Source organism: Salinibacter sp., assembly GCF_042218895.1.
Lineage (GTDB): Bacteria > Bacteroidota > Rhodothermia > Rhodothermales > Salinibacteraceae > Salinibacter.
Window position 1 is genome coordinate 1 of record NZ_JBDGQQ010000031.1, and the last position, 57,671, is coordinate 57,671.

Sequence of the window (57,671 nt, forward strand, 5' to 3'; positions counted from 1 at the left end):
CTTACGCTCCCCTCTGCCATGACGCCTGCATCCTGTCTCCGACCGCGCGCTGTGTATCTGCCGTCGCTTCCCTGGGCACTCGGGCTCCTGGCCGTGTGCCTGCTGGCCGCCGCACCGCGGGGGGCAGTGGGGCAGACGACGATCTTCAACGAGCCCTTCGACAACGACAATAAGTTCACCGTCACGGAGGGGATGCTTGCACTGAATAATGATGCGGAATATTTCATCCTGGCACAGAACGCGAACCCCGATATCGAGAAGGAATACGATGGCGCGGGCACAAATTTCCTGGCCGGACAGAATATGGACGCCGTGGGCAGCGATCCGGCAGAAATTGAATGGACTGGAATTGACATCTCCGGGGAAACTGGTCTCGAATTTACGGGAGGGTTCGGCGAAGTTCTTGATGGCTCCGGCGACATTGACGAGTCCGATTTTCTCCGCGTGCAGTATCAGATTGACGGAGGCGGCTACCAGACCTTAATCGAATTCCGAGGCGACTCGAACGGTGAGTTTGCCGTGGATACAGACTTGGACGGGACCGGCGATGGTCAATCCATCAGTAGCTCCAATGGATCGTTGGTCAGCTTCACGAGGAATATTTCCGGCACCGGAAGCACCCTCGACCTTCGATTTAAGGCATCAGTGAATGCCGACGATGAGGACTTTGCCGTGGACGACTTCGAGGTCACTTCTTCACCGGCGGTGCAATTCACTGCAAGTAGTGGGTCCGTGAGCGAAGCCGACGGGTCCACCGTTCTCACCGTTGAAATCCTCAATCCGGACGGCAACTCGGTTGACGTGGACGTGGCGTTTGACACCGGAAACAGTGATGCCACACAGAGCGATTTCACCAGCAACTTTCCCAACTCAACGACGACCACGACGGTCTCCTTTCCGTCCAGCGCGAGCGATGGGGATACCCGAACCGTTTCGCTGGACTTCGACGATGATGAAAGCGAAGGCAAGGAAACGGCACTCTTCGATCTCCAGGACCTGAGTACGCCTGGAAACGCCACAATTGGCGCGCCCTCTGAGTTCGATCTGACGATTAAGGACGCGGTAAGCGACCACAGCGACGAGGTGTTGATATCGGAAGTGATGCCCGATCCGGACGCAGTTTCCGATGGGGACGGGGAATACATCGAGCTCTACAACACTACCACGAGTGAGATTGACCTTGGTACGAGCGGATGGACTCTCGACGTGGATGGAGATACGGATGAGATTCCCGCCACGATTCCGCCTCGGGGATTCCTGGTGCTTTGCGAAAACCCGACCGCCTCGGAAAATGGAGGAATTAAAAATTGTGATGTCGACTACGTCAATGGTATCTCGCTCAACAACAGCGGTTCAGTGATCAAACTGCTGGATGGAGGTGGCAATCAGGTCGATCTCATAGACTACGGAGGCACCGACTATCCCAACGTGCCAACTGGCGCATCGCTCGTCTTTACGGGCACGACTGCAAACAACGACGGAAACAACTGGACCGAAACCTCCCGCCGCGAACGCGGCTACGCCCAAGATCAGACCGGCGACGACGGCTCCCCCGGCCGCAACGGCACGGGGCAAACCCTCCAGCCCACCACGGAGATCACCGGCGGGGCCGGGTGGCGCATGCTCTCGGCTCCAATGAGCGGCGTCACGCCCGAAGACCTCGCCGATGTCAGTCTCGTGCAGGGCATCAGTGGGCTGCCGTTCAGCGGAGCAGCATCCAATCTCTACCGGTGGCCCGGCGGCCCCGACAATCAAAGCACCAACTGGACCAAACCCTCATCGGCCACGACCGATCTCACAGGCAGCGGTAGGGGGTACATCTTTTATGTCTTTGGCACCGCGGAGACGGATCGCACCGACACACCGCCCTTCACGCTCAGCGTGCCCGGCACGCCGCGCACCTCGACGGTCAGCACGAGTTCATTAGGAGATGGGTTTCACCTGCTCGGCAATCCCTACGCTCAGTCGATTGACCCCGCAAGCGTTGATTTTGGCGGACAGGGCTTCCAGACGACGGTGCAGATCTACGACCCGAGCGCAGGCGGATACAAGGATATCACGACGCCCTACACGGCCGACGATTTCATCGGTCCCTACCAAGGCTTCTTCGTAGAGCGAACCAGTTCGGGGAATACCGACCTCGTGTTCAATGCTGACGACCGCGTCGCCGACCCGATTTCGCTGAAAAGCACCGAGGGCGCGCCCCCACGCATCGAATTCCAGCTCGTCGGCCGGGACGGAGAGGGCTCGGCACTCACGCGGGACGAGGCGCTCACGCTCCATGCCCCGGAGGGCGCCACGGCCGACTGGGACGTGCATGACGCCTCGAAGCTGACGCCCCTCTCGGGCCGCTATGCCACGGCAGCGTTCCGCGACACGACCGATGGCGAGGCGCGCTTGCAGTCGGTGATGTCTGTCCCCTCCACCCTGCCGGACGAGGGCGTCGAGGTGCCTGTGTCCCTTCAGCTGCAAGGCACCGACCCGGTCGAAACGTTCCGGCTGTCCTGGCCCACCTGGAAGAATGTGCCGGACGACTGGAAGGTCACGCTCCACGACACCGCCATCGACTCCACGATCAATCTCCGACGGCAGTCGTCCTATGCCTTCACGCTGTCGACCTCGAAGGCTCAATCGGTGCCGCCCCCCCGCTCCCCTCTCGAGCTTCCGGCCCAGATTCGGGCAAAAGCGCAGTCTGGGAATTCACGGTTCACGCTTCGGCTCAACCAGGGTACCATTCCGGTAGAGCTCACTCGACTCCACGCCACTGTCTCCGACGAGACCGCCCGTCTTGCGTGGACTACCGCCAGCGAGACAAACAACGCGGGCTTCCACGTCGAGCACCGCGGACCCGGCGCCAAGGACTTCGCATCCACTGGATTTGTCGAGGGGGCCGGCACCACCGACCAGCCGCAGCAGTACCGCTTCCGCACCGACCCACTCGACCCGGGGCGCCACGTCTTTCGCCTGCGGCAGGTGGACCTGGACGGCACCGCGACCCGCAGCGATACCGTGGCAGTGCGGGTTCGTCTCGCGACGGTCGCAGAGGTGGAGGTGGCCCCAAACCCGGTGCGCACCCGTGCCACCGTGTCGCTCCGCGTGCGGGCCGAGCAAGAAGTGGAGGTGGCCCTCTACGATGTGCTCGGGCGGCGGGTGCGCACCGTCCACGAGGGCCCGCTGACGCCAGGGCGCACCCACACGTTCCGGGTGGACGCGGGCGGGCTCTCCAGTGGGCTCTATCTGCTCCGTGCGGACGGGGAGCAGTTCCGGAGGACCCGTCGCGTCACCGTGGTGCGGTAGCTGGGCACTGTCACAGGCGAGAACACGATCGCCCTTCGCGTTCTCCCCATGCACCAGCCCACACGTTCCCATGACCGATTCACACACCCTCGTAGGGAAGCATACCCTCGCGGTCGCCATCGTTCTCGGATCGATCGGTCTGCTGCTGGGAGCCGGCGCGCCCGCGGTGGCCCAGGATCGAGGACGGACTGCTCCGTCGGGGCGTTCGACCACGCCCCAGCACGGGGTCGGCTCAGCGGGACAGAAGGGAGGAGCCGACCGCTCGGTCTCTGAGGCCCCGGGCACAGAGCTTCCGCCGGCCGCGCGCCCGGCCGACCCGCCGTCCTCGCTTGGGCGGTCACCAGGCGGCGCGGTCCCGTCGGGCGGAAGGGCACAGACGAATAGTGGGCCGAACATGCCGGGGGACCCAGCTCAGGCTCCTCTCGGTGGGGCCGAGTGGCTCGTGGCGGCGGGCGCGGCTTACGCCCTCAACCGGCTGCGGAAGAAGGGCTCTACGAAGGCCGACGACGAAGAGGAGTAAGCGCACCTTTCCGTACCGGAAGTAGTCCCATTCTCGATTGCTGATAGGCTCACCTCGATACTCGCCCAACACGTCGTGTCCGGCCCATGAATCCTTCGTCGCCGTACGGTCCAGACCGCAGCCTGCCTCTCGCCATTGGGATAATCACTGGGGTCCTCCTCATCTGTGCAGGGGGCGTCTACGTCGTGTCGTCCCTGCCGGTCGGGACAGGCGGAGGCGGTGGGGGCATCGTCGGAGCACGCGGGCACGCTCCCGCGCCGTCCGGGTACGCCGCGGAGGGGACTCGTAGCCGGGGCGGCTCCTCACCGATTGCGGGTGGGGGCGTACCGGCGTGGACCGGGCTGGATCGCCCGTCTGCACCCACCGAGCCGTTCGCCCCGGTGCCGCAGGGCAGCTACGACATCAATCCGGACCTCGGCCACGCGGAGCTCAGGTCCCCATCGGCATCGGCGCCACCGGGCAGTGGGGCAGCGGGCCGTGGGACGTCAGGCGGTGCGGTCCTTCCTGACGCGGGCAGCCCGGGCGGCGGTCCTGTCGGAGGGGGGCCGAAGACTGAATCCGCGCCTACGACCCCCGACCTGAGCGGGGGGCCTTCTGGCAGGGCGGCGGTTGAGGGAGACGCGCCGCAATGGCGGTCAGAGGCGCGGGCGCTGGCGAGCCGGAGCCGCGCGCTGAGCGGAGAGATTGCCCGACTGAACCGCGAAGAGGCCGCCGCGGGGAACGCCCAGCGAGAGCGCGCAGAGCAGCCGTCGGGGGATGGGTCAACTGCGTCCGGTGGCGGGCAGGCACAGTCCAGCACGCCGGGCACGCCCAATCCGCCCGACCAGGTGCCGCTCGGCGGGGCCGAGTGGCTCGCGGCGGCGGGGGCGGCCTACGCGCTCAACCGCCTGCGGGAGAAGGACGGGGACGAGGGGGACTCCGAGGACGACGCCTGACCATTTCGCCCGTGGGAGACGGCGCGCAGCGCCGGGATCCGGAACGTCCCACCGGGCTTCTCGTCCGGTATGCCGCGCTGTCTCCGCACAAGGCCTGAGTGGCGGTTCCTGTGGCTTCTCTCGACGACCTTCGCGCGTACCTCGACACGCTCGTCGACCGGCATGAATGCCCCGCCTTCATCGACGACGATCCCATCTCCATCCCCCACGCGTTCGACGACCCGCGCGATCAGGAAGTCATCGGGCTGTACGCCGCGCTCCTGGCCTGGGGACGGCGCGACGTGATGCTCCGCAAGCTCGAGGAGCTGTGCGAGCGCATGGACTATGCCCCGTACCGCTTCGTGCGGACGTTTGACCCCGACCGGGACGCCTCCGCGCTCGACGGTTTCGTCCACCGCACCTTCCAGCCCACGGACGCGATCTGGCTGACGGCGAACCTTGGCACCGCGCTCGACCGCTACGAGACCATGGAGGGTCTGTTCGAAGCGCACCGTCCCGACGCGGCGGCGGAGGACGAGAGCTCCGTGGCGACGATGCTCCAGGGCGTGAGCACCACCCTCCTCACGATCGACGACGAGACGCCCCAGCGCCTGCGGAAGCACTTGGCGCGGCCGGAGGCCGGAAGTGCCTGCAAGCGCCTCAACATGTATCTGCGCTGGATGGTGCGGCCCGGACCGGTGGACCTCAACCTGTGGTCCATCTTGGACCCCTCAGAGCTGATGCTTCCGGTGGACGTGCACGTGGGACGGCAGGCTCGGGCCCTCGGACTGCTGGAGCGGAAAAGCAACGACTGGACGGCCGTCCGCCGCCTGACGGCCATTTGTCGACACCTCTGCGCGCCGGACCCCGCCCGATACGACTTTGCCTTCTTCGGCATCGGCGTTCAGGACGAGTCGCTCGATGCACGGTTCACAGGCGCCAACCGGGTGGATCGAAGCTCACTCCCGACGCCCCGATAGCTGCTCTTATAGTACAGCACACTTCCCTGGTCTGGGCGCTCCTCGACCTCCACGACCCGTCCGATGTAGAGTACGTGGTCTCCGGCGGGGAGGGAGTCGTGTGGGGTGCAGTAGAACACGGCCGATCCCCCCTCAAGGATGGGCGTTCCGTGGGCGTCGCGGACGTGCGGGACCGATTCGAACTGTTCAGGACCGCTGAGATCGGGCACCGCAAACTGCTTTGCCAGGTGGGCCTGTCCCTCACCCAGTACGTGCACGGCGAACCGTTCACAGTGCTTCATCACGTTGAACATCTGCGACTGGCGCCCCACGTTAAAGCTCACGAGGGGCGGCTCCAACGCGACGCTCGAGAAGGACCCAATCGTGATGCCGCGAGCCTCCGTTCGACCCTGCGCCGTAACAACGACCACAGGCGACGGCACCCGCCGCATCAGCGTGCGAAATGTGCTTGGCTCCGCGGATTCGGCCATCGTAGAGAACGCCCATTGCATGTCAACCGGGTGGAGGGACGGCGGATCCACCGACAAGGGGAGGGCGGGCGCCGCGTCCATCCAAAGGAAAAATTCCTCGCTTTAAATGGAGAGGCCCTGCCGCCGTTCGTGGTGAGGCTCATCCGTTACGAGATGATCGCCGTCAGGAGAAGACGTCGGACACGCGACGGAAGAAGGACTTCTCCGAGCCCTCGTCGGTCGATTGAGGCTGGAAGTGCTCGCGGTCGCGCAGCCGCTCGAGGAGTTCCCTTTCCTCATCCGACAGCTTCTGGGGCGTCCAGACATGCACACGAATCATTTGGTCGCCGCGACCGCTCCCCTCGAGGTCCGGAAGGCCCCGGTTGCGCATCCGCAAAATCTTGCCGGCCTGCACGCCGGGATCTACCTCCAGCCGGGCCCAGCCCTCGAGCGTCGGGACTTCTACCTCGGTGCCCAGTGCAGCGTCGGGGAAGGAGAGATGGAGGTCGTAGTACAGGTCAAGCCCATCTCGTTCGAAGTGCTCGTGGGGCTGCTCCTCAATCTGGATGCGGAGGTCACCGGATGGACCGCCGCGGAGACCCGCGTTGCCGGCGTCGGAAATGGTCAGGTAGTTCCCCTCCATGACCCCCGGGGGCACGTTGACCGAAATTGTCTCCTCGCCCTGCACGCGGCCCTCCCCGCCGCATTGGTCGCAGAGGTTTTCGATGATGCGACCACCGCCCTCGCACCGCGGGCACGTCTGCACGTTTACCATCTGGCCAAAGACCGAGCGGGTGACCTGGCGGATTTCGCCCGTCCCGTCGCACTTGGGACACATGACAAAGTTTTCCCCCGTTAGACCGCCCTCGGCGCCGGTGCCGTCGCAGGCCTCACACTCCAGGTGCTTCTGGAGCTTGAGGTTCTTTTCCGTGCCCTCCGCAATCTCCTCGAGCGTCAAGGGAAGAGACACCCGGAGGTCGCTCCCTGGACGCCCCCGCCGACGGTCCGAACGGTCACGTCCACGGCCGCCGCGCCCCGCGCGGCCTCCAAAGATGTCGTTGAAGGCGTCGAAAATGTCCTCGATGTCATGGAAGCCCCGACCTCGTCCACGCTGACCGGCCCCCTCGTCGAGGCCCGCATGGCCAAACTGATCGTAGCGCCGCCGTTTCTCTGAGTCCGACAGAACTTCGTACGCCTCGGACGCCTCTTTGAATTTCTGCTCGGCCTCCGGATCGTCGGGATTCCGGTCCGGATGATACTCCATCGCCTTTTTCCGGTAGGCCTTCTTAATCTCCTTCTCGGAGGCATCCTCGTCGACCCCAAGGATGTCGTAGTAATCGCGCGGCATGTAGGAGAGGGATCAGTTCAGAAGAGAGTGGCTTCGGGGTCCGCATCGGTGGGGACGGACGAAAGGCCCAGGGAGGGACCACAGAGACCGACTTACGGTTCGGGCTCGTCGCCAGACGAGTTGTCCGCTTCGGGTTCGGCGGCCACGACGACGCGGCTGTGGCGAATCACGCGGTCGCCCATCGTGTATCCCTTCCGAATCTCCTGCAGCACCGTGCCGGGATCGGCCTCCTCGGAGGGCTGCCGCATCATCGCTTCGTGGAGCTGTTCGTCAAACGGCTCGCCCTCGGCCTCGATGGGCTCCACGCCGAGGGATTGAAGCTCGTCACGGAATTTGCTGAAGACCATCTCGACGCCCCCCTTCAGAGACTCGTAGGCCGACTCGGCGTCCTCGGCGTTCTCCAGGTCGCGGGTCGCCTCCATCGATCGCTCAAAGTCATCGAGCACTTCGAGCATTGCTTCGATGACAGACCGCTTTCCGGCTTCGTAGCGGCGCTCCTTCTCCCGCTCCATCCGGCGTCGATAGTTTTCAAGCTCCGCGGCCTTCCGGAGCAGGCGATCGTTGAGCTCGTCTCGTTCCTCTTTGAGCTGGTCAATTTCCTCCTCGAGAACCTCGATCTCATCGCGCTGTTCAGTCGCCCCATTCTCGGTGCCGGATGTCTCCTCAGAGACCGGTGTCTCCGCCGCATCGGGGTCCTGCGCACCAGTTTCCTCAGGGGCCTGGGACGAGTCGTTCGTCATCTGGGAACTGTCGGTCTGGTCTGTGTTCACGGTCGAATGAGAGGTTCGTGCAGGGAAAGGGAGGGGGGCGACGAACGGGGCAAGGGAGAGGAACCGGGGGACACTGGGTCCGCAGGGACGGACCGCAGGCAGGAACGGGCCGGGACGACTACGACGGAAGGGACGGATCCTCGAGGGAGGGACCATCATCCGAGGGCCGATTCACGGCCGACGCCATCTTTTCGACAAGGGCCACGGCACGGCCGTAGTCCATGCGCTTCGGACCGATCACCCCGAGCGAGCCGACCGTGCTCCCGAGCCGGTAGGGCGACATCACGATCGAATAGGCGTCCATCTCCTCCTCGTCGGTTTCGCTTCCGATGCGGACAATGGCCTGACCAACGGCCTCGGGATTGGCTTCAAACAGGTTTTCGAGAACCTGAACGATGCGATCCTCGTCTTCGATGGTCTCGATCAGGTGGCGGATGTCATCCGGCTCCTGGAATTCGGGCTGAGCAAGAATGTTCTGCGTGCCGTCAAACTGCAGGCGACCTTCATCTGGCTCGCTGAAGAGAAGGGTTGACTCGTCGATGACGAGCTGAACCAGTCCGGTCTCGTCGGGGAGGTCACGAAGCCGCTCCTCGTAGGTGTCGCGGATTTCACGCAGCGTCAGTCCCGCGAGCCGTTCGTTGAGGAGGGACACCACTCGGTCAATCTTGGACCGGGGCGGAAGAGACTCCGTCTCGATGACGACGGTCTTTACGACGCCCCCCTCAATACTCAGCACAAACATGAGGCGCGACCTCGACAGCGGGACGATGTCGAGCCGCTCCAACACGCCGCTCGAGAGGCGAGGGCTGAGGGCGATGCCGAGCAGGTTCGTGAGCTTGCTCAGCAGGCGCGTGCTTTCGCTCAAGAGCTCGTCGGTGTCGCTGACGAGGCGAGCAAGCTTCACCTTGAGGACCTCCTTCTCAACGTCGGACAGCTCCGGGGTGTCCATGAGCTCGTCCACGAAGGTGCGATAGCCAAGCTGCGTAGGAATCCGGCCGGCAGAAGTGTACGGATGGTCCAGATAGCCCATGTCCTCCAAGTCGGCCATCGTGTTGCGGATGGTGGCCGGACTCAAATCAACGTTCTTTTCCTTCGCCAGGGAGCGGGACCCCACCGGCCCCGCCGTGTCGACAAACTGCTCGACGACGAGCCGAAGGATGTTGCGCTCGCGCTGACTAAGGGATGGACGATCGTCGTTGTGCTCCACGGAGTTTGCGGCAGTCGGTGAAACGTACCACTCACTTCGGTGCCCAAGCCTTCATGAGGATTGGCCTTCCGCCGAGACGCCGCTGGCGGCCCGGGGTAACTCGTCCTCACCGCCACTGCACAAGACACCGACGAATCCCCGAAGCGCGCCGGTCTGGACGGAGCGGGGAAGGCGCTATTTATTATAACTACTTGAGAACCAACTTTGGGGTTCCTCTCGGTGCGGGTCGAGCCCAAAGAGGAAACGGGGATTTTCCTCTCCGTATAAGATGCCGTGCAGTACCTGTGTTGTTGCGTTGCCTTCACTACCAAATTTTCAGTCCGCCTCCTCGTCCATGCGCTTTCTTTCTACCCTCGCCGCCAGCGTCCTCGGGACCCTGCTTGCGCTCGGCCTCATTATTTTCTTCTTCGTGTTCTTCTTTTTTGCCGTCTCGCTGTCCGCCGACCAGGCGCCGACCGTGCAGTCCGGATCGGTCCTCACGGTCCCCCTCCAGGGGGCCATCCCGGAGCGCTCGGCCGACTCCCCCTTCCAGCAAGCGTTCGGCGATGGGGCCGCCTACGACCTGCGCGACCTTCAGACATCGCTCCGGAAGGCCGCCGCGGACGAGCGCATCGAGGCGGTGTGGCTTCGGCTGAAGGGCGTATCCGCTGCTGGGTGGGCCACGCTAGAGGAGGTACGCCAGGCCGTCGTGGAGGCCCGGGAAGACGGACTTCCGGTGATTGCCTCCAGCGACGAGTTTGGCATGACCGAGAAGGGGTATTTCGTCGCGAGCGCCGCCGACAGCGTCTTTACCGCCCCTCAGTCCTCGTTCGAGTACAATGGATTTGCCAACACCCTCGCCTTTTTCGAGGGCGCCCTCGAAAAGCTCAAGGTAGAGCCGCAGATCGTCCGGGCGGGCAAATACAAAAGCGCCGTGGAGCCCTTCCTGCGGTCGGACCTTTCGGAGCCGAACCGCAGGCAGCTCACGGCCTACATGGAGACGGTGAACACCCGATTCTTGTCAACGATTGCTGAGGCCCGGGAGCAGCCGGTCGATTCGCTCCGTCGCCTCGCCTCCGAGAACGCGTTCCTCGACGCCTCCGTGGCAGCACGGAGAGGGCTGATTGATGGACTCCGCTACGAGGGGGAGGTTCGAGCGTCGCTTCGCACGATCGCAGACCGCCCCGTCGAGAACGATTTGTCTACGGTGTCCTTGGGAGAATACAGCAGTGTTTCGGCGGAGTCGGCCGGGATCTCGTACACGGGGACGGGACGGGTCGACATCGTGTATGCCGAGGGGCAGATTGTCGTTGGGGAGACCGACGACCAGGCCCCCTTTTCCGGCCCGCAGATGCTCGGCTCCACGGACCTGACGGAAGCGCTAGAGACAGCGCGGACGAGCGAATCCACAGAAGCAGTCGTCCTGCGGATCAACTCGCCGGGCGGGAGCGCCGCCGCGTCCGAAACGATGTGGCGGGCCGTGCAGCGCACCGCCGCGGAGAAGCCTGTGATCGTGTCGATGGGCGACGTGGCTGCGTCGGGGGGCTACTACATCGCCGCCGCGGCCGACTCGATCGTCGCTGATCCGACGACCACAACGGGATCGATCGGTGTGTTCGGCCTCTCGTTCAATGCGAAGCAGTTCTTCAACGACAAGCTTGGCATCACCTACGACGGCGTTCGCACCAGTCCCTACGCCGACCTGTCCTCTGCAGTCAAGCCTTTGAGCTCGAACGAGCGCCGTCTTCTCGGCCGCTCCATCGACCGTGTCTACGACACCTTTCTTCAACGCGTGGCGTCCGGCCGCGGCATGGACGTCTCGGCCGTGAACGAGGTGGCTCAGGGACGCGTGTGGTCGGGGCGTGACGCGGTGGGCGCCGGGCTCGTGGACACGACTGGGACACTGCGGGACGCCATTGCGATGGCGGGCGCGGAGGCCGGTCTCGGCGACGGGCCGTACCGAACGCGCGTCCTGCCCCGCCCAACGACGTTCCTCGAACGCTTCACGAAGCAGTTCGCCGCACAGGCGCGCCAGGTGTGGCGCTCCATTACCATGAACCCCCTGGAGCGCAAGCTGTGGCGGCAGAAACAGATGCTCGATCGCCTGATGGGGGCGCACGGCACCGTGCAGGCCCGGCTCCCCTACGAGCTGACCATCGAGTAGAGTCCCACCGTGTCGGGGACCCCACGACGGGCCGCTGGGAAGCCCCGCTCCCTTGATCTGTGGAGATCGTCGGAGAGAGGAGAAGGGGAACGGGGAGGAAGCGGCACTACTGTGCAGACACGGCCTGCGTGGCAGGGACCAACACCTCGCCCTCCATCGCCTCGGGAATGGTCTCCCCGAGAAGCGCCAGAATCGTGGGGGCCACGTCGCCCAGCTTGCCGTCCTGCACGGGGCCCTCAAGGTCGTCCTTGAGGATGATGTGCGGGACGAGGGCCGTGGTGTGAGCCGTGTGCGGAGAGCCGTCCGGGTTTTCCATCTTGTCGGCGTTGCCGTGGTCGGCGATGATGCTGACGGAGTAGCCGTGCTCCCGGGCGGTCTCCACGACCCGCTGAGCGCCCCGGTCCACCGCCTCGCACGCCGCTACGGCCGCGTTGAAGTCGCCCGTGTGGCCGACCATGTCGGGGTTCGCAAAGTTGAGGACGACGAGGTTGTAGTCGTTGTCTGTGAGTGACCGGCTCACTTGCTCGGTCACCTCCGGTGCGCTCATCTCGGGCTGGCGGTCGTAGGTATCCACCTTCGGGGAGGGAACCAGAATGCGGTCCTCGCCCTCAAACGGGTCTTCCCGCCCGCCGCTGAAGAAGTACGTGACGTGGGCGTACTTTTCTGTCTCGGCGGCCCGGAGCTGCCGCCCGCCCCGCTCGCTGATGATCTCCCCGAGCGTGCCCTCCAGGTTGAGCGTGTCGAACGCGACCGGCAGGTCGAACTCCTCGTCGTAGGGCGACATCATCACGAATGCCAGGTCGTCGAGCCGCTCTCGATCGAAGCCCTCGAAGTCGCCCTCGGTGAAGGCGCGGGTGAGCTGCCGGGCGCGGTCGGAGCGGAAGTTGTAGAAGATCACGGCGTCGCCATCCTCGACGCGGGTCCCGTGCTCGCCGAACGCGGTTTCATCCGCCCCCTCGATGCGGCGGGGCTCCACAAACTCGTCCGTGACGTCCTCCTCATAGCTCGCCTCCAGCGCCTCGACCGGGTCGTCAAAGACGGAGCCTTCTCCCTCCGTGAGCAGCCGGTACGCCCGTTCGGTGCGATCCCACCGCTCGTCCCGATCCATGGCGTAGTAGCGGCCCACGATGGAGACGAGACGTCCAACGCCGATCTCGGCGGCCCTCTCCTGGAACTGCCGCACGTAGTCGACGCCGCCGTGCGGATCGGTGTCGCGACCGTCGGTAAAGGCGTGGACGTTTACCTGGGCGGGATCGAGGCCCTCGCGCCGGGCCAGCTCCAGCAGGCCGTACAGGTGATGGAGATGGCTGTGCACGCCCCCGTCGGAGAAGCAGCCCATCAGGTGCAACTTCTGATCGCCCTCCTTGGCGTGTCGGGCCGCCCCGACCAGCGCCTCGTTCTCGAAGAAGGACCCGTCCTCGATGGCCCTCGAGATGCGGAGGATCTCTTGGTGGACGATGCGGCCCGCTCCCAGGTTCATGTGGCCGACCTCCGAGTTGCCCATCTGCCCCTCGGGCAGCCCCACGGCCTGCCCCGATGCCTCAAGCGTGGCGTGCGGATGGTCGTCGAAGAGGCCGTCTACGAAGGGAGTGTCCGCCTTTTCGACGGCGCTCACCGACGGGTCCTCGGCGAGGCCCCACCCGTCCAGAATCAGGAGAAGGTGTCGCTGGGTCGAATCCATGATTTGGGATCGTTGCGGTGGCAGTTGTGTGAGGGGATCGCGGCGTGCCGAGGGATCTGTCCCGGCTGGTCGGGGGAACCGTCGGGGCGCACGGACGCCCTACCCGTTCACTCGGTAGTCTTTCACTTGCTTGGTGGGAGTGCCCGATTTGGTGCGGAAGACCTGCATCGAGCCGCAGTGCGGACAAGCGGTCTGCTCGATGTCGTACCGATCCACGTGGACGTCGGGGGTATCGAAGTAGTGGTCGCTGGTTTTGCAGTAGTAGCGCCCCTTCGACGAGTTCAGGCCGTCAATCGGATCCGGCAGTTTCTGGAGGCGATCGTAGTGCTTGCAGACCGAGGGGAGCGGGCAGTCGTCGCACTGCGGCGTGCGGGCCTTGCAGGTGTACCGGCCGTGCAAGATGAGAAGGTGATGCGCCTCCCCCCAGTCCTCCTTCGGAAGAATCCGCCGGAGCTGACGCTCCACCTTTCGGGGCGTGGTAGCGTCCTCCTTCACGAGCCCGATGCGGTTGGCCACCCGAAAGACGTGGGTGTCGACTGGCAGGGCGTCGGCGTTGTGGGCGACCTGAGCCACCACCTGGGCGGTCTTGCGCCCGACACCCTTCAGGGTCTGCAGTTCATCGACGGTAGAGGGCACCTGGCCGTCGTACCGCTCAACGATTTGCCGGGCCATCTCGGCCAGGTAGCCGGACTTGTTGTTGGGAAAGGTAATGGACTGGATGTAGGGGTAGATGTCATCGGGCGTCGCCTCGGCGAGGTCCTCGACCGTCGGGTAGGCTTCGAAGAGGTCAGGGGTAGCCTCGTTGACGCGATCGTCGGTGCACTGGGCCGACAAAATGACGGCGACGAGCAGCTGGTACGGGGTGTCGTACTCGAGCTCGGTGGTTGGGCGGTCGATCCGCTCGCGGAGGTTCTCGAGGACAAATTCGGCGCGGTCGGTTCGGCCCACAGCGGTGGCGGGACTGGTTCGCGAGGAGTCAAGCGTCCGTTGAACCCGCCTGGGGGGCGAACGTTCGAAGCGAGAGCAATTTGCTCTGCGCTTCATGCCGGCCCCAATGCCATATTCCACGTCGTTCCGATGCGTCCTCGTCCTCGTTTTGCTGGGCAGCGTAACATGGGGGGGCGCCGTCCCCAGTGCGGCCCAGCCGGCGCGCCTCTCGCCGAAATCGGAGGTGTCGATGGTCACCATTCTGCCCGGCGATCCGGTGTACTCGATGTTCGGCCACAGCGCCCTTCGAGTGCACGATCCCGTGCTCGGCATCGACCGACTGTACAACTACGGCACCTTCGATTTCAGCGACCCCCTCTTTATCCTGAAGTTTGCGTACGGCCACCTACGGTACTTCCTAAGCGTAGCCCCCTACGACGCCGCGCTGCGGGCCTACGAGCAGCAGCGGCGACCCGTGATTGAGCAGCAGCTCGACCTGACCCGTAAGCAGCGAACGGCGCTCTTTCAAGTTCTCCGGGTCAACGCCCAGCCCGAAAACCGCTACTATCAGTACGTCTTTTTCTTCGATAACTGCTCCACGCGGGTACGGGACGCCCTGAAGAAGGCCCTGGGCGATGCTGTTCAATTTTCGGGCCGTCCCGCTCCGGGCAAAACGTTCCGGCACCTCCTGGACCCCTACGCCAACAGCCTGCCGCTCGTGGACCTGAGTTTCGATCTCGCTCTCGGCATGCCGGCCGATCGGCAGGTTACGGCCCGTGAGGCGCATTTTCTTCCGGAGTATCTCTTCAAGGCCTTCAGCCACGCCACCATTCACACCCGCGATACAACCCGCGCGCTGGTGGCCCGCACAGACACGGTGCGGTGGATTGAGGGCTACGACGCGACTCCCTCGGCGTTCGACTGGCCCCTCGCCGCGGGATGGATCGTTCTCGTTCTCACACTCGGGTGGACGGGGCGGCAGGCGATGGCCGGTCGACGGCCCGGGACGTACGGCGATGCGCTATTGCTCGCCGGCGTGGGCCTGACCGGCCTGCTCGTGTGCTTCCTCTGGTTTGTGTCCACCTACGAGGTCACGGAGCACAACTGGAATCTGCTCTGGGCATGGCCCACGCACCTGATTGCGGCCGCTGTGCTGCTGTGGCGGCCGTCGGCGACGGGGCTTCGCACGTATATGGCTGCCACGGCCGTGGTGACGATCGTCGTGGCTGGGGGCTGGGCGTGGTGGCCGCAGGACCTTCACGCAGCGGTCTTCCCGGTCGTGCTGGCGGTGGGGGTGCGGGCCGGATGGCGGGCAATTGGGGCGGTACCGCACGAGATTGCCAGACGTGAAGCGTGAACCGTTCCGACCGAACGGACTGGTGCCCATCCCGCACCGCAGGGCGTGACCGAGGGACTTCTTCGAGAAATGGCGCGAACCCTTTCGGCGGGACAGACCGGTGAGTCGGAGGGATCAATTCTGCCGCGCCTGCACCAGTTCGTAGCTCCGCGGCGGGGCAGGGGTGCCATCCACGACATAAACGCGGAGCGAACCGTCCTCGTCGGCCATGACGACGACGGCTGTCTCGTTCGGGTCGTACGACTGGAAGCGGGTGTCGAGCCACTCGGTAGGGAGGCGGTCTGCCTGGTAGTCCATCCACCCGCCACTGTCCGGGCTGTAGAGCAGCTTGTGGGTGCCAATGCTCTCGTGGATGGGACTGGCGGCCGGGTCACGCTGCGTCACTACGACCGCGCCGATGCCGTGGCGCTTGAAGCCGAGATACGACGCCGCGGCCACGTCCATCCAGTGGTCCGTGAGGAAGTCGTGGTGGGTGTCCGTCTTCGGGTCGTTGGTCGGCTGGTCCTCGGGCGCCCGGACCGTCACCATGTGGCCGTTCTCGTCGATGAGGGTGGTGCGTCGCATGCGTCGCGGGCAGTCTGGAAGAGAAGCTTGGTGGAATCCACATGGGAGGTGACATCGCAGGTTTCTCGCCGGCACCACCCAGAGAAAAATGTTGCAGCGTTTCAACGATAGCCGTTCTGTCACCGATTAACCCATGTTCTCCACGACCGCCTGGCCAAACTCACTGCATTTGAGCAGCTCCGCGTCCTCCAGGTTGCGCTCAAAGTCGTAGGTCACCCGCTTCTGACCGATCGTTGTCTCCAGGGCATCGAGGATCACGTCGGAGGCCTCGTCCCAGCCCATGTACTCGAACATCAGCCGGCCCGACAGAATCAGCGCCGATGGATTGACCTTGTCCTGCCCGGCGTACTTGTTCGCGGAGCCGTGGACCGGCTCGGCCAGGCAGGCGGCGTTGCCGAAGTTGGCACCCGGGGCCACGCCGAGCCCGCCGATCTGTGCACCGCAGGCATCGGACAGGTAGTCGCCATTCAAGTTTGGCATCGCCAGCACGTCGTACTGGTCGGTCCGCGTCTGAATCTGCTGGAGCATGTTGTCGGCAATCCGGTCATTGACGACGACTGCATCCTCGGGGGGCTCCCCGTCGCGCTCCTCCCAGAGGGTGTCCTCGGTAATCACCTCGTCGCCGTACTCCTCGCGGGCCACCTCGTAGCCCCAGTCGCGGAAGGCGCCTTCCGTGAACTTCATGATGTTGCCTTTGTGCACGAGCGTCACAAACTGGTGCCGGTCGTTCTCCAGGGCGTAGTCAATGGCCTCGCGGACCAGCCGCTTGGTGCCGAACTCGGTAACCGGCTTAATCCCGATGCCCACCGGGCCGTCGTGGATCGTCTCGTCGAAGCCCATCTGATCCTCGACGAACGCCCGGACCTGTTCGGCTCCCTCGGTCTCAGCCTCCCACTCGATGCCCGCGTAGACGTCCTCCGTGTTCTCCCGGAACGTGACCATGTCCATTTGCTCCGGGTTCTTCATCGGGGAGGGAACGCCGTCGATGTAGTAGGTGGGGCGCACGTTGGCGTAGAGGTCAAGCTTCTGGCGGAGGGCCACGTTCAGCGACCGGAAGCCAGCGCCGACGGGCGTGGTCAGGGGCCCCTTGATGGCCACACGGTGGTCGCGGATTGTCTCGACGGTCTCCTCGGGGAGAAGCTCGCCGGTCTGTTCCTCGGCCTTCTCGCCGGCCAGCACTTCCGTCCACTCGATCGCCCGCTCGCCGTCGTAGGCCGTCTCGACGGCGGCGTCGAAGACCGGTCGGGCCGCGGCCCAGACGTCGGATCCGACCCCGTCGCCCTCAATGAAGGGGATGATAGGAGTGTCGGGAATCTGGAGGGTGCCGTCCTCCACTGTGATGCGTTCGCCGGAGGACGGAGACGGTGCGTCGTCGGTGCTCATGGTCGGGTCGGTTGATCGGGGAGACAAGGTGAAGAGACGACAATGCCTGACAGAAATGTCCGTCACGTCAACCTAAGACGTGGCGGACTTCCTCTCTATTAGGAAACCGAAAAGACAGCGAACCCGCCGCACTCACAGGCGATTCAGGAGGCTTCGAATTCGCAGTTCCCAGACCTTCAGGGCTGCTTCGAGGACGATGTCCCTGCTCATCTTCGATTCCCCCTCGGTGCGCTCGGTGAACACAACGGGAATCTCCTTGATGCGGAAGCCTGCTCGCCAGGTGCGGTAGTGCATCTCCACCTGAAAGGCATAGCCGTCGGAGTTGACGTGGCCGAGCGGAAGGGCCTCAAGCACGCGGCGGTGGAAGCATTTGAAGCCCGCCGTGACGTCGAGGATCGGCAGGCGGGTGATGGTGCGCGTGTAGATGCCGGCACTGTAGGAGAGGACGAGCCGTGAAAGCGGCCAGTTGATGACGCGGACGCCGTCGACGTACCGCGATCCGATGGCGAGGTCGACCTCGTCGTCGCGTACCGGCTCGATGAGGCGCGGGAGGTCGTCGGGATCGTGGGACCGGTCGGCGTCCATCTCGCAGATGTACGTATAGTCCTGCGAAAGCGCGTACCGGAAGCCGCGCAAGTAGGCCGTGCCCAGGCCTAGCTTGCCACTTCGCTCGATCAGGTGCACCCGCTCGGGGGCGTCCTCCATGGCCGAGCGCACGATCGCGGCCGTCCCGTCGGACGAGTTGTCGTCCACGACGAGGATGGAGATGGGGATTGGCAGGTTCTGCACCCGCTCGAGGACGGGGCCAATGTTGTCGGCCTCGTTGTACGTGGGAATGATGACGAGCGCGTCGGTGGGGGCGTTCTGGAAAGTGGACTCGGACACCGATTGGGGATTACGGTCCAGGGGAAGAGAAAAACGAGAGGGTTGGTTGTCAGGCCCAAATGCTCCTAGCGAAGATGCGTGGCAAGAACTTATCGGTCCAGCGCGCTGTGTCCAGCGCGCTTCGAGATTTTAATAAAAAACGAGTTCCGCCGGGGAGGTGGAGGGTGAAACCGAGAAATGAGATCGGGATACAAAGGCGTGACCAAATTGCTTCTTTGGCCCAAATCGCTGATTTTTGCGCTGCATACGGCGTACACAAATTCCCACCATGGAGAGCGGTACCTGCTCACGTTCCGTATCCCCTCACCCACCCCTCTACGCACGTCATGGCTGACGACACCTCAGCCCCCAATCCGAACTCCGGATCGAATGGGAGCCTCGACGACAAAACTGGTCTTCCTGAAGATTTTCCGCATGCATCGCAGCTAGAACAGGCCGGGATCACAAGCCTTGCCGAGCTCCGGGAGATTGACTCGTTCGAGGAGCTGAGCGGGATCGGGCCGGCTTACGCGGAGGACATCGAGAATGCCCTCAAGGAGCTTGAGTTTGCGGGGGCGGACGCGGACGTTGCGACCGCCAATGGTGCGTCGAGCGAAGCCTCAACGACTGAGAAGCGTCCCAGCCCCCTTTCCGGAAATGGAGAAGCCGAAGAGGCCATTGGGGGGGCCGCAACCCGGCAGCCCCTTAGCATCCCGGAGGGCCCCCTGGAGGAAACGGTGTCGTTCGACACCTACCCGGCCGACGCATACGGACACGAGGAGCTGGGCTTTGAGGATGAGGAGGTGCTCGACCTGCTCCGCAGCATGCTGCTGCAGCGGCGCTTCGAGAATCGGTGTCGCCAGATGTACCAGCGGCAAAAGATCTCGGGGTTCCTCCACCTCTACATCGGCCAGGAGGCAGTCTCTACAGGCAGCGTCCAGGCCGTTGACATCGGGGAGGACTCGATCATCACCGCCTATCGCGACCACGGCATGGGCCTGGCGATGGGCATGACCGCTGAGGAGTGCATGGCCGAGCTCTTCGGCAAAAAGACGGGCTGCTCGAAGGGGAAGGGCGGCTCGATGCACTTCTTCGACCACGAGAAGAAGATGATGGGCGGGCACGCCATCGTGGGGGCGCACCTGCCCCTCGGGGCCGGCATTGCGTTTGCCCACAAGTACCGGGGCGACGACAACGTTTGTCTCTGCTTCTTCGGCGATGGGGGCATGCACCAGGGTGCGTTCCGCGAGGCTTGCAACCTGGCCGGGATCTACGAGTTGCCCATCGTGTTCGTCTGCGAAAACAACCAGTACGCGATGGGCACGGCCGTGGACCGGGCCTTTAGCAAGCCCGACTTGTTCAAGCACGGCTACAACTTCGACTTTCCCTCCTCGCTGGCCAGTGGCATGGACGTGTTCAGCGTCAACAAGGCCGTGCAGGACCACGTCCAGAACTACGCCCGGCACGACCAACCGTCGCTTCTGGAGGTGCGCACGTACCGCTACCAGGGGCACTCCATTACCGACCCGGCCGAATATCGGGGCGATCACGAGTTGGAGGACCGCCAGAGCCAAGATGCCATCAACCGCCTCCAGGACTACATCATTCAACACGACATCGCTAGTGAGGAGGACATCGGGGCCATCGACGACGAGGCCAAGCAGACGGTGAAAGATGCCATCGCCGCCGCGGACGATGCGTCGTTCCCGGACGCCGACGCAATCTACGACGACCTGTACGTTCAGGAAGATTACCCCTTCATCGCCTGAGCAATGGCGATTTTCGAGTGTCGAATTTCGAATTGCTCCTTCGGCACTCTTCTCCGCACATTCGACGTTCGCACTCCGAAACTCGACACTGAATATGGCTACGCTGGAATTCCGCACGGCGCTCCGAGAGGCGATGACCGAAGAAATGGAACGCGACCACGACATCTTCCTCATCGGGGAGGAAGTGGCCGAGTACGATGGTGCCTACAAGGTGAGCAAGGGGATGCTCGACCAGTTCGGCCACGGGCGCGTCATCGACACCCCCATCAGCGAGCTTGGCTTTGCGGGCCTTGGCATTGGGGCGGCCATGAGCGGCCTCCGGCCTATCATCGAATTTATGACGTTCAACTTCTCGTTCGTCGCCTTCGATCAGGTCGTTAACAACGCCCCCAACATCCGGTACATGTCGGGTGGCCAGTTTGACCTCCCCATCGTTTTTCGCGGGCCCAACGGCGCGGCGGGCCAGCTCGGCGCCACCCACTCCAACTCCACGGAGGCCCTCTACTCAAATTTTCCCGGTCTGAAGGTGGTCGCGCCCTCGGTTCCGGACGACGGGAAAGGCCTGCTCAAAAGCGCCATCCGTGACGATGACCCGGTCGTCTTCCTCGAGAGTGAACTGATGTATGGCATGCAGCGGGAGGTGAGTGAAGAGGACAATTACACGATCCCGCTCGGTGAGGCCCGCGTGGCGCGGGAGGGCGACGACGTGACGATCGTGGCGCACAGCAAGAGCTACCACATCGCCATGGACGCCGCCGAAGAGCTCAAGGAACAGGGCTACGACGCCGAGGTCATCGACCCGCGCACCATCAAGCCGCTCGACATCGACACGATCGTCAGGTCGGTGATGAAGACCAATCGCCTGGTCGTCGTTGATGAGAGCAACCCTTTCACGAGCGTGGCCTCGGAGATTACCCACCAGGTGCAAGACCGCGCCTTCGACTACCTCGACGCACCCATCCTGCGTGTGACGGCCCCCGACACCCCCGCGCCCTACGCGCCAAACCTGATGGACGAGTACATGCCGGGCGTCGACGAGACGGTCGACAAGTGCCTCCGCGTCCTCTACGCACAGTGATGAATTGCGAGTGTCGAGTTTCGGGTTGGAGTTCGGCACTCTGGGCAACTCGCCTTCGACATCCGCACTTCGAACTTCGACATTGACCTATGGCTAACGCGATTGAGATGCCCAAGCTGAGCGACACCATGGAGGAAGGGGTGCTGTCCGCCTGGCTGGTGGACGAGGGGGACGAGGTGTCCTCGGGGGACGTGCTCGCACAGGTTGAGACGGACAAAGCCACGATGGACCTGGAGGCCTTCGACGAGGGGGTGTTGCTCAGGAAAGTAATCGACGAGGGCGACACGGTCCCCATCGGCGAGCTCATCGCCGTGATCGGGGAGGAGGGGGAGGACATTTCCAGTCTGGTCGGCGACGGCGAGGGCGACGGGGCTGCGACGGCGGACCCCGAGGCCGAACCGGAACCGGTGGAGCCCGAAGACCCGGCCGGTGAGCCCGAACCCGAGCCGGTGGAGGCTGCCCCTGAACCCGAGGTAGAGCCCGAGCCGACGGGGGATGGGCAACTGCGGGAGCGAGAGCCGGAACCTGTCCCTGCCGGTACCGACGCTGAAGGCCGCCGCATCAAGGCGTCTCCCCTGGCCCGCCGCATTGCGCAGGAGCACGACGTGGACCTGGAACGCGTTGAAGGGTCGGGGCCGGAAGGTCGCATCGTGCGCCGCGACGTGGAGGCCTACATCGAGGAGCGCGAAGCCGTGCCCGAGCCTGAGCCGGTTCCCGAGCCCGAACCCGCCCCAGAACCGGCGGTTGCCGAGGAGCCCACCTACGCGATACCGGACGAGGAGGCCGCGTACGAGTCGGAGGACATCTCGCAGATGCGGAAAACGATTGCCCGCCGCCTCGCCGAGAGCAAGTACTCGGCCCCTCACTACTACCTTACGGTCGACATCGACGTGGAGAAAGCCGTCGAGCTCCGTGAGGATCTCAACGAGCTGGCCGAGGAGCAGGGGCGCACGAAGATTTCCTTCAACGACCTCATCACGAAGGCCTGCGCCCTCTCGCTGCACGACCACCCGTACGTGAACGCCGCCTACCGCCCCGACGAGGGCGAAATCCACAAGCACAATCGCGTACACATCGGCATTGCCGTCGCCATCGATGAGGGCCTCATCACACCCGTCGTGCGGGACGCGGACCGGAAGGGGCTCTCCCAGATCGCACAAGAGACCAGAGATCTTGCCGAGCGGGCCCGCAACCGCGACCTGGAGCCGGAGGAGTTTGAGGGCGCAACCTTCACCACCAGCAACCTCGGCATGTTCGGCATCGAAGAGTTCACGGCCATCATCAACCCCCCCAACTCGGCAATCCTGGCCATCGGTGAGATCCGCGAGACGCCCGTCGTGGAGGAGGGCGAGGTGGTGCCCGGCACGCGTATGAAGGTGACTCTGTCCTGCGACCACCGCGTCGTGGATGGGGCGAAAGGGGCCCAGTTCCTCGACACCGTGAAGTCCTATCTGGAAGAGCCGATGAATTTACTGCTTTAGGATCGTGCCTTGTGCATGGTGCCGAGTCTTTGCAGACATCACCCGCGAGTTTCAGAGGAGGCGTGATGCGGGACTCGTAATGCGTAATGGTTTCCCCCTCTGCAGTCGGTACCTCACGCATCACGTTTCACGAATCATTTTTTCATTCTGGAGGCCGCTTGCTGTGCGCGCCAGCACACTCACGAAAAGGGGCTGATTCCGTCAGGGAGCCGCTCCCATGACCATTGCTCACATCTCGGATCTCCACTTTGGGCGTATCGCGCATCCCCGGGTCGTATCGACTCTGGTGGATGAACTCAACGAGGAAGATGCCGATCTCGTCGCGCTAAGTGGTGACCTGACACAGCGCGCCCAGCCCGCCGAGTACGAGTCGGCGCGGGCCATGCTCGACGCCCTAGAGCCTCCCGTCCTCGTCGTCCCGGGCAACCATGACGTTTATCCGTGGTGGCGGCCCTTCAAGCGGCTCCGGATGCCTCTGGAGCGGTACAAGCGGTACGTTACCGACGACCTCGCTCCCACCTTTGAGACCAACGAGGTCGCCGTGCTCGGGCTTACCTCCGCCCACGGAGCCACGATCAAAGGGGGGCGCTTCGGCGCCGCCGACCGGAACGCGCTCCGCGACTACTTTCGGGACGTGCCTGCGGAGCGTTTCAGGGTGCTCGTGGTGCACCACCAGTTGCATCCGACTGCCATCGGGCCCATCAGCCCGCATCCCGTGGCGCAGCAGGCTCAGAAAACGCTCGACGCGGCCACCGAGGCCGGCGTGGACCTCATCCTGTGCGGACACCTCCACATTCCCGCCATCACCCCGCTCGACATTATCCCTGGTGAACACCGGATCGTGATCGCGAGTGCCGGAACCACCACCAGCAATCGGTACCGACAACCCACCGGACCGATTAACTTCTACAACGTTGTCACCGTCGAGCCCGACGCCTTTTCCGTGGAAGAGCGCCGCTTCGTGCCCGACGACGATCACTTCGTTCGCGACAGCGTCACGCGCTTCGACCGCACCATCGGGGCGCCCCGTCATGATGGCTGCTGAGGAGCCGGAGAGAACCCGGTGTCTCCGCTTCGTGTCGCGCCGCGTGCCCTCCCCGCCTGCACTCTCCACCGCAGAACTCGGGGGCGAAGGGATCAGGGAAAGAGCAGCGACGAGGACGCGGCCGCCGACCGTGCCGGAGCCGAGGAACTTTGCTGCTTTTTTTCCCGGCCGTCGAACACGTGAAATTGACCTGGCGTTGCCCTATTTTGCAAGCGCTATTGTGCAGTCGGCCCGCCGTTCTGCTCACCGACCCGGTTGTGTGCATGCCGACGACCCAGACCACTGAGGTCAATCAACTCCTCGATCCTGAACACGTCCGCATCAGGCTGCCCGGCACCTCGAAGTCAGAGCTCATCGATGCCCTGGTGGACGTGCTTGCCGGCGACGAGGCCATCGATAATCTGGAGGCAGTTCGACGGGCCATTTTTGAGCGGGAGGAGAAGATGTCGACCGGTGTAGGAAAGGGCCTCGGCCTCCCCCATGCCAAAACCCCTGCGGCCACCGAAACCGTCGCCGCCTTCGCCACGACCGGGGAGCCGGTCGACTTCGGGGCCGTCGATGACGTGCCGGTCCGCCTGCTGCTGCTTCTCGTGGGGCCGGAAGAGCACAAGTCGCAGCACGTCAAGATTCTGGGCCGCATCTCGCGCCTCATAAGCCGCGACGCACTGCGGGACCGCCTCGTAGCGGCTGAGTCGCCAGAGACTGTCATCGAAACCTTCCAGGAGGGAGAGCGGGAGCTTCGAGACTAGCCCCGCCCCGCTCCCCACCGCCACCGCACCGTTCATCACCGTTCCAGCCCGTGAGCACCTCGTATCAGAACATTAGGGGGACCTTCGACATCCTGCCGGACGCCTACACCGACGACGGCGGCACCCGCATTGCGAGCAGCGCGGAGTGGCGCCATGTGGAGGCGACCATCCGCGACGTGATGCGCCGACACAACTTCGAGGAGATCCGCACGCCCATCCTGGAGCCGACCGAACTCGTGGCGCGGGGCGTGGGGGAGTCGACCGACATCGTGCAGAAGGAGATGTTTGCCTTCGAGCGCAAGGACACGCAGTACGTCCTCCGGCCCGAGATTACGGCGCCGGTCGTGCGCTCCTTCCTCCAGCACCACCTCGACCAGCGCGGCGGGGTGCAGAAGCTGTTCTACATCGGCCCCTGCTTCCGCGCCGAGAAGCCGCAGAAGGGCCGCTACCGCCAGTTCCACCAGTTCGGCATCGAAATCCTGGGCGCCGACGAGGCGCGCGCCGACGCCGAAACCATCGCCGTCCTGATGGCCATCTGCGAGGCCCTGGGGCTCTCCGATCTCCATCTCCGCCTCAACACGCTGGGGACGCCGGAGCGGCGGGAGGAATACATCGCCGCCCTGCAGGACTACCTGGCGCCCTACGCCGACGAGCTGTCGGAGACGAGTCGCCGCCGCCTCGACCGCAACCCGCTGCGCATCCTCGACACGAAGGTGGAGCACGAGCAGGAGATCCTCCGGGACGCGCCGCAGCTCATCGACTTCGTCGGCGACGAGAGCCTCGCCCACTACGAGGAGGTCAAGGGCTTGCTCGCCGATCTGGAGATCGAGTACGAGGAGGATCCGCACCTCGTGCGCGGGCTCGACTACTACACGGAAACCACCTTTGAGCTCGAAAGTCCGGGCCTCGGCGCGCAGAGCGCACTCGCCGGGGGCGGCCGCTACGACCGGCTGGCCGAGGTGCTGGGGAGTGACGAGCCGGTGCCGGCGATTGGCTTTGCGGCGGGGATGGAGCGGCTCTTCCTGGCGCTCGACGACGCGGACGCGGAGCGCCCGGCCCCGCCCGAGCCCGACGTGTTCATCGCGGCGCTGGGGGACGAGGCGGAGCGGTGGGTCTTTCGCACGTCGCAGGACCTGCGCGACGCCGGGCTGCACGTGGCCCACGACCTGATGGGCCGCTCGCTGAAGGCGCAGATGAAGGAGGCCAACCGCCAAAACGCCCCGTACGCGGTGATCATCGGGGGGAACGAGCTGGACGCCGAGACCGCAACGGTGAAGGAAATGGAGAGCGGCGAGCAGGTAGACGTGCCGTTCGACGGATTGGCAGAACACCTCCGCGAGCGCGTCGAAAACCCGTGACTGGCGCACTCCAGTGACGGGAAGGCGCGGTCCAGACGTCCGACCCCATCTTCGCGAAGTCAAATTCAGCCCCCTGCAGGGCCCGAAAACAAATGCCCTGGCGGCCTCGCCGAGACCGCCAGGGCACCTGAGGCAAATCCTCCACTCCGGAGGCTACCCGATTGCTACCTTCCTATCTTTGAGGGGCAGGTCGTTGTTTTTCGAAGACGTATGCTACTCCTTGATCCCGGTCGTGGACGATCACGTTCTTGTTGGTCTCGGGTAGGACCACTTCACCGGTAGATTCGTCTCTCAGCGTCTCGATTCTATAAGTGCTGTACTTTTCCGAGTCAGAATTCTCAATCGACGAACTCGCCGGATCAAGCTCCATATTGTACCGGAGGGGCTTGTACTTGAAGAGTGCACCAGTGAGCACGTCGATGCCCCAGAACAGAGGGTTGCCAAGGTTTAGAATCGCAACGGTAGCAAACTCTTTCTGAAGACGGAATACTTTGTCGCTATATCCTTCCTTCTGGAGCGTAACCCGCTTGTCGTTGATGTCCCGGCTGACGGTGATGGTTGTGGGAGTTGTACCCCGCTCAATTCCGTCAATGACGACCTCCGCCCCGGAGGGCTCACTTTCGAACTTGATTTGATCTGAAGTTCCGGAAAAGAGAGTCGCACAACCTACGAGAAGAAATGACGCGGCGAAAGCGCTGATGAAGCACGCAATTTTCGAGAACCGGTAGGGGTTATCAGTCATAGTTTGGGTGGTGTGGTGAAAACTTGCAGTGCACCCTATTTTAACAACAGGCCTGTGCGTTGTCAAAATCTCCGTTGCGCTTCTTCTCAAAATAAGGACTAGTCTTTGAAACCGAGGAAACCTACGGATTCTAGTCGCTAAAGCGAATCACACGCCGGTGACTCGTGGCTACTCTCGCTCGGGTACTCGGGCCTACAGTCATTTTGGGGCTGGTGCTCCTTGGGTGCAGACCCAGGCCTCCGCAGTGGGCCTCTGCCAACTCGGACACGCTCCGAGTGATGACCTACAACATTGAGGACGTGCGCACTGCAGACCTCCGCCGGTCCGATCATCCGCGCCTCCAGCGGGCCGCGGCCCGCATCCAGCATCTCGCCCCCGACGTCCTGCTGGTCAACGAGATGACCTACGACCAGCCGGGGGCCCCGGACTACGAGGCAGGCGCGCCCGAGGGCCAGAACGCGCAGCGCTTCGTGGACCACTATCTGTCGACGCCGCAGGCGGATACGCTGGAGGGACTCTCGTATCACCCCGTCATGCTGCCGGTCAATACTGGGCTCCCAAGCGGGTTCGACCTGAACAACGACGGGCGGGTCGTGTCAACTGTGCCGGACGTGCCCGCGCCGCCCGATAGCGGCAGCGTGGCCCCCCAGACCGACGCCGGGCGCGCCTACGGCAACGATGCGTGGGGCTTTGGCGTCTTTCCGGGGCAGTACGGCATGGCCCTCTTTGTGCGCGAGGGGCTGACGGTTCTCCGCGACTCGATTCGCACCTTCCGCAAGCTCCAGTGGCACGACATGCCCACTGCGGCGGTCCCCCTCGACTCCACGTCGTTCACGCCGTGGTACAGCCCCGACGAGTGGGCGGAGATGCGGCTCTCCTCCAAAAGCCACTGGGACGTGCCCGTACAGCTGCCCAACGGCGCCGTGCTCCACGTGCTCGCGAGCCACCCCACACCGCCGGGCTTCGACGACGTGGCCCGACGCAATGCCCATCGCAACCACGACGAAATTCAGTTCTGGGTGGACTACCTCAGCGGGGCGCCCTACATCGAAGACGATTCTGGACGAGCCGGAGGGCTCCACGCAGGGGCCTCGTTCGTCGTGATGGGTGACCTGAACGCCGATCCGGAGGAATCGTCGAGCTATCGGGACGCGATTCGAGCCCTCATCGGCCACGGGCGCGTCGCCGGGAACGTTGTGCCCACGGCCCGGCCTGCACGCCAGGATGAGTACCCCAAGCTCGATCCCGACGACACGGCCCGCTGGCAGGCACGGGTCGACTACGTCCTCCCGTCCACAAACCTCATCGTCGACGAGGCAGCGGTCTGGCGGCCGGACCCGGCCAGGGTGCCCGAGGTCCCCGTCAGCGACCACTTCCCGGTGTGGATGGACGTGCGCGTTGAGCCGTAGAAGACCCGAACATCCATCGCGACCTCCGTCACAGCCGTTTCCTGACATGGAGTGGAGACAAGACACCGTCCGCCTCGATCCGAAGCCGCGCGGCTTCCACCTCGTCACCGACGAGATTCTGGAGCAGGGCCCTCGCCTTGACGACATCCGGGTCGGTCTCCTGCACGTCTTCATCCAGCACACCTCCGCCTCGCTCACGATTAACGAGAATGCGGCCCCGGCCGTGCGCGGCGACATGGAGCGCCACTTCAACGAGATGGTGCCCGAGAACCAACCCTACTACGAGCACACCGTGGAGGGCCCCGACGACATGCCCGCCCACATCAAGGCCTCGATGCTCGACACGAGCCTGTCTGTCCCCCTCCAGGACGGGCACCCGGCCTTTGGCACGTGGCAGGGCATCTACCTGAACGAGCACCGCGATCACGGCGGCGCCCGGTCGGTGGTGGTGACGGTGCGGGGCGAGACGGAGTAGCTGCCGGCCTGGAGCGCATCGCTACCCCACCGGCTCGGGATGCGACGCAAGCTCCTCGGTCAGCGTGCGGGCCCGGGCATAGAGATTGTGGACGTGCGTGTAGGTGAATTTGGCACTTCGGCCCAGGAGATGGAGGTTCTCGAAGCGCTGCAGGTACGTCGTCAGGCGCTCGGCCTTTGCCTCGGCGCCGACCTCCAGGATCGGGTACGCAAATGGCACCGCCCGGTGGTCTACGGCGACGATCTCGTCGGCTCCGTCGATCAGCCCCTGCTCCGTCAGCACGTCCACGGCGCTGGCTCGAAGGGCCGCGTCCGACTGCGTCCACGCCTCGGTCTCCGGGTGACACGGCCGTTCGAGCACGACGACGGTCTGGTCGTCCGGCGCCATGTCGGGGCTCCGGTTTGTCGGCTCGTAGAGGCGCGTGAACGGAATCGATCGATCCGGGAAATAGAGCGACGCGTTTGGGGTGAGACGGGGCCGGTCGAGGCCCAGCACGACCAGGCGGAGGTGGCGAAAGCGCATCGACTGGGCGAGCGCCTGGAGTTCCTCGGGGGGCGGCGGGTCCAGGAGGCGCAGCACGAGGGTGAGCGGCAGCGTGCTCACGACCGTCTCCACGCCCGTCGGCTCCGCGTCGTTGACCGTGACGCGGCGGATGCGGGTGCCGTCGTGCGACAGGGTTGTGATGCGCGCGCCGGTGCGAATGTGCTCGCGCCCCAGCGCGTCGGCGGTGGCCTCGGCGATCTGGCCGTAGCCGTGCCGCGGGTAGTAGAACGAGCCGTCGAGGTGGCGGGCCTTGTCCTTCGTGCCGCCGAAGGCCTCCAGGAGGAACGTCTTCAGGTCGAGGCCTTCCAGCCGGTCGCCCGCCACCCGGGGCGAGAGCTGGTCCGCGTCGGTGCCCCACAGCTTTTCGGTGTAGTTCAGCAGGAACAGCCGCGCGAGGGTCGGGCCGTAGCTCTGGAGGGCCATCTCCTCAAAGTCGTCGGCGTTGTTCGAGACGCGGGGAATGGACAGCTGCTCCCGGGCGATCCGAGCGAGGAGGGACAGGGGCAGTTTGCGCAGGAGGTCGTAGGGGGCCAGCGGAAAGTCGATGCGCCGCCCCCGCCAGCAGATCTGGCTTGGGGCGTCGACGCGACGCAGGTCGTCGCCGAGGAGGGCCTTCAGGTCGGCGGTCACCGCCTCGTCTTTGTCGTGGAAGCGGTGTGCACCGGTATCGTAGCGGAACGGGCCTAGCTGGAGCGTACGGGCGTTGCCGCCCACGGCATCTGCCGCCTCGAAGAGACGTACGTCGAGCCCTTGCCGACGCGCGTAGAGGCCCGTCGCGAGGCCCGCCGGACCGGCGCCCAGCACTGTGAGAGGGGTGTCCCCCACGTCAGTGTTCGTAGACATAAACGGTCACCTTGGGCCACATGCGATTGACGTGCGGATTGTGGTAGAACGTGCGGGTGCGGGTGGGCGGACGGTTCAGGAGCGACGCGTAGGTGCCCACGACCAGCGTCCGACCCTGTTCGGCGTGCCGCAGGCGGCGGACATCGGTCGAGTCTTCGATGGACAGAAACCGGGCGTCCACCCGCTGGCTCCGCAGGTACGTGTTGACGAGGGGGACAGAGGCAACCCGTGTCGGCCCGGACCGCTCCGTCTGCGACTCGACGAACTGCTTGGTCTGTGCGATGGCCGTCGGCTCCTGGTGCTGATCGACGAGCACGAGCGTGACGGCTGCGTACGCTCCGGCGGCGCACAGTACAGCGCCCCGGGTCCACCACGCCCCCCGCCGCCACAAGGCTGCCGTCCCTGCTCCGAGCACCGGCAGCAGGAGTGCCAGGAGTGGAAGCACGTGCCGACTTTTGTGCACCACATTCTGGAAGAAGAACACCCAGACCCCGTAAAGAAGCGCACAGGCCCCAATCAGCCAGACGCGTCGGCCCCGCACCCTGGTGTTTCGGCTCAGCCGCCGCGTACCTAGCGTGCCGAGGCTCAGCACGGCCATCCCCACGACGGCAGTGCTCCAGTGGCGCCCCGGCCACCAGCCCCCGAGGCCGTCGGCCCACAGGCCCTGCACCGTGCCGATGAGGCGGCGCCCGAAGTCCGACTCGGTCAGCACCGTGCCGCCGAAGTCGGTGAAGTGGCCGGTCGTCTGGCCCCACGCCACGTTGACCAGCGTCCAAAAGCCGGTGTCGAGGATCATCGGCACGAGCCACGCCGCCACGCTGACGAGGCCCGCCGCGACCAGTTGTCCCTGGCGCCGCGAACGCCAGAGCGCGACGAGTGCCGGGACGATCACGAGCGGCAGATACGAGAGCCGCAGGCCTGCGAGCAGTCCTGTGAGGAGGATGCCCCCGAGGGCGGCCGTCTCGTCGACGGACCCTTCGCCGTTCGGGAGGGCCCGAACCAGTAGGGCGAGGGCGGCAAGCGCATTGGCCGTGCCCAGCAGGTCGGGCATGTAGCGGTTCCCCATCAGCCACAACAGCGGACTGAAGAATACGGTCCCGGCCACCGCGGTGCCCTCGACCGACCGGAGCGCAACGCCCCGCAGTCGGAGGAGCGCCCACACGAGGCCCACTGTCGCAAGGCCGCCGACGATCGAAAAGCTCGTGCTAAACGAACCCGTGGGTACGTAAAACAATTCCGCCACGGCCCAGAACACGGGGTACCCCGGAAAATGCGGCTGAAGAGCCGCCACGTCGTACTCGTCCGCCACGCTGAGGGCGAAGCGAAGACTGTCGGGGTCTTCGATGTACGTGATGGTGGTGGCGAGGCGACTGCCCACGCAGGCCACGATTAGCACCCCCCACGCCACGCCCGGAAGTTCCCCATACTGCCGCCACACCCGACGCCACGAGGGCGCGGGCTCGGCGGTCGTCGATGGGGCAGCGTCGTGCGCGCTCACGAGACGGTCGGGGGCAGGGTTGGGAAACAGACACCGACGCCCCTCCCCCGCTAACGCAGAAGAGGGGCTGTTGGTGGGGCATCACTAGGAGAGGCCCCGTATGATCCGTTAGGACTACCAGTTCTCCACGTTACTGGCGTTGAAGCCGTAGGCGTCCTGGAGGATCTGCGTCGCGGCGGCGAGGTCGTCCTCGTAGTCCGACACCGTCATCTCCCCGTACGGCGGATCATTGCCGATGTCCTCGAGGATATCGTTCAGCTGCGAGTCGCTCAGCGCGCTGTTGTAGAACTGCAGGTTCCAGGCAAACGCCTTCGCCTCACCCCAGGCCCCCTCGTCGATGTCGCCCTGCTCGACTGTTTTGCCGTCGTCGAGATTGCTCAGGGCCCCCTCCAGGGAATTGATGTAATGGATCACATTCACTGCAACGACCTTCTCCCAGGCGTCAAGGGCCGTCTGGGCGTGGTCGGCGGGGTCGTTTCCGTTCTCAATGTCTTCGCGTCCTTTGACCAGTGCATCGAAGGCGCGCCGGGCGAAGTCATTGGCGTTCCCGTTGTTCTCGGCCGCGGCGGACCGCTCGATGGCGTAGGCGGCCCAGGTGTGAACGTACTCGCTCGTGAGGTCGACGGCGCCGTCGCCGTCAATGTCCTGGGCAGGACCGCTGGCCAGTCCTTCTCCGCCACCGCTGTAGTCGAGAAACGGCTCCAGGGTGCGGGGGAAGCCGAAGTAGCCAAAGGCCGCATCCCATTGCTCCGCCTGGTTTGAGGAGACGTTTCCGTCGGCGAAGTCGCTCAGGATGGCCGCGCCCTGCCCGTAGATGGGCGTGCCCAGCAGCATCTTCTCGGCAAACTGGCTCAGGACAACCCCATTTTCGGTCGTGGTCACGTCGTTTGCCCCTGCTTGCTGGAAGTAAAACGTGAGCAGTTCGTCCGTCGTCACCTGCGATCCCGGATTGGGGGAGTCGGGACTTTCCAGGTTCTGACTGCGCAGGAGCGGGGCATCGTCCGTCAGCGACGAGAGGTCCACCCCGCTCGCAATGTCGCCGTAGGTGCTTTGCTGGGTGGAGATGCCCGAGGTCGGGACCGTCTTGTCGTCGACGGCACCGGTGTACAGTTCATCGAAGACGGTTTCCGAGTTGTCCGAGGCGTTTCCGACCCGCACGCCGAGGTCGAAGGCCAGCAGGTTCGTCACCGTCTCGGCCCCGTAATTGCTGGATGGATACTCGAACGCGTCGGATCCACCATTGCCGCCATTCGGGCCGGCGCTGTCGCAGCCCGTCAGGATCAGCCCAAGGGCGAGCACTGGAAGAAGGACGGTGCAGAGGGATCGAAGCAAGGAACGTCGCATGGGAATTACCGCGTTGATGAAAAGCCCTGTGTGAGGAAGGCGCCTCGTCTCCCGGGTTTTGGGAGCGGGGCGTCTTCTGTTTAGCTTTAGAAGTCGTACTGAATCGAGAGATTGATCTGGCGGCGAGGTCCGGGGATGATGCCGGTACTCAGGTTGGCGCTCGGCTGGCTCGGGTTGGAGTGGAGCCGCGACCCGATGTAGACGTTGTCCGTCACGTTCTTGGCCGTGAGCTGCACGCTGAGGGCGTCGGAGTACTCGTAGGTCGCCCCGGCGTCGAGCACCGTGTGGGCGGGAACGGGGCCGCGCTCCCCCCGGTTGTTGGTCTGCTCTAGGTTTTCGAGGTCGGTGTAGAAGCGGCCTGTGTAGCTCAGATCCGTCGACAGGGTGAGACCGATTTCCGAGAACGTTTTCGACAGACCCACCGTGGCGGTGTGGGTGGGGGCGGCGGGTAGCTCGTTGCCGCTGATGTCTTCCGGCGTGCCGTCAATGGCGCTGGTAATAATGCCCTGCACGACCGCCGACTGGAGATAGGTGTAGGACACATCCAACGTGGGCAGGGGACCGGCGAAGGTGCCCCCTTTGACCCGGGTCCGCGCCTCCAGTCCGTAACTCTCCACCACGCCCAGGTTTTGCTGGAAGCTCGTGCGCCCGCCCACTAGGTCCTCCACGTAGAGGTAGAAGCCGGTAATTTGGAACTGACCGGCGGCCGACCGTCCGCGCACGCCAAGTTCCGAGTTCCAGCTCTTCTCGGCCTTCAGGTCGAACCCGCCGCTCGTTCCCCCGGTAGCGCTAGGCGGGTCGAAGCCCACGATGGCGAAGGTGGCGGTGGAGGGCGGCGTGTAGCCGCGGTGGATGCCCCCGAAGAGGCGGGCGTTGCTTTCGCCGAGTGTGGCTCCCAGGTCGGCGGTGCCCAGGTTCCAGTTGAAGCCAAGGCCCGGCAGGGGGACCACGCTCGTCTGGTCGCGGTACTGGCTCCCCTTGAGGCGGTTGATGCGCGACTGCTCAAACACCTCCAGCCGAAAGCCCGGCGAGAGGCGGAGCGGTCCCCACTGCATGTCCTCCAGCGCGTAGAGCGACAGGGCCCGCGTCTCGTAGACCGAGCTGCCGCCGATGATGGACACAGGTCCGGGATCGGACACGTCACCCTGGTAGAAGACCCCCTCCCGCACGCCCACCTCGTCGCTAATCTTGCGGTTGTCCTTGAACCGTTCCCAGTGCAGGCGCCCGCCCAGCTCCAGGTCCGCCTCCAGCCCGAAGAGGCTGTGCTGGATGTCCAGCGAATGCTCGACGCCGGTCACGTAGAAGGTCCGCACGTTGCCGAAGTACGGCTTATCATCAAGCGTAAGGTTCCGCTCTAAAGCGTCGCTGATGCCAACGCGCATGAGGGGACCCGGTGTATTCGGGGGCACCGGCTCGGCGTCCACGTTCGGGTCCTGGTATGCTTTGGCTTTCACGAACACGTCCTTCTCCCGCCACCACGGGCGGTGGAAGACGTTGGCGTAGAGCCGCGTCGTGCCCTGCACCTGGTCGCTGTAGCGCCGGTTGTATATAGTCCCCAGCGACGCCCGGTAAATCCGATAAAGGTCGTCGTCCTTGGGGTTGAAGTCCGGGTCGGTGCGGAAGGAATAGGGCGTGAGGCCGGTGTAGGTGGCGTTGAGACGCTCGTAGTCGGCATTCAGCTTCAGGTACAGCGACCGGCTGTCGCCGAGATTGGCCTGCACCTTGGCGGTGCCGTTGACCTGGCGGAAGTCATTGTTCTGGCGGAAACCGTCGCCGCGCTTGACGAGGAGCTGGACCTGCGGGCGCACGTCCTCGGTGCCGAAGCCGCCGAGCTCGCCGAAGGCGCTCACGTAGCCGTTCGTGCCGGGCGTTAGCTCGAGGGTGCCCCCCGGGGTGCGGCGCTGTGGCCGGCTGGTGACGTAGTTAATGACGCCAGCCATCGTCTGGGGGCCGTGCCGGATGGTGGCACTGCCCTTGATGACTTCAATCTCCTCGATGCGCTCAATGGGGGGGTTGTAGTAGAGCGGCGAGAAGACGTAGGGGGCCGGCTGGATCGGCATGCCGTCCTCCATCACGAGCACCCGCTGCGTGCGACGCGGCTGCAGGCCCCGAATGCCGACCGACATGCGGGTCTGGGTCATGCCATCGTCGGCCAGTCCGTAGACGCCGGGCACGTGCTTGAGGGCCGCCTGCGTGCCGATGGGATCCATCTGCTCCAGGGCGGCGGCGCCCACCTTTGAGGCCGCGCCCGGAATGGCCGCCCGGGCACTGCGCGTGGCTCCGGTGATTTCAAGACCGGCTAGCTCCACCGTTGCGCTCACCAGCTCCACGGTGAGGCGAGTCGTTTGTCCAGCCTGTACCTGCACGGTGCGAGTGGTCGCCACGTATCCGACGTGGCGGACCTGCAGGACCGCGGTTCCGGACGAGAGGCCGTCAATCACGAAGCGACCTTCAGCGTCGGTGGTGGTGCCGCGCGGCTGCGCGGCGGTCTCCACTCCAACTGTGGCGTCCGCGAGTGGCGCTCCAGTTTCCGCGGCCACGACACGGCCTTCTACACGCCCGGTCTTCTGCCCGAGCACGAGACCACAATTTAGACCAAATACAAAGACAGAAAGAAGAGCGAGACAAGCGGAGCGCATGCTCTGTAGTACAGTTCCAAAGCGATTCGGAGAGAGCACGCGAGGCCGATCAGAAGCGCTCTGGGTTGACGCGCTCCCGGTTCGGCGGGGCGGGGGAGGACGTCGAACTGGAATCGACAGCGCTTGACGGCGGCGCAAGGCGGTTGATGCTACTGTAACTTCCATTCCCGTCCGACGACCCGTCCGAGGGACCCAGGATAGGATCGTCCGAGCAGGCCGGGAGAACGATGAGGATGACGAGCAGTGCCCCGAGTCCGACCGCTAGGGCACGGCGAGCATACGAACGGCTCATGTGGCGGGTAGCGGGATCAGTTCTCACTTATTTAGATCACTTCTAAATAGGCAGATCCCTTTGGTTCATCAACAGTTGGGCGTCCGGACGGTGTAAAAACGAGATGAGAAAGGGTCCTCTTCACGCAATCGGTCCAGTGACGGCGACAGGAGAGGGGGGCGCCAATTCCGTACCCCACCGACATCGCCTCACCGACCAGGGCCCGAGGGAACTACGAGTCTCGCTTGAGGACCAAGGCCCCGAGCGGCGGCAGGGTCAGTTCGAGTGAGTGCGGCCGCCCGTGCTGGCCGATGGCGTCGGTGTGGACGTCGCCCGCGTTCCCCACGTTGCTCCCGCCGTACGCCTCGCTGTCGCTGTTAAGCCGCTCACGCCACACACCCTCGGTCGGTACCCCAATCCGGTAGTGCTCCCGGACGATGGGGGTGAAGTTGAGGACGAAGATCAACGACTCGTCCTCGCCGAGACGGCGGTAGGCCAGGACGCTGTTCTCGCGGTCGTCGTACGAGATCCACTCGAAGCCGTCCTCCTGGTCGTTCCAGAGGGCGGGCGCGTTCTGGTAGAGGAGGTTGAGGTCCCCGAGCCACTCCATGAGGCCCTCGTGCAGCGGCTCGTCGGTAAGCCCCCATTCCAGTTCCTGGTCGTGGTTCCACTCGTGGTACTGCCCGAACTCGCCGCCCATGAAGAGCAATTTCTTACCCGGGTGGCCGAACATGTGGGCGTAGAGAAGGCGCAGATTGGCGGCCTTCCGCCAGTCGTCGCCCGGCATCTTGCCCCAGAGCGAGTTCTTGCCATGCACCACCTCGTCGTGGGAGAGCGGGAGCGTATAGTTCTCGGAGAACGCCCAGCTGAGGGTCCACGTGAGGTCGCCGTGGTGGTACTTGCGGTGGACCGGCTCCTTGCTCACGTATTCGAGCGTGTCGTGCATCCAGCCCATGTTCCACTTGTAGAGGAAGCCGAGGCCGCCGTGCTCGGTGGGGGTGGTCACGCCGGGCCAGGCGGTCGACTCCTCCGCCAGCATGATCGCCTCCGGATACTCGTCGTACACGTGCTCGTTGGTGTCCTGGAGCAGGCTGATGGCCTCCAGGTTCTCGCGCCCGCCGTGAATGTTGGGGGCCCACTCGCCCTCCCGCGAGTAGTCGCGGTACAGCATGGAGGCCACGGCGTCGACCCGGAGGCCGTCGACGTGGTACTTGTCCATCCAGAAGAGGGCGTTGGAGAGGAGGAAGTTGCGCACGCCGTTCTTGCCGAAGTTGAACACGCGCGTCCCCCAGTCGGGATGCTCCCGCATGCGCGGGTCTTCGTACTCGAAGAGGTGGGAGCGGTCGAAGTAGGTAAGGCCCTGCGGGTCGGTGGCAAAGTGGCCGGGCACCCAGTCCATGATGACGCCGATGCCGCGCTGGTGCAGGGTGTCGATGAGGTGCATGAGCCCCTCCGGGTCGCCGTAGCGGAAGGTGGGCGCGTAGTAGCCCAGGATTTGGTAGCCCCAGGAGCCGTAGTACGGGTGCTCGGCGAGGGGCAGAAACTCGACGTGCGTGAAGCCGAGGTTCTCGACGTGGTCGGCCAGCGGCTCGGCCACCTCGCGGTAGCTCAGCGACTCGCCGTGTCCCTTGTGGCGCCAGGAGCCGAGGTGCACCTCGTAGATGGAAAGCGGCTCGTCGATCCCGCTCGGCCCCTTGCGGTGGTCCATCCAGTCGTCGTCGTTCCACGTGTAGGTGTCGAGGTCGGTGATGATGGCCGAGAGGCCCTCGTAGGTATTCTGGGCGGGTGCCTCCATCCGAAACGCGAACGGATCGGTCCGGTCCAGCCACTCGCCGTCGGCCTGGAGGTGGTACTTGTATTTCTGCCCCGGCTTCGCCCCACGGACGTATCCCTCCCAGAGCCCGCCCTCGCGCCGTTCCAGCACGTCGGCGCCGAAGGTCCAGTCGTTAAAGTCGCCCGTCACCTCTACCTGCTCGGCATTGGGGGCCCAGACGGCAAACCAGGTGCCCTGCTGGTTGGGATGCGCCCCCATCCGCTCGTAGCTGTGGGTGTGGGTGCCTTGCTTCCAGTAGTAGATGTCGTCGTCGGTGAGGTGGGGCATGGGACGGTAGGCGATGGGAGCTCGGTTGGGCGTTGAGGGGGGGTGCGTCCAAGGTTGAGCGTTGTGGGCCAGGCGAGGAGGGAGGCTATGTGTTCGGGGAGTCCGTGGGGTCCTGTGTTCCAAGGAGGCGCTGGAGCCCTCGGAGCGGGAGCCAGGCCCAGTCGGGCCGATGGTTGAGTTCGTATCGGACCTCGTACAGGGCTTTGTCGAGGAGGAAGGCCCAGAGGAACGAGTAGCGGGCGGGCGGGTCGGGCAGGAAGACGGCCTCGTTGGCCGTGTCGGCGTAGGCGTCGAGGAATGTGATCTCGACCCAGTTGAGTAGCGCATCGATCCAGGGCTGGTCGGCCGGTCCCGCGCCTGCGTGCTCCTCCCACGCCGCAAGCACAGCATACTCCAGAGACCGGAGCATGCCCGCCACGTCGCGGAGCGCGTTCTCCCGCTTCCGACGTTCGTCGAGGGGACGGGCCGGTTCGCCCTCGAAGTCGAGAATGTAGACATCTCCGTCTGCCCGGAGGAGTTGACCGAGGTGGTAGTCGCCGTGGATCCGGATGCGGTCGTAGCCGCCGCCGACGTCATCAAGGTCAGCGATGCGTTCCTTCGCCCTGGTCCAGAGCGATTCGGACGGCAGGTCCTCGGGGGTCAGGTGCGCCTGCTGGTCGAGGAAGGCACGGGTGTCTTCAATCTCGGACCGGAGGCGTTGGCCCAGCTCCGCCCCAGACTGGACGGGGGCCTCTATCGGATGGAGGTCCTTGGCCTCTGCCCGGGAGAGGGCGTGGTGCATGTCGGCGGTGCGCGCCCCGAGGGTGCGCGCGAACGGAAACATCTCCGGGGCCACGTCTTCAAGCCACCCCGGCACGGGTTGTGACTCGACCCGGTCGGCGGTCCGGTCGGGGGCACCCGGCGACTGGACCGCGATCTCGACCTGCTCCCGGGGGAAGGGAGAGTCTTTGATCCGGTCCAGGAACTGGGCCGTCGAGCCCAGGGCGTAGCTCCACGCATCGGTCTCCACATCGAGGGCCTCCTGAAAGACAGCGAGCGTGTACTGGCTGGGCTGGCGCTGGACGGTGACGGTGCCATGGAGGCGTGGGGCAAACGCGAAATCCACGCTCGTAAGATGCTCCAGCAGTTCCTTCTCGGGGTTGGGGCCCTCCTCCAGTCGCCGATAGATTTTGGCAAAGTAATCGCCGTCGATAAGGGCCGACGTGTTGCTCTGCTCGCCGGTGAGCAGCTGAATGTCTTCCGGGTCGTCGTGCTTCGCCGCCTCGGACGGTTCGGCGGTGTAAACTCCCCTGAGGGAGCGGCTCCGGCTGCCTGAGCGCCACCAGCGGAAGAGCGTAGCCCAAAACTCGGGATCAACTGTGGCGTCGTGGACGAGCCGTCGCTCGCCGGTGTTTTCCACCTCCAGCCAGGCGAGCGCCACGTGCGGATATTCGTCGAGCAGAGATGTGGATTTTTCCGCTGGAGCGGCCATGAGGGGGAGCGTGTAGAGCGAGGTGTTCTCCCCCAGGCTCACCGCGAGCACAGAGATGTAAACGGCGGGATCGCTGTTCAGGCGCACCGCGTCCTCCACGTCCACGGCTTCGATGACCTCCCCTTTCGCTCCGAACCACCGCTGCTTTTTGATAAACGCTGGCAGGAGCGATTCGAACTGCTCCGGGCCGCGGTGCTGGGCCGTGGTGGGCACAAGTAGGTTCTGGAGCCCCTCGGCTACGGGGAGGACAGGATGGGACTGATCGCTGGCCCCCACATCGGCGGGCGGGGGACCGCCGTGTCGAGTGCCTTCGCGGTGCACGTCTTCTTCGGGCATAGGCCTGAACCAGTAAACGTGAGGGGGACCGGTGGGAGAGGGGCGGTCGTCTTCGCCGATGAGAGAGCGGGGCCTGACTGAAGGGCTCGACCGGCGCCTAGCCCTGCAGTTCATCTTGGGGAGCGGAGACTCTCGTAGATCACGGCGTCGCTGTTCCACTGGGGATCCGCGAGGGAGTCGCCGGGCATACGGCAGTGTGTTCGAACGTTGATGCGTTGAACGGTGGCACGTTGGGGACGGCAAGAACGTTCAACGTTCCAACGCGCCAGCGCAGTCAAGCGTGCACGGGGCGGTCGTAGGTGGGCGGAGGGGCCTCATGGGAGCCGTCCCGGTCGAGCCGGAAAATGTGCGCAGGGGTGTCGGGGGTAAGTTTTAGGTAATGGTGGGTGCCGCGCCAAGTGTAGCGGGCGTCGTTGAGCAGGTCATGCACCCCGAAGCCCTCGTCGGAAGGGAGGCCAAAAGCCTCGGGAGACAGTACCAACTGGCCCTCGCAGGCGTTGTGGGGGTCGAGGCTCACGACCACGACGATTAAGTTGTCGGGCGTTTCCTTGCTGTAGGCAATGAGGTCCGGGTGCTGGGTCTCCAGAAATTGAATCGACCGCATTTGCTGGAGGGCGGCATTTTCCTTGCGGATTCGATTCACGCGGGTCATGAACGGCTGGAGCGACGTGGGGTCGTTCCAGTCCCAGGTCCGAATTTCGTATTTTTCGTTCTGGGCGTACTCCTCCTTGGCGTCCCGCTGCTGGTTGTCGACGTGCTCGAAGGGCGGGCCGTAGACGCCGTAGGCGCTTGACAGGGTGGCCGCGAGCACAAACCGGCTCTTGTGGGCCGGGCGGCCGCCGTGCACAAGCTCGTCGTGCAGGATGTCCGGCGTGTTGGGCCAGAAATTGGGTCGGAAGTACTCGACGGCGTCGGTGTGGAAGAGCTCCTCGCCGTATTCTTCGAGCGCCTCGGGGGTGTTGCGCCAGGTGAAGTAGGTGTACGAATTGTTGAAGCCGAGCTTGGCGAGGTGGTACATCGTCTTCGGCTTCGTAAAGGCCTCCGACAGGACAATGAGCTCGGGCGTCTCCGTGCGCAGTTCGCGCAGGCACCACTGCCAGAATGCGAACGGCTTGGTGTGCGGATTGTCGACGCGAAAGGTGGTGACGCCGTGGTCGATCCAGTGCTCAAACACGCTCTTCAGCTCCTGCCAGAGCGCCGGCCACTCCTCCGTTTCGAAGTTGATGGGGTGGACGTCCTTGTACTTCTTCGGCGGGTTTTCGGCGTAGCGGATGGAGCCGTCCGGGCGGTGGTAGAACCACTCCGGGTACTCCTCGATGTAGGGGTGATCGGGGGAGCACTGAAAGGCAATGTCGATGGCCACGTCGAGCCCCAGCTCGTCGGCCCGCTCTACGAAGCGGTCGAACGCCTCGATGCCGCCCAGCTTGGGGTGGACGCTTTTGTGCCCGCCCTTCGAGCCATCCTCCAGAACGCCGCCGATGGCCCAGGGACTCCCCGGGTCGTCCGGCCCGGCCTGCGGGGCGTCGTCTGGGCCCTTGCGATTCGTTTTGCCGATGGGATGGACGGGCGGCAGATAGACGATGTCGAAGCCCATCTCCTGGATGCGTGGCAGCCGCTCGGCGGCGTCGTCGAGCGTGGCGTGCTGGTCGTCGTCGCGGGCGGAGCGCGGAAAAAACTCGTACCAGGCGCCGCTACGGGCCCGCTTCGGGTCCACGAGCACCTCGTAGGTGGCGCTCGTCGACTGCTGATCGTGGGGGGCGTGGCGCCGCACGAGCTCCGCAATCTCATCGCCGAGGGCGGCCTGCTCGTTGCCCTGTTTGAAGGCGTCGACGTGGGCCTCCAGCAGGTCGCGGTCGTCCTCGGGGGCGTCTTCGGCGGCGTCTTCGAGGAGCGACACCCCGACCTTGAGTTCACTCTCGATCTCGGCCTGCGACTCGCCGCCCTCCACCCGACGCCGGAACTGGTCCTGCCACGTGGCAAACCGGTTGATCCAGGCCCGCACGCGGTAGAGGTAGCGCCCAACCTCCGACACCGCGAAGTCGCCCTCGTACTCATCATTCCCGACCGAGGACATGCGGGTGATATGCTCCGTATCGTCGTTTTCGTGGCGGTAGACGAGCTCGACGGACAAGGCCTCGTGGCTGTCCACAATCACGCCCGCAGTCACCACCACGTGCTCTCCCACGGCGCGCTTGATGGGCCACTGTCCGCCGTCGACGGTAGGGGACACCGACGTGATGACGACGCGGGACCACGATTTGGGCATCGTGGAGGTGCGGGACGGGGTGGGCGGTGGGGCGCTAGACGTGGACATGCGGAAGGGAGGCCGAGAATCGAGCAGAGCGGAACGCGAGGGGGAAGGGAGGGAGGGCTTCACAGGTGCCGGGGGCGGGCGGGCGAACTGTCCTGCAGTACACGCTACACACTAGGGAACAGAAATCCCAACGTAGCTGTGATTCGGTGGGCGCATTTCGTCGTGCGGACAACGGCCCGTTTTTTGCGCGACATGACAACTGCGATCGGGCCTGTGTCCGTGTGTCTTCTCACAGTAAGCGTTCGTCTATGAGTACATCTCCCCCCTCTTCGTCCACGAACGAGGATCAGATTGGAAATGGTCTCCATGTTCGCCCGGGCAAGCCCTACCCGCGAGGGGCCACGTGGGATGGCATTGGAGTGAACTTTGCGCTGCACAGTGCCCACGCCGAACGGGTGGAACTCCTGCTGTTCGACGACGCCGAGGACGCAGAGCCGGGCGCTACGTTTGAGTTGCCGGAGCAAACGGGCCCCATCTGGCACGGCTACGTGATGAACCTGCGCCCCGGTCAGCTCTACGGCTACCGCGTCCACGGCCCCTACGATCCGGAGAACGGGCACCGGTTCAACCCCAACAAGGTGCTGCTCGACCCCTACGCCAAGGCCATCGGGCGCCCCCTGCGCTGGGACGACAGCCTCTTCGGGTACGACGTCGACGACGAAGAGAGGAAGGACCTCTCGTTCGATTCCCAGGACAGTGCGCCCTACGCCCCCCTCGGGGCGGTGGTGGAGGAGACCTTTGCCTGGGGCAATGACCAGTCGCCCGAGATTCCGTGGGAGGACACCATTATCTATGAGACCCACGTGAAGGGGATGACTGAGCAGCACCCCGAGGTGCCCGAGGCCCAACAGGGAACGTACCTGGGGCTCGCGTGCGAGCCGATCATCGACCACCTGAAAAACCTGGGCGTCACCACAGTGCAGCTGCTGCCCGTGCACGCCAAGATGCACCGCCGGGAACTGCTGGAAAAGGGCCTCCGCAACTACTGGGGCTACAATTCGCTGTCCTACTTCGCGCCGGAGCCGGAGTACGCGGCCAACGGGCCCGCGAGCGCCGTGCGCGATTTCAAGATGATGGTCCGTGCCCTCCACGATGCGGGCCTGGAGGTCATCATCGACGTGGTGTACAACCACACCTGCGAGGGAAGCCACCTCGGCCCCACCCTTTCGTGGCGGGGCGTCGACAACCGCACCTACTACAAGCTCAACCCCGACGACGAGCGCTACTACATGGACTACACGGGGACCGGCAACACGCTCGATCCGGGGGACTCCTACGTCCTGCAGATGATTATGGACAGCCTGCGCTACTGGGTCACCGAGATGCACGTCGACGGCTTTCGGTTCGATCTCGCCTCGGCCCTGGCCCGGGAGCTTTACGACGTGGACATGCTCGCGTCCTTCTTCAAAGTGGTGCAGCAAGACCCCGTGCTGAGCCAGGTCAAGCTCATCGCCGAGCCCTGGGACGTGGGGCCGGGCGGCTACCAGGTGGGCTCCTTTCCGTGGCAGTGGGCCGAGTGGAACGGGCGCTACCGCGACGCCATCCGCCGCTTTTGGCGCGGCGACCGCGGTCTCAACGGCGAGGTGGCCACCCGCATTGCCGGCTCCAGCGACCTCTACGAGCGCTCCGGCCGCCGCCCCTTCGCCTCCGTCAACTTCGTGACGGCCCACGACGGCTTTACGCTGCAGGACCTTGTCAGCTACGAGGAGAAGCACAACGAGGAAAACAAGGAGGGCAACGAGGACGGCCACGACGAGAACTACTCCACGAACTGCGGGGTGGAGGGGCCGACCGACGACCCGTCCGTCATCGAATGTCGGGAGCGGCGCAAGCGGAGCCTGATGGCCACCCTGTTGCTGTCGCAGGGCGTCCCCATGATTCTGGGGGGCGATGAGCTGTCCCGCACCCGCCGGGGCAACAACAACCCCTACTGCCAAGACAACGAGATTAGCTGGTACGATTGGGAGCTCAACGAGCGGGAGGAGAAGTTCCTGGCGTTTGTGCAGCGGCTCACCAAGTTTCGGAAGGAGCATCCGAGCTTTCGACGGCGGCACTTCCTGGACCCGGCCGACGAGTCGGATGGCACGGGCGATGTGCTCTGGTGGCACCCCGACGGTCGCGAGATGACGAACGACGACTGGCACGACGACGACCTACGGGCCTTTGGCTACCTGCTCCGCGGCCTCGATCTGGCGCCCGACGTGCAGGGGCGTCCCCGACGCGACGACTCGTTCCTGGTGCTCATGAATCAGGGCGACGCGCCCGTTGAAATTGAGCTTCCTACGGAGACCAACGAGCTCGAGGACGTGCACTGCGCGGCCTGGCACATCGTGTCCGAATTGGCTGGAGACCTCAATGGCGCCGGGCCGTTCGATCCAGGGGGCGTGCTGACCCTCCGGCCCCATCGGGTGCTGGCCCTGCGGGCGGAGCGGTAAAGATCGGGGGAGGAAGGGGAGAGGTGTGGACGTGTGGAGAGCGGGAAGGCGCTTGCATTTTGACGAGATCCCCTCGCTCACGGGGCAGCAGCTCGCTTGTGATCTCCAGTCGATCGGTCGTTGTCGGGAGTGTCGAGTGGGCTCGTCGCGCCCGCGCCACTCTGCTCCAGGACGTGGACGGAATGGATGATGGTGCGCAGCCGCTCATGCCCGAGCAGCTTCCGGGTGGTGCGCACGTCGGTGCCACTGGCCGGCAGATGCGTGGCGAACGAGTGCCGCAGTCTAAAACTACTTCCTCAATTCGATCAGGGCCAAGTAGATGCCGCTCAATTCTTTAGCACAGTCCGACTCGTGCTGAGCCTTCACCTTCTTCAAACGACGTCGGGGCAGGCCGTAGAGGTGCTCCGGCAGGCACGTCGTCTGGTCCGTGCCGCCCTTTCCCGTCCAGCACACAGATGCAGGGCTGGTCGAAATCGAGCTCCTTGATCCGAGGGCGGAGGATCTCCGACGTCCGCGACTATTCTTACGAAGGTGTCGAGAGTAGGGGCCATCACAGAAGGAGAGGCCACCGCTCGGCTCGTGACGATTCGTCAAGGTCGTACCGACTTCGTGCCACCGTGGCCGCCCCCACGACCCCTGCGTGGGCGTTCAACTCGGAGGGAACGACCTTAAGCCCCCGGGTTGCCACCTGGAGGCCCCTCTCTTTGACGATGCGGTGTGCCTCATCTACGTAGGACGGATGGCCCTCAATCACCCCGCCCCCGAGCACCACGCGGCGTGGATTGAAGGCATTCACTACACCGACCAGTCCGAGCCCGAGATACTCCGCCGTCGTGTTGACGATGCGGGTTGCCAACGGATCGCCCTGTTCGGAAACGGTGTGAACGGTCCGGCCCGTAATGTTGTCGATCCTCCCGGCCTGATCGATCAGGGCCGCCCCCATGTCCGGGTCGGTGCGCGCGGCTTCTCGAGCGCGCTCGGCGATGGCCCATCCGCCCGCATAGGCTTCCCAGCAGCCCCGATTCGGGCAGCGGCAGGAGCGGCCGTAGGGCATGAGCGACGTGTGTCCGAGCTCCCCAGCGAGGCCACGGTCTCCGTTCAGCACGTGCCCGTCGCTCACGACTCCGCCTCCGATGCCGGTTCCCACGAACACCACGACGAGGTTGTCGATGCCCTGCCCCGCGCCGTGCTGCCAGACGCCCCAGGTGATGGCCCGGACATCGTTGGCAATGGCTACGGGCAGCCCAAGAGCGTCCTCGAGACGCTTCTGAAGAGCAACGTTCTGCCAGCCCAGGTTCGGAGCCGTGCGCACGACCCCCTTTTCCGAGTCCACCTGCCCGGCCACCCCGACGCCCGCCGCAGCGGCCTGTTCGGGGGCCCGGGACATGCATTCCATGACACAGTCCACAATGTCATTAATGACCCGGTCGGCCCCCTGATCGGCGTTTGTGGGATGGCGGTGAGACGTACGGACGGTTCCGGAGGGATCAACGAGGGCAGACTCTACCTTCGTCCCGCCGATGTCAATGCCTAAGGTTTGTGTTGAGGGCATGGTACAGAAACGGATGGGAGAGAACTAGCAAGCATAACCGCTACTGGGAGCCACCGCGAGCTGCGCGGCGGAGAGCATCAATGCCTTCGGCCCGCACGACGAGAAGCTGGGTCGGGCCCGAGCCGGCTTGCAGAATAACGGCCTCTTGGTCGTGTAGACAGGTGCGAACCGCCGACTCGGACAGTCCCAGGCGATCGGCGAACTGCTGTACGGTGCCCATGGTCGTGCCGTCCTCGCGAATCAGAAGCCCAACACGGGGCGGGAAGCGGGTGGGAGGCATGGTTGGTCTACGTCGAATTGAGCAGGAACGGAGAACGGCCGGCTACGGCGCCGTCTCGGACGCACACTCCAGGAGGGCATCCACGCCCTCAGCACCAACGATGAGCACGCGGTCATCGTCCGTGCGGGTGGGCAAAACGACAGGAGACGCCTCACTTTTTTGGAGGCACGACCACACCTTCGGCGCGGGGAGGTCCAGGCGTCTAGCGAACTGCTGCGCCGTGCCGATTGCCTCGCCATCTTCGGCGAGTTGGAATTGGACGCGAGTCGCATTCATCGTCGGTTGCATGGACGTTTTGGGACTCAATGGCTCAGACATCTGACAATGGAGGGTTGGAGGTAGGGAGTGGAGAGCGTGGGGGCTGGAGACCAACGGTTACGCCATCATCTGATAAGCGTGGTCGAGGCGGGACTCAAGAACCTCGCGCAACGCCTTACGGGCCCGGTGCAGGCGAACCCGAACGTTGACCCGAGTGAGCCCGAGTTCCTCCGCCACCTCCTTCGTCGACAGTTCTTCGAGGTCCCGAAGTCGGATGATCTCGCGGTAGGACTCGGACAGTTCCCCCATTGCTTCGTAGAGGAAGCTGTTCTCCTGGTCGCGCTCCGCGCCCTCCGCGGGGGAGCGGTACGACGACGGAGGAGGGCCGTCGCTCGTCGTCACACGGACGTGTTCGAGGGTGTCCTCCTCCAGGCAGCTGTGTCGCTGGTCCTTGCGGTAGCGCGCAAGAGCAACATTCTTCGCAATACTGTGGAGCCATGTCGTGATCTTCGAATCCCCTCGAAAGTTCGGTAGGCTGCGCAGGGCCTGGAAGAAGGTTTCCTGTACCAGGTCACGCGCAACCCTCTGGTCGTCGGAATACCGGCGGAGTACGCCTTCGATGTAGTCGCGATGGCCGTAGATCCACCGCTGGACGGCCTCCGGGTCGCGATTGCGGAGGGCCTGCAGCTCGGCCTCACTGAGGGTGGCATCATGGGGCGGGTCGTCACTGGGGGCAGAAGCGGTCTCGGGCATTGTGAGGGTCGAACAGCAAGTGTGTAGTACGACGAAGAAGGACGCCGGCGATGCCTCCTCCGGCGCTCTACATACACTCCCAAGACCGTGCCAGGCTTTCTGGTCCACCTCCCTTTTTCCTGTAAACCACTGAAAACTATCAGCATACGTCGAAAAAAGAGATTGCCTCGGCACCTCCCGTATGACGGTATATCGGCACAGCGTCGATATGTCGACACTCCAGGGCAACGCCATGGCGCGGTTCGGGGAAGGACATGCCTCCATCCCGTGTTTGCCTCCGCGGAACTCTCCGCTCTTCCTTCAGGGCGGCCCTCCCCAGCACGAATCTCGACGCGTTCTTCCCCGCACGCCAGTGGCTCCGAGCGAGAACGGCTTGTAGCGCCGACCGGGCTTGTCGCCTCAGCGATCAGTTTGTGTACCTAGGACAGCCCGATTGCCAGCGGAAAGCCCAGCAGCAGAAGCGGCGTGCTGAGCCGAACGGTCCAGGATGGCAGCCGGGGTGTGGGCTGCAGAACGTCCGCGGCCTGCAGCATGACAAATCCGGTCGTTCCGGAGGCCACTGCCACGCGAGTCACCTGTCAGCGGCGAAGCTCCTGGGCGAGCGCCTGGATCTGAGCCCTGAGCTGCTTCATGGCGCCTGGCCAACCCCGTGCCACGTGCGCGAAGGGACATAAAGACACGGCAGGAGCTGCGCCGCGGAAATGACCAACCGGTCCGCAGCCCGCTCTCGTCTGCACGGCGGGCGCTGGGTCCCCTTCCCCGACCTCTCTCGCCCTCAGGTCCTCTCCTCCGTCCTCCATTTCCACCTGCCTGTCTCGTACGGCGTCTGTAACGGATTGTGAACCGGAGCAACGTAGGGTTCGCTCTACACCTCGACGTCCTCATTCCCTTCGTGCCTAGCTCTTCGTTCTCGACGATGCAGGGGGCTGGATGGATCTTGTCAGATGGCAATCTTTTCTTTAAAATTGCCACCAAGCCACACATCCATACCGAAGAAAAAGGCCCCATGGACACGCGAGAGAATGCAGAGCCAACGTCGACGCAGGATCCGGCCGACACGATTCCGCTCGGGTTCGGCGGGGTCGATGCCAGCGTCGGCGACCACATTGCTCACTTCTTCCGCGGGGACGACCAGCGCTTTTCGGTGCTCGGGCCGTATATCGAGTCGGGGCTGCGCCGGGGCGACCGGTGCGTGTTTATCTCGCGGCCCGACGTCGGAGAGCAACTGTGCGACTGGCTGACGGGTCGGGAGGTCGACGTCGACGACGCCCGATCGGCGGATCGGCTCATCCTACACCCTGGGGAGGCGACCGAGGAGGACATGAAGCGCCTCGCCGACCGGATCGACGCGGAGGCGCAGGCGGACGACGAGCCGTTCGTCCGGTGGTCGGGGGACGGGGAATGGGCCCTGGAGCAGGACATCACCGTCTGCGAGATGCTGCGCTGGGAGGCCCTCTACGACGAACACTCCGCCGACTGGCGCATGCTGGCGCTGTGCCAGTTCGACCTCACGGTCTTCGAGAGTGACGTCATCATGGACGCCCTCCGCACCCATCCGTACTGCGTGATGGGCGACGTGGTAGTGCCGAACCCGTTCCACGAGTCCCCCGAGGCGGTGCGGGCGGAGCTGACCGCGGAGGGATAGTCCTCATTGGCTGATCGCAATCGACCTCATCATGGAGCTTTCCCACCGCACATCGGACCTGGATCCCTCCTCGGTCCTCGGGTTTGGGTCGGCCCTAGCGCTGCTCGACTCCACCGAGGAGGTGGCCCGCCTCCTCACGGGTGCCCTGCGCTCGATGGGCCTCGCGGACCTGCAGGCGGTCGTGATGGAAAGGGGCCCCGACGACGACCCGCGCGTGTTCGGGAGCGTCGGGCCCCATCCGCTTCCCGACTCGGTCGTCGACGCGCTGTGCCGGGAGGAAGAAATCCTGGCCCCTGGAACGGGGTCGGGGACCGGAAGCCCGTCCCACCGCCGGATCGAGGTGCCCGACGACGGACCCCTCGCCGGGCAGGGCATCGACCGCCTCGCCCTCGTGCGGCTGGGCACGCTCGACCACGACTTCGGCGTGGCCGTGGCGGGGCTGGCCGCGGATACCACCCACACGCCCCTGCAGGTCTCCTCGCTGCAGATGATGGCGGCCCAGGCGTCGATGGCGCTGCACCGGATTGAGCTCGACCGGACGCGGGCGGCCCAGGAGCAGGCCCTCCGCGAAAGCGAGGACCGGTACCGGGAGCTCTACGAGAGCGCGCCGGTCGCCTACCTGTCCGCCACGTCCGAGGGCGAGATCCGCATGGCCAACCGGCGGGCCACCGAGCTCTTCGACGCCGCGGAAGCGACCCTCGTTGGCCGCTCGATTCTCGACTTCTGCGCGGAGACCCCGGAGGGCCGGCAGGCGGCCCAGCGGCTGGAGCAACGTCTTCGGAGCGGAGAGCCGGTGCGCGACGACGAGGTGGAGCTGTGTCTGGCTAGCGGGGAGCGGATCTGGGTGAGCCTCACGATGCGTCCCGTCGATGAAGCCGGGGACGACGGAGCCGAACGTCTCGTTATGATGGTCGACGTCACCGAGCGGCGCCGCATGGAGACGGCCCTCCGCGAGGCCCGCGACGAACTGGAGACCCGCGTGGAGGAGCGGACCGCCGAGCTTGAGCGCACCAACGAACGGCTCGAACAGCAAACCCAGCGTCTGAAAGCCCTTCGCGACATCGATCAGGCCATTTTGGCCGCGGGATCTCCGAAAGAAATCGCCACGGCCACGCTCCGGCGCACCCACGAGATTGTGCCCTTCCACCGCGCCAGCGTGTCGGTCATTGAGTGGGACAAAGACCGCGCACGCGTCCTCGCCACCCGGCAGGAGGGAGAATTCTTGGGCAGCGGCACGACCATCCCGCTCGACGAGTTTTACCTGACCGAGGCCCTGCGGGCCGGCGAGACAGAGGTGATTCCCGACCTTGCGGCCGAGCCCCAGTCCGGCACCGCGGCCAAAGTGCGCGACCTTGGCGTTCGGGCGGTCCTTGCCCTCCCAATGATGGCCGAGGGCGAGCTCATCGGTCTCCTGCAGATCGGTCGGGCGCGTCCGGAGGCCTTCGAGCAAGTGGAACAGCGTGCGGGCAAGGAGCTGGCCGATCATCTCGCCGTTGCCCTCCGCCAGGCCCGCCTGAGGGAGCGGGTAGAGACGCGCACCGCCGACCTTGAGGAGGTGAACGACCGCCTCTCCCACCGCACCCAGCGACTGCAAACCCTCCGGGACATCGATCAGGCGATCCTGGCCGCCGAGTCGCCGGAGGAGATTGCGGCGGAGGCCATCCAGCGCGTCCGCGACATCCTGCCGTACCGGAGCGCAACCGTAACCGTCACGGACTGGGACGCCGGGACGGCCCGCGTGCTGGCGGCCCAGGACAACGTCCTGGAGGCTCCTACGACCCTGCCGCTCCGTGAGGTCTACCTCAGCGACAATTTGCGGGCGGGGAACACCGAGGTGATCTCCGACGAGGCGTACGAGCCTGTGCCGGAGGCGGAGGACCGCATACGCACGATGGGCCTCCGGTCCGTCCTCTGCGTCCCGATGGTCATCGAGGACGAGGTAATCGGGGTCGTCCATGTCGGACGGACCGAGGCCGACGCCTTCACCGACAAGGACTGGCGGGTGGGGCGCGAGCTGGCCGACCACATGGCCATTGCCCTCCGGCAGAGCCAGCTCCTGGAGGAGGTGCAGGAGCAGCGGGAGCGGCTCGAGGAGCGGGTGCAGGAGCGGACCGCCGAACTGGAGTCGTTTACCTACTCGGTCTCGCACGACCTGCGCACGCCGCTGCGGGCCATCGATGGCTACACGCGCATCCTGCGGGAGGAGCACGCCGACCAGCTGGGAGAGGAGGGCCGGCGCCTCCTGAACGTCGTCTATGACAGTGCCCAGAAGATGGGGGACCTTATCGACGACTTGCTCACCCTCTCCCGCCTTGGCCGCCGCGAGATGAACCGCATGCCCATCGACATGGAGGCCCTCGTCCAGGAGGCCTACGATGACCTGTGCCGGGCGCGATCGATGGAGCACGTGACGTTTGAACTCGGGGCCCTCCCCGATGCCCCGGGCGACCGGTCCATGATTCGTCACGCGCTGACCAACCTGTTGTCCAACGCCGTCAAGTTTACGCAGACCGTGGACGCTCCCCGGATCGAGGTCCGTGGCGAGCTGCGCGATGGGGAGTGCGTGTACGTCGTGCGCGACAACGGGGTCGGCCTCGATCCCGACGAGGCGGAGGGCCTCTTCGGCGTCTTTCAACGAGGGCCCGAGGCGGAGGAGTTCGAGGGCACCGGGGTGGGGTTGGCCATCGTCGAACGGATTCTTCGGCGTCACGACGGCCGGGTGTGGGCCGAGGGAGCCGAGGGCGAGGGCGCGTCTTTTTTCTTCGCGCTCCCACGCTCCGGCGCCGAGAGCGTGTAAGATCCGATCGCGGTTTGTGCCAGACGCGAGGCGTCGATGTGCGCTGCTCCGCTGCCCCCACTGCCGGAAACGAAAGAGTCACTTGTTGCGCGTTCAGTAGAGATTCAAAACGATGATCCGGGAGGAGCCGACGGATCTTTGCCCCCGACGCAGATGCCCGGTGTCCTCCAGGCCGATTGATGGTCGACCTAATCGTATTCTCCATTGTCCCCCTGACGGCCCTCCTCGGGAGTGCCGTCTACACGCTCGCGGCGACGTACCGGCTCCGGGACTGGCGTCCGGTGCTGTTCGTGGGCGTGCTCGTGCTGATGGCCATTCATCAGGGGAACGAGGTCCTCGTGTTCGCCGAGCACGGGCCGGAGCGCGCCCTGTCGGCGTTCGGCGAGTACCCCGAGACCACTGCCAATCTCCTCGCAAGTGCCGCCACGGTGCTGTTGTTGCGGTTCGTCATGCGGGAGCGGGACCTGGCCGAGCGGCTCCGGAACCTGACGGGCCAGCTCGAGGAGCGGGTGCGGGAGCGGACCGCCGAGCTGGAGTCGTTTGCCTACTCGGTCTCGCACGACCTGCGCACGCCGCTCCGCGCCATCGACGGATACGCGCAGCTCCTGCGCGAACGCCACGCCCATCAGCTCGACGACGAGGGCCAGCGCCTCCTGGACGTCGTCCGCGAGCACACCCAGAAGATGGGCACCCTCATCGACGATTTGCTCACCCTCTCCCGCATCGGCCGCCGCGACATGCAGGAGACGCCCCTCGATATGAACGAGCTCGCCCGAGAGGCCTTCGACGACCTGTGCCGGGCGAACGGGCACGCCGGCGACGTGGCGTTTGACCTCCACCCCCTTCCCGACGCCGTCGGCGATCCCTCCATGATGCGCCAGGTCATGCAGAACCTGCTGTCCAACGCCGTCAAGTTCACCCAAAACGAGGAAGCGCCCCGCATCGCGGTGCGCGGCGACGAGCAGGACGGGGAGGCCGTCTTCTCTGTGCAGGACAACGGGGTGGGGTTCGACATGGACTACGCCGACAAGCTCTTCGGCGTCTTCGAGCGCCTGCACGACGAGGATGATTTTGACGGCACGGGAGTGGGACTGGCGATTGTCGATCGCGTTGTTCGCCGGCACAACGGCCGGGTGTGGGCCGAGAGCAAAAAGGGGGAGGGGACCACGGTTTATTTTTCGCTTCCGTACGCCAACGACACGAATGATTAGCGCGACTGCGACCCAGCACGTAGACCTTCTTCTGGTGGAGGACCAGCCGTCCGACGCCGAGCTTGCCCTCCGTGCGCTTCGGGACCTCGACCTCGGCACGCGGATGCACGTGATCGAGGACGGGGCGGAGGCGCTCGACTTCATCTTCGGGCGCGAGGCCCACGCCGATCGCAGCGTCGAGGACGCACCGGGAGTGATCTTGCTGGACCTGAAGCTGCCCAAGGTGAGCGGGCACGAGGTGCTCCGGGCCCTTAAGTCCGACGACCGGACGGCCCACATCCCGGTCGTGGTGCTCACCTCGTCGGGAGAGGCCAGTGACGTGGAACGGTGCTACGCCCTCGGGGCCAACAGCTACGTCGTGAAGCCCGTAGACTTCAACGAGTTTACGGAGGCGGTGCAGCGCATCGGGATGTACTGGCTCCAGATGAACGAGGCCTCGATGTCGTGATGCGTGAGGAGTGATGCGTGAGGAGTGATACGTGAGGGGTGATGCGTGAGAGGGGAGAAGGAGAACGTCACGGTTCACGCATCACGCCTCGCTCCCCAGGCAGTTCGAAACTGTATGTCGAATTCCGTCACACTCCATGTCGACCGACGACTTGCTTCACATTTTGATGCTCGAGGACGTGGCCACCGACGCCGAGCTTGTGCAGCGCGAACTGGAGCGGGACGGGCTCACGTTCGAGGCGCGGCGCGTCACGACCCGGGACGCATTCGTCCAGGCCCTCGATACGTTCGATCCCGACATCGTCCTGGCCGACTACTCGTTGCCCAGCTTCGACGGCATGGCGGCCCTCGAACTGGTCCAGGAGGAGCGTCCCCACCTGCCTGTCGTGTTCGTGTCCGGCGCCATCGGGGAGGAGCGCGCCATCGAGACGCTCAAGCAGGGGGCCACGGACTACGTCCTGAAGGACAAACTCTCGCGCCTGGGGCCGGCCGTGCGCCGGGCCCTGCGCGAGGCCGAGGAGCGCCGCGCCCGCCGGGAGGCCGAAGCAGCGCTCCGCCGCGCCCACGACGAGCTGGAGCAGAAGGTCGAAGAGCGCACCGCGGAGCTCAAAGAGACCAACGAGGCGCTGAAAGAGGAGATTGCCGAGCGCAAGCGCGCCGAGCGTGCCCTCCGGGAAAGCCGGGAGCGGCTCACCCGAATCATCGACTCGGCGATCGACGCCATCATCAGCATCGACGCGGAGCTGGAGATCCACCTCTTCAATGCCGCCGCCGAGGACATCTTTCGGTGCCCGACCGAGGAGGCCGAGTGCTCCTCGCTCGACGCGTTCCTGACGGACCCGTTCGAGGCCCTGATCCGTCGCCACATCGAGGCGCATCAGACGGCTGCCGCCGAGAAGGCCGGGACGCCCGAGGCGGACGGCCGGTACCTGGCGGCCCCGGAGGGCCTGGAGGCCCGGCGGGCCACCGGCGAAACGTTTCCCGTCGAGGCCACCCTCTGCCCCGTGCAGCTGCCGGACGAAGACCGATACCTGCTCATCCTCCGCGATGTCGACGAGTTGAAACAGGCCGAAGCGGAGGTGGCCCAGCTCGAATCCGAGCGGTCGTACCTGCAGGAGGAGCTCAAAAGCGAGTACAACTTCGACGAGATCGTCGGCGTGTCGGCGCCCATGCAGGCGGTGTTCGACGCCATCGACCAGGTGGCCGACACCGAGACCACCGTCCTCGTGACCGGCGAGACCGGCACCGGCAAGGAGCTGGTGGCCCGCGCGCTCCACGACCGCAGCGCCCGCGCCGACCAGGTGTTCGTCAAGGTCAACTGCGCGGCCCTCTCCACCGATCTCATCGAAAGTGAGATCTTTGGCCACGAGAAGGGGGCCTTCACCGGCGCCACCGAGCAGCGTGAGGGACGCTTCGAACTGGCGGACGGCGGGACCATTTTCCTCGACGAAATCGGCGAACTGCCCCTCGACACCCAGGCCAAGCTCCTGCGGGTTCTCCAGCACCAGGAGTTCGAGCGTGTCGGCGGCAGCGAGACGATTGAGGTGGATACCCGCATCCTGGCGGCCACGAACCGGGACCTGGAAGCGGCGGTCGATGAGGGGCAGTTCCGGTCCGACCTCTACTACCGGCTCAACATCTTCCCCATCGAGCTGCCGCCCCTTCGGGAGCGCAAGGAGGACATTCCGCTGCTGGCGGAGCACTTCTGCGAGATGTACGCGTCCCGTACCGGCAAGGACATCGAGGGCCTGAGCGCGAACGCGATGACGGTCCTGGAGGGGTACGACTGGCCCGGCAACGTGCGCGAGCTGGCCAACATCATCGAGCGGGCCGTGATCCTCACCCGCGACCGCCGCATCCGGGCCGAGCATCTGTCGATCAGCGACTCGTCGGGGTCAGACGGAACAGGGTCGTTCGAGACGCTGGAAGAGGTGCAGCGCCGCCACGTCGAACGGGCCCTGGAGCAGACCGGCGGCGTGGTGGGGGGCGAGGAGGGCGCCGCGCAACTCCTTGGCGTGAAGCGAACCACCCTCCACTCGCGCATGGATCGGTTGGGCATCGAGCCGAGCGAGTATCGGGTGTAGCGCGGGGACTCACCTGGGCGCACCACGTTGTGGAGAGGAACGCCGGCTCCGTCCTGCCGCAGGTCGTTCCTCCGTCGCCCCTCCCCGGAGCCCGCCAAACTAGCCGGATCGCAGTCCGAGTCTCTGAATGAGTTCGATGCTCGTCGCCGTGCCCCGACACGACCGCGGATCACGAACGATGCACCGTCGCAGTTCATCCGCAAGGGAGAATTCGGGGCCTGAGGCCCGTGACGGCCATTCCGGACGGCGGTTCGCCGTCCGCCGTCGTCGCGGCGAAGGCCGTTGTGGCTGGGCCACATTGCGAGCGAGGAGGCATGCCTTCGCATGCGCCCTGCTTGCGGCCCTGCTCCTCTGGGGGTGCGGGTCGTCCCAGTCGCCGGGGCCCTCGCCCGCCGACCGCTCCGATTCGAGTCGGGAGGTTGCGCCCCAGCCGCTTCCCCTGGCGGCTCCGTTGAACCGTCCCGACATCGAGATCTCCGGTCTCACCTGGCACGGAGACACGCTCGTGGTGCTTCCCCAGTATCCGTCCCGGGCCGCTGGGGAGGACACACGTCGGGTGTACGGGCTGCCCCGCTCGGCCCTCCGCGAGGCGGTGGCCGACTCGCCGACTGCCCCGCTCGATCCGATCCCCGTTCCACTGACAGCCCCCGGCATCAGTGAACACGCGGCGGCCTACGAAGGGTGCGAGGCCATCGCCGTCAACGACCGTCGGGTCTACCTCCTGGTCGAGGGGAAAGCCGAGGCACAAGGCATGGAGGGGCACCTGCTACGGGGCCGCGCCGCCCCAGACCTTCGGCGGATTCGCGTGCAAGGGGCGGAGGCCCAACCCCTTCCACACCAGGTCCGGCTTCCCAACATGTCTTACGAAAGTCTGGTGGTCCGGGGGGATACCGTGATCGCCATCTTCGAGGCCAACGGGGCCCGCATCAACGCCTCGCCGCGGGCCTACCGGTTTACCCCGGCACTGCGGGCGCTCGGGGGTGTCCCGTTCCCCACGCTGGAGTACCGCGTCACCGACGCGACCGCGCTCGACGAGGAGGGACAGTTCTGGGTCCTCAACTACTTCTACCCCGGCGACCGCGACATCCTCCGCCCAGCCCCGGACTCCCTGGCGCTCCGCCACGGGCAGGGCGCCACCCACCGGACCTCCGAGATTGTGGAGCGCCTCGTGCAGTATCGGTACACCGATCGGGGCATCCGCCGCACCGACCGGGCCCCGATCTGGGTCGAGTTGAACGACGGCACCCCCCGAAACTGGGAGGGCGTCGTCCGCTTCGACGACGGCTTTCTCGTGGCGACCGACCGGTTCCCCCGCACGATTCTGGCCTATCTCCCGGCGTCCCCGCAGTGAGCGGGGCAGAACGGGCGGTCCCGTAACGGCTCCCCGCTGGTGCAAAACAATCATAGCGGGGACCTGTCGTCTCCATCGTTCGGCGCTGTCGCACGCACGAGGAGCCCAGCCCAATGGAGCATGCAAGCCAAACAAACGGAACCGCCTCCGAACCCTCCACCCCCTCGTCCACCCGGCCCACCGTCGTCATCATCGGGGCGGGATTTGCGGGCGTCGAGGCGGCCCAGGGGCTGAAGGGAGCGCCCGTCGACGTGATGCTGGTGGACCGGAACAACTACCACAAGTTTCAGCCCCTGCTCTACCAGATCGCCACCGCGGGGCTCACCTCGGGCAACGTGACGACGCCCGTACGGGACCTCCTGCGGGGGCAGGACAACGCCCGGTTTCGGCGGGCCAACGTCGTGGACGTCGACCCCGACGAGCAGCGCATCTACGCGGAGGGCGGGGCCTCCATGGCGTACGACTCCCTGATTCTCGCCGCCGGGGCCGTCACCAACTACGTCGACCTGGAGGGCGTGCGCGAGTACGCCTTTCCGCTCAAGGACATCCCCGACGCCCTCAACCTCCGCAACCACGTGCTGGAGCGCTTCGAGGAGGCGGACTGCAACATGGCCCTCCGCGGCTCGTGCGCGCTCGACGCCGTCATTGTGGGGGGCGGCCCGACGGGTGTGGAGACGGCGGCCATGCTCGCCGAGCTGTTCCGCGAGACGATGTGCCGCGACTTCGACTGGGTGGAGCCGGGCACCGCACAGGTGCACCTCCTCGACCGCGGGACCGATCTCATGTCGGCCTACTCTCCCTCCCTCCGCGACTACACGCGGCAGTCGCTCGAGGAGCGGGGCGTGAACGTCGAGCTGGAGACGTCCGTGACGAAAGTCACCGAGCAAGGCGTGCACACCGACGATGGCTTTCTGGAGGCGGGCACGACCGTATGGGCGGCGGGCGTGCGGGCCCATCCGCTCGCGGAGACGTTTGCCGAGGCCCTGGG

Annotated in this window: 46 protein-coding genes (1 of these 46 running past the window's edge); 22 read left to right on the top strand and 24 right to left on the bottom strand. The window is 65.2% G+C overall.

Annotation, left to right across the window (positions count from 1 at the left end):
- The first annotated feature begins 18 nt into the window (after positions 1-18).
- The 4 genes from ABEL04_RS03280 (at position 19) to ABEL04_RS03295 (ending at position 5,711) form a co-directional block, all read left to right on the top strand.
- The gene (locus ABEL04_RS03280; protein WP_375800954.1) at positions 19-3,297 is read left to right on the top strand and encodes a lamin tail domain-containing protein; all 3,279 of its coding nucleotides are present in this window, start codon (positions 19-21) and stop codon (positions 3,295-3,297) included.
- A 70-nt stretch (positions 3,298-3,367) separates the two neighbouring features.
- Positions 3,368-3,817, top strand: coding sequence for a hypothetical protein (locus ABEL04_RS03285; RefSeq protein ID WP_375800955.1), 450 nt, complete (start codon positions 3,368-3,370; stop codon positions 3,815-3,817).
- Between the two features lie 86 nt (positions 3,818-3,903).
- Positions 3,904-4,752 carry a hypothetical protein gene (locus ABEL04_RS03290; protein WP_375800956.1) on the top strand — a complete coding sequence of 283 codons (849 nt, stop codon included), beginning with the start codon at positions 3,904-3,906 and terminating at the stop codon, positions 4,750-4,752.
- A gap of 110 nt (positions 4,753-4,862) precedes the next feature.
- Entirely contained in the window at positions 4,863-5,711 is an 849-nt protein-coding gene (locus ABEL04_RS03295; RefSeq protein WP_375800957.1) for a TIGR02757 family protein, read from the top strand.
- On the opposite strand, the gene ABEL04_RS03300 is transcribed toward ABEL04_RS03295, so the two are convergent.
- The 4 genes from ABEL04_RS03300 to hrcA form a co-directional block, all read right to left on the bottom strand.
- Complete coding sequence (locus ABEL04_RS03300) at positions 5,636-6,262, bottom strand: flavin reductase family protein (protein ID WP_375800958.1); 627 nt, start codon at positions 6,260-6,262, stop codon at positions 5,636-5,638. The two genes, ABEL04_RS03295 and ABEL04_RS03300, sit on opposite strands and share 76 nt — an antisense overlap.
- 82 nt (positions 6,263-6,344) lie before the next feature.
- Complete coding sequence (gene dnaJ, locus ABEL04_RS03305; protein ID WP_375800959.1) at positions 6,345-7,508, bottom strand: molecular chaperone DnaJ; 1,164 nt, start codon at positions 7,506-7,508, stop codon at positions 6,345-6,347.
- Positions 7,509-7,600: 92 nt separating this feature from the next.
- Complete coding sequence (locus ABEL04_RS03310; RefSeq protein ID WP_375800960.1) at positions 7,601-8,278, bottom strand: nucleotide exchange factor GrpE; 678 nt, start codon at positions 8,276-8,278, stop codon at positions 7,601-7,603.
- Positions 8,279-8,396: 118 nt separating this feature from the next.
- The gene (gene hrcA / locus ABEL04_RS03315; RefSeq protein ID WP_375800961.1) at positions 8,397-9,485 is read right to left on the bottom strand and encodes a heat-inducible transcriptional repressor HrcA; all 1,089 of its coding nucleotides are present in this window, start codon (positions 9,483-9,485) and stop codon (positions 8,397-8,399) included.
- 334 nt (positions 9,486-9,819) lie between these two features.
- Between hrcA and sppA the strand changes: the two genes are divergently transcribed.
- Entirely contained in the window at positions 9,820-11,628 is a 1,809-nt protein-coding gene (sppA, locus tag ABEL04_RS03320; RefSeq protein WP_375800962.1) for a signal peptide peptidase SppA, read from the top strand.
- A 106-nt stretch (positions 11,629-11,734) separates the two neighbouring features.
- Here sppA and gpmI read toward each other — a convergent pair whose 3' ends face one another.
- Entirely contained in the window at positions 11,735-13,309 is a 1,575-nt protein-coding gene (gene gpmI / locus ABEL04_RS03325) for a 2,3-bisphosphoglycerate-independent phosphoglycerate mutase (protein WP_375800963.1), read from the bottom strand.
- Between the two features lie 99 nt (positions 13,310-13,408).
- Entirely contained in the window at positions 13,409-14,257 is an 849-nt protein-coding gene (gene nth, locus ABEL04_RS03330; RefSeq protein WP_375800964.1) for an endonuclease III, read from the bottom strand.
- Between the two features lie 106 nt (positions 14,258-14,363).
- Here nth and ABEL04_RS03335 point away from each other — a divergent pair, with 106 nt between their 5' ends.
- Positions 14,364-15,593 (top strand): DUF4105 domain-containing protein, encoded by a 1,230-nt coding sequence (locus tag ABEL04_RS03335; protein ID WP_375800965.1) that lies wholly within the window; start codon positions 14,364-14,366, stop codon positions 15,591-15,593.
- A 114-nt stretch (positions 15,594-15,707) separates the two neighbouring features.
- Here the strand turns inward: ABEL04_RS03335 and ABEL04_RS03340 are convergent, their stop codons facing one another.
- The 3 genes from ABEL04_RS03340 to ABEL04_RS03350 form a co-directional block, all read right to left on the bottom strand.
- On the bottom strand, positions 15,708-16,157 hold the full coding sequence (locus ABEL04_RS03340; RefSeq protein ID WP_375800966.1) for a hypothetical protein: 450 nt from the start codon (positions 16,155-16,157) through the stop codon (positions 15,708-15,710).
- A 126-nt stretch (positions 16,158-16,283) separates the two neighbouring features.
- Positions 16,284-17,540, bottom strand: a complete 1,257-nt coding sequence (gene icd / locus ABEL04_RS03345; RefSeq protein ID WP_375800967.1) for an isocitrate dehydrogenase (NADP(+)) — start codon at positions 17,538-17,540, stop codon at positions 16,284-16,286.
- Between the two features lie 132 nt (positions 17,541-17,672).
- The gene (locus ABEL04_RS03350) at positions 17,673-18,425 is read right to left on the bottom strand and encodes a polyprenol monophosphomannose synthase (RefSeq protein WP_375800968.1); all 753 of its coding nucleotides are present in this window, start codon (positions 18,423-18,425) and stop codon (positions 17,673-17,675) included.
- A 326-nt stretch (positions 18,426-18,751) separates the two neighbouring features.
- Here ABEL04_RS03350 and pdhA point away from each other — a divergent pair, with 326 nt between their 5' ends.
- The 6 genes from pdhA to hisS all read left to right on the top strand — a co-directional run bounded on the left by pdhA (position 18,752) and on the right by hisS (position 25,884).
- Complete coding sequence (gene pdhA / locus ABEL04_RS03355; protein WP_375800969.1) at positions 18,752-20,173, top strand: pyruvate dehydrogenase (acetyl-transferring) E1 component subunit alpha; 1,422 nt, start codon at positions 18,752-18,754, stop codon at positions 20,171-20,173.
- A gap of 94 nt (positions 20,174-20,267) precedes the next feature.
- A complete protein-coding gene (locus ABEL04_RS03360) occupies positions 20,268-21,251 on the top strand; it encodes a pyruvate dehydrogenase complex E1 component subunit beta (RefSeq protein ID WP_375800970.1) in 984 nt (327 codons plus the stop codon).
- Positions 21,252-21,340: 89 nt separating this feature from the next.
- Positions 21,341-22,732 (top strand): pyruvate dehydrogenase complex dihydrolipoamide acetyltransferase, encoded by a 1,392-nt coding sequence (locus tag ABEL04_RS03365; RefSeq protein WP_375800971.1) that lies wholly within the window; start codon positions 21,341-21,343, stop codon positions 22,730-22,732.
- A gap of 217 nt (positions 22,733-22,949) precedes the next feature.
- Positions 22,950-23,777, top strand: coding sequence for a metallophosphoesterase family protein (locus ABEL04_RS03370; RefSeq protein WP_375800972.1), 828 nt, complete (start codon positions 22,950-22,952; stop codon positions 23,775-23,777).
- A 263-nt stretch (positions 23,778-24,040) separates the two neighbouring features.
- Entirely contained in the window at positions 24,041-24,526 is a 486-nt protein-coding gene (locus tag ABEL04_RS03375) for a PTS sugar transporter subunit IIA (RefSeq protein ID WP_375800973.1), read from the top strand.
- Positions 24,527-24,576: 50 nt separating this feature from the next.
- On the top strand, positions 24,577-25,884 hold the full coding sequence (gene hisS / locus ABEL04_RS03380; protein WP_375800974.1) for a histidine--tRNA ligase: 1,308 nt from the start codon (positions 24,577-24,579) through the stop codon (positions 25,882-25,884).
- A 172-nt stretch (positions 25,885-26,056) separates the two neighbouring features.
- Here hisS and ABEL04_RS03385 read toward each other — a convergent pair whose 3' ends face one another.
- Positions 26,057-26,626: a PEGA domain-containing protein gene (locus tag ABEL04_RS03385; protein WP_375800975.1), complete on the bottom strand. Its 570-nt coding sequence runs from the start codon at positions 26,624-26,626 to the stop codon at positions 26,057-26,059.
- A gap of 278 nt (positions 26,627-26,904) precedes the next feature.
- On the opposite strand from ABEL04_RS03385, the gene ABEL04_RS03390 reads away from it, so the two are divergent.
- Positions 26,905-28,035 carry an endonuclease/exonuclease/phosphatase family protein gene (locus ABEL04_RS03390; protein ID WP_375800976.1) on the top strand — a complete coding sequence of 377 codons (1,131 nt, stop codon included), beginning with the start codon at positions 26,905-26,907 and terminating at the stop codon, positions 28,033-28,035.
- 46 nt (positions 28,036-28,081) lie between these two features.
- Positions 28,082-28,510, top strand: coding sequence for a secondary thiamine-phosphate synthase enzyme YjbQ (locus ABEL04_RS03395; protein WP_375800977.1), 429 nt, complete (start codon positions 28,082-28,084; stop codon positions 28,508-28,510).
- 21 nt (positions 28,511-28,531) lie between these two features.
- Here ABEL04_RS03395 and ABEL04_RS03400 read toward each other — a convergent pair whose 3' ends face one another.
- From ABEL04_RS03400 to ABEL04_RS03435, 8 genes are all read right to left on the bottom strand, one after another.
- Positions 28,532-29,896 carry a protoporphyrinogen/coproporphyrinogen oxidase gene (locus ABEL04_RS03400; RefSeq protein ID WP_375800978.1) on the bottom strand — a complete coding sequence of 455 codons (1,365 nt, stop codon included), beginning with the start codon at positions 29,894-29,896 and terminating at the stop codon, positions 28,532-28,534.
- Positions 29,880-31,394, bottom strand: coding sequence for a hypothetical protein (locus tag ABEL04_RS03405; RefSeq protein ID WP_375800979.1), 1,515 nt, complete (start codon positions 31,392-31,394; stop codon positions 29,880-29,882). The genes ABEL04_RS03400 and ABEL04_RS03405 overlap by 17 nt, the downstream gene beginning before the upstream one ends.
- A 114-nt stretch (positions 31,395-31,508) precedes the next feature.
- Positions 31,509-32,738 carry a hypothetical protein gene (locus ABEL04_RS03410; RefSeq protein ID WP_375800980.1) on the bottom strand — a complete coding sequence of 410 codons (1,230 nt, stop codon included), beginning with the start codon at positions 32,736-32,738 and terminating at the stop codon, positions 31,509-31,511.
- Between the two features lie 86 nt (positions 32,739-32,824).
- The gene (locus ABEL04_RS03415; RefSeq protein WP_375800981.1) at positions 32,825-35,377 is read right to left on the bottom strand and encodes a TonB-dependent receptor domain-containing protein; all 2,553 of its coding nucleotides are present in this window, start codon (positions 35,375-35,377) and stop codon (positions 32,825-32,827) included.
- Positions 35,378-35,426: 49 nt separating this feature from the next.
- A complete protein-coding gene (locus ABEL04_RS03420; RefSeq protein WP_375800982.1) occupies positions 35,427-35,669 on the bottom strand; it encodes a hypothetical protein in 243 nt (80 codons plus the stop codon).
- 211 nt (positions 35,670-35,880) lie between these two features.
- Positions 35,881-37,749, bottom strand: a complete 1,869-nt coding sequence (gene glgB / locus ABEL04_RS03425) for a 1,4-alpha-glucan branching protein GlgB (protein ID WP_375800983.1) — start codon at positions 37,747-37,749, stop codon at positions 35,881-35,883.
- A gap of 85 nt (positions 37,750-37,834) precedes the next feature.
- Entirely contained in the window at positions 37,835-39,556 is a 1,722-nt protein-coding gene (locus ABEL04_RS03430; protein ID WP_375800984.1) for a maltokinase N-terminal cap-like domain-containing protein, read from the bottom strand.
- 274 nt (positions 39,557-39,830) lie between these two features.
- Positions 39,831-41,822, bottom strand: coding sequence for an alpha-1,4-glucan--maltose-1-phosphate maltosyltransferase (locus tag ABEL04_RS03435; RefSeq protein ID WP_375800998.1), 1,992 nt, complete (start codon positions 41,820-41,822; stop codon positions 39,831-39,833).
- Between the two features lie 296 nt (positions 41,823-42,118).
- On the opposite strand from ABEL04_RS03435, the gene glgX reads away from it, so the two are divergent.
- Positions 42,119-44,305: a glycogen debranching protein GlgX gene (glgX, locus tag ABEL04_RS03440; protein ID WP_375800985.1), complete on the top strand. Its 2,187-nt coding sequence runs from the start codon at positions 42,119-42,121 to the stop codon at positions 44,303-44,305.
- Between the two features lie 77 nt (positions 44,306-44,382).
- Here the strand turns inward: glgX and ABEL04_RS03445 are convergent, their stop codons facing one another.
- The 6 genes from ABEL04_RS03445 to ABEL04_RS03470 form a co-directional block, all read right to left on the bottom strand.
- Positions 44,383-44,586, bottom strand: a complete 204-nt coding sequence (locus ABEL04_RS03445) for a hypothetical protein (RefSeq protein ID WP_375800999.1) — start codon at positions 44,584-44,586, stop codon at positions 44,383-44,385.
- A 269-nt stretch (positions 44,587-44,855) separates the two neighbouring features.
- On the bottom strand, positions 44,856-45,857 hold the full coding sequence (locus ABEL04_RS03450; RefSeq protein ID WP_375800986.1) for an ROK family protein: 1,002 nt from the start codon (positions 45,855-45,857) through the stop codon (positions 44,856-44,858).
- A gap of 40 nt (positions 45,858-45,897) precedes the next feature.
- On the bottom strand, positions 45,898-46,137 hold the full coding sequence (locus ABEL04_RS03455) for a hypothetical protein (protein ID WP_375800987.1): 240 nt from the start codon (positions 46,135-46,137) through the stop codon (positions 45,898-45,900).
- A 42-nt stretch (positions 46,138-46,179) separates the two neighbouring features.
- A complete protein-coding gene (locus ABEL04_RS03460; protein WP_375800988.1) occupies positions 46,180-46,413 on the bottom strand; it encodes a hypothetical protein in 234 nt (77 codons plus the stop codon).
- Positions 46,414-46,512: 99 nt separating this feature from the next.
- Positions 46,513-47,148: an RNA polymerase sigma factor gene (locus ABEL04_RS03465; protein ID WP_375800989.1), complete on the bottom strand. Its 636-nt coding sequence runs from the start codon at positions 47,146-47,148 to the stop codon at positions 46,513-46,515.
- Between the two features lie 419 nt (positions 47,149-47,567).
- Positions 47,568-47,723 (bottom strand): hypothetical protein, encoded by a 156-nt coding sequence (locus tag ABEL04_RS03470; RefSeq protein WP_375800990.1) that lies wholly within the window; start codon positions 47,721-47,723, stop codon positions 47,568-47,570.
- Between the two features lie 317 nt (positions 47,724-48,040).
- Between ABEL04_RS03470 and ABEL04_RS03475 the strand changes: the two genes are divergently transcribed.
- The 7 genes from ABEL04_RS03475 to ABEL04_RS03505 form a co-directional block, all read left to right on the top strand.
- Positions 48,041-48,793, top strand: coding sequence for an MEDS domain-containing protein (locus tag ABEL04_RS03475; protein WP_375800991.1), 753 nt, complete (start codon positions 48,041-48,043; stop codon positions 48,791-48,793).
- 31 nt (positions 48,794-48,824) lie between these two features.
- On the top strand, positions 48,825-51,590 hold the full coding sequence (locus tag ABEL04_RS03480) for a GAF domain-containing protein (protein WP_375800992.1): 2,766 nt from the start codon (positions 48,825-48,827) through the stop codon (positions 51,588-51,590).
- Positions 51,591-51,769: 179 nt separating this feature from the next.
- Positions 51,770-52,801, top strand: a complete 1,032-nt coding sequence (locus ABEL04_RS03485; protein ID WP_375800993.1) for an ATP-binding protein — start codon at positions 51,770-51,772, stop codon at positions 52,799-52,801.
- On the top strand, positions 52,794-53,249 hold the full coding sequence (locus ABEL04_RS03490) for a response regulator (protein ID WP_375800994.1): 456 nt from the start codon (positions 52,794-52,796) through the stop codon (positions 53,247-53,249). Before ABEL04_RS03485 ends, ABEL04_RS03490 begins: the two co-directional genes overlap by 8 nt.
- Before the next feature lie 136 nt (positions 53,250-53,385).
- Entirely contained in the window at positions 53,386-55,332 is a 1,947-nt protein-coding gene (locus ABEL04_RS03495) for a sigma 54-interacting transcriptional regulator (protein WP_375800995.1), read from the top strand.
- Positions 55,333-55,783: 451 nt separating this feature from the next.
- Positions 55,784-56,683 carry a hypothetical protein gene (locus ABEL04_RS03500; RefSeq protein WP_375800996.1) on the top strand — a complete coding sequence of 300 codons (900 nt, stop codon included), beginning with the start codon at positions 55,784-55,786 and terminating at the stop codon, positions 56,681-56,683.
- A 113-nt stretch (positions 56,684-56,796) separates the two neighbouring features.
- Positions 56,797-57,671, top strand: part of the annotated coding region (locus ABEL04_RS03505; RefSeq protein ID WP_375800997.1) for an NAD(P)/FAD-dependent oxidoreductase (this coding region is incomplete at its 3' end). 46 nt of the annotated region lie beyond the right edge of the window; 875 of its 921 annotated nt are in view.

Excerpts from the sequence above, each read along its gene's own strand:
- ABEL04_RS03280 (WP_375800954.1), top strand. The coding sequence starts at position 19 with ATGACGCCTGCATCCTGTCTCCGACCGCGCGCTGTGTATCTGCCGTCG.
- ABEL04_RS03285 (WP_375800955.1), top strand. The coding sequence starts at position 3,368 with ATGACCGATTCACACACCCTCGTAGGGAAGCATACCCTCGCGGTCGCC.
- ABEL04_RS03290 (WP_375800956.1), top strand. The coding sequence starts at position 3,904 with ATGAATCCTTCGTCGCCGTACGGTCCAGACCGCAGCCTGCCTCTCGCC.
- ABEL04_RS03300 (WP_375800958.1), bottom strand. The coding sequence starts at position 6,262 with ATGGACGCGGCGCCCGCCCTCCCCTTGTCGGTGGATCCGCCGTCCCTC.
- dnaJ (WP_375800959.1), bottom strand. The coding sequence starts at position 7,508 with ATGCCGCGCGATTACTACGACATCCTTGGGGTCGACGAGGATGCCTCC.
- sppA (WP_375800962.1), top strand. The coding sequence starts at position 9,820 with ATGCGCTTTCTTTCTACCCTCGCCGCCAGCGTCCTCGGGACCCTGCTT.
- gpmI (WP_375800963.1), bottom strand. The coding sequence starts at position 13,309 with ATGGATTCGACCCAGCGACACCTTCTCCTGATTCTGGACGGGTGGGGC.
- ABEL04_RS03335 (WP_375800965.1), top strand. The coding sequence starts at position 14,364 with ATGCCATATTCCACGTCGTTCCGATGCGTCCTCGTCCTCGTTTTGCTG.
- ABEL04_RS03340 (WP_375800966.1), bottom strand. The coding sequence starts at position 16,157 with ATGCGACGCACCACCCTCATCGACGAGAACGGCCACATGGTGACGGTC.
- icd (WP_375800967.1), bottom strand. The coding sequence starts at position 17,540 with ATGAGCACCGACGACGCACCGTCTCCGTCCTCCGGCGAACGCATCACA.
- pdhA (WP_375800969.1), top strand. The coding sequence starts at position 18,752 with ATGGCTGACGACACCTCAGCCCCCAATCCGAACTCCGGATCGAATGGG.
- ABEL04_RS03360 (WP_375800970.1), top strand. The coding sequence starts at position 20,268 with ATGGCTACGCTGGAATTCCGCACGGCGCTCCGAGAGGCGATGACCGAA.
- ABEL04_RS03365 (WP_375800971.1), top strand. The coding sequence starts at position 21,341 with ATGGCTAACGCGATTGAGATGCCCAAGCTGAGCGACACCATGGAGGAA.
- ABEL04_RS03370 (WP_375800972.1), top strand. The coding sequence starts at position 22,950 with ATGACCATTGCTCACATCTCGGATCTCCACTTTGGGCGTATCGCGCAT.
- ABEL04_RS03375 (WP_375800973.1), top strand. The coding sequence starts at position 24,041 with ATGCCGACGACCCAGACCACTGAGGTCAATCAACTCCTCGATCCTGAA.
- ABEL04_RS03385 (WP_375800975.1), bottom strand. The coding sequence starts at position 26,626 with ATGACTGATAACCCCTACCGGTTCTCGAAAATTGCGTGCTTCATCAGC.
- ABEL04_RS03390 (WP_375800976.1), top strand. The coding sequence starts at position 26,905 with ATGACCTACAACATTGAGGACGTGCGCACTGCAGACCTCCGCCGGTCC.
- ABEL04_RS03395 (WP_375800977.1), top strand. The coding sequence starts at position 28,082 with ATGGAGTGGAGACAAGACACCGTCCGCCTCGATCCGAAGCCGCGCGGC.
- ABEL04_RS03400 (WP_375800978.1), bottom strand. The coding sequence starts at position 29,896 with ATGTCTACGAACACTGACGTGGGGGACACCCCTCTCACAGTGCTGGGC.
- ABEL04_RS03410 (WP_375800980.1), bottom strand. The coding sequence starts at position 32,738 with ATGCGACGTTCCTTGCTTCGATCCCTCTGCACCGTCCTTCTTCCAGTG.
- ABEL04_RS03415 (WP_375800981.1), bottom strand. The coding sequence starts at position 35,377 with ATGCGCTCCGCTTGTCTCGCTCTTCTTTCTGTCTTTGTATTTGGTCTA.
- ABEL04_RS03420 (WP_375800982.1), bottom strand. The coding sequence starts at position 35,669 with ATGAGCCGTTCGTATGCTCGCCGTGCCCTAGCGGTCGGACTCGGGGCA.
- glgB (WP_375800983.1), bottom strand. The coding sequence starts at position 37,749 with ATGCCCCACCTCACCGACGACGACATCTACTACTGGAAGCAAGGCACC.
- ABEL04_RS03430 (WP_375800984.1), bottom strand. The coding sequence starts at position 39,556 with ATGCCCGAAGAAGACGTGCACCGCGAAGGCACTCGACACGGCGGTCCC.
- ABEL04_RS03435 (WP_375800998.1), bottom strand. The coding sequence starts at position 41,822 with ATGCCCAAATCGTGGTCCCGCGTCGTCATCACGTCGGTGTCCCCTACC.
- glgX (WP_375800985.1), top strand. The coding sequence starts at position 42,119 with ATGAGTACATCTCCCCCCTCTTCGTCCACGAACGAGGATCAGATTGGA.
- ABEL04_RS03450 (WP_375800986.1), bottom strand. The coding sequence starts at position 45,857 with ATGCCCTCAACACAAACCTTAGGCATTGACATCGGCGGGACGAAGGTA.
- ABEL04_RS03455 (WP_375800987.1), bottom strand. The coding sequence starts at position 46,137 with ATGCCTCCCACCCGCTTCCCGCCCCGTGTTGGGCTTCTGATTCGCGAG.
- ABEL04_RS03460 (WP_375800988.1), bottom strand. The coding sequence starts at position 46,413 with ATGAATGCGACTCGCGTCCAATTCCAACTCGCCGAAGATGGCGAGGCA.
- ABEL04_RS03465 (WP_375800989.1), bottom strand. The coding sequence starts at position 47,148 with ATGCCCGAGACCGCTTCTGCCCCCAGTGACGACCCGCCCCATGATGCC.
- ABEL04_RS03480 (WP_375800992.1), top strand. The coding sequence starts at position 48,825 with ATGGAGCTTTCCCACCGCACATCGGACCTGGATCCCTCCTCGGTCCTC.
- ABEL04_RS03485 (WP_375800993.1), top strand. The coding sequence starts at position 51,770 with ATGGTCGACCTAATCGTATTCTCCATTGTCCCCCTGACGGCCCTCCTC.
- ABEL04_RS03490 (WP_375800994.1), top strand. The coding sequence starts at position 52,794 with ATGATTAGCGCGACTGCGACCCAGCACGTAGACCTTCTTCTGGTGGAG.
- ABEL04_RS03495 (WP_375800995.1), top strand. The coding sequence starts at position 53,386 with ATGTCGACCGACGACTTGCTTCACATTTTGATGCTCGAGGACGTGGCC.